A 57,671-nucleotide genomic window follows, 5' to 3' on the forward strand; every position below is an offset into this window, starting at 1 on the left:
CCATTAGAGTTAACTCATGATTCAGCTCTTCTTCAGTCGATTTCATGATGACATCTCGTGCGTCCTCTTTTGATAAACCAGCAATTTTTTCTAGTTCTTTTTGTTGATCTTCAATCATTTTTTCAACGTCTTTTTCTCGCTCTTCAATTAATTGCTGTTTTGAACTAAGTGCTTCTTCTTTACTTTCAAGTGAGTTCTCGCGTTTTTCTAACGAGTCATCTTTACGATTCAGCGTTTGTTCGCGTTGAATCAAACGATTCTCTTGAGATTTTAATTCTAACTTACTTTCTCTCAGCTCACTTTCAACTTCAGAACGGTATTTCTGATTTTCTTCCTTAGCTTCTAACAATGCTTCTTTTTTTAGAGTTTCTGCTTCTTTTTTTGCACTATCGATGATTCCAGCAGCTGATGATTGTGCACCAGCTATTTCTTTCTCGTGACGTGACTTTGCGACCATAAACCCTAAACCAAGACCGACAATTAAACCGATGATAGCGAGGAGAATGTTGAATACCATAAAATCCACCTCCATACTATCTTTTTCATTTTTATCATCTATACAGCTTCTATGATAAATTATTCTAAACTTGTCAATATGCATCTTCGCATATATGTGTACAAAAAACATGCACAACTTTATTCTAATGTTTGTACCCCGTAGTGTCAACTTTAAATAAACAAAGAAACGGCTTTCTACTTATTCATTAAACGATGGTTTTTAAAATAAATGACACTAGTTTCATATAGGTAAACCTTTAAGTTGAGAAACTTTTCTATTAAATTATTCTTTGTAGATGAACAGATATTTTTATTTTATGTACCCACTCGTATAATTAAATAACTTACGATTTCTTTATTCAATAAAAAAACGGCAGGTCAAGGAGAGTACCTACTCTTCAGACCAGCCGTTTTTGTTTATCATGATTTTTATTCTTCTTCTAAAGGCAATTCTTCTTGTCCTTTTTCATCTTCTGGGACAGCGACTTCTTCGCCAATACCATAAGCTGCTCTAACTAGAGCAGAAACTTCTGCCATCATTTCAGGATGATTAGCCATATAGATTTTAGCGTTTTCCCGTCCTTGGCCAATCCGATCTTCTTTATAAGAATACCAAGCACCACTTTTATCAACGATGTCTTTTTCTACTGCCATGTCTAGAAGTTCTCCTTCTTGTGAGATACCTAAGCCATACATGACATCTACTTCAGCGATTTTGAAAGGAGGAGCTACTTTGTTTTTCACGACTTTGATCTTTGTACGGTTACCAACAATATCTGTTCCTTGTTTCAATTGTTCTGCACGGCGTACTTCTAAACGGATCGTTGCGTAAAATTTCAATGCGCGTCCTCCAGGCGTGATTTCTGGATTCCCAAACATCACGCCTACTTTTTCACGGATTTGGTTGATGAAAATAGCGATTGTTTTTGTTTTGTTAATCGAACCAGAGAGTTTACGCAATGCTTGAGACATCAAACGTGCTTGTAACCCGACATGTGAGTCACCCATTTCGCCGTCGATTTCTGCTCGTGGAACTAAAGCGGCAACTGAATCGACTACTACGATGTCTACAGCTCCACTTGATACTAAAGCATCAGCGATCTCCAGACCTTGTTCTCCTGTATCAGGCTGTGAAAGAAGTAGTTCATCGATATTCACACCTAATTTTTGTGCATATTGCGGATCTAACGCATGCTCAGCATCGATGAAAGCGGCAGTTCCGCCATTTTTTTGTACTTCTGCAATAGCATGTAGCGCCACTGTTGTTTTACCTGAACTTTCAGGTCCGTATACTTCGATAATACGTCCACGGGGATAACCGCCGACACCTAAAGCGACATCTAACGCAAGAGAGCCACTTGGAATTGTAGAGATTTGCTGGTCGATTTTTTCGCCCAATTTCATAATAGAGCCTTTACCATAGCTCTTTTCAATTTTTTTCAGTGCAGCATCTAAGGCTGCTTTACGATCATCTGCCAATACGATAATCCTCCTTATATTTACAAATCAGAGCAACATTTCATTATCCTTATCATATCTTTTTTAGTGAAAAAAAGCAAGAAAAAACCGAACAAATATTCGCATTTATCATTTTCTTAAAAGCTGTTTTCTCAAAAGATCAAATCCTTGCATAACCGCATTATATCTGATAGCAGCACGATCTCTGGCAAAGTGATATTTTTCCGAAACCACGCCGTCTTTAGATGAAATAGCGATCCATACTGTTCCTGCAGATTGACCTTCTAACGTGTCCGGTCCAGCCACTCCGGTGAAAGCTACACTGTAATCTGTTCTTGCTATCTCACGTGCTTGAATGGCCATCTGCTCCACACATTCTTTGCTGACTGTTCCATATTCTGCTAATAGCTCCGGATCAATCTCCAGAAAACCAGCTTTTGTTTGGAGCGAGTAGGTAACGAATCCGCCTGGAAATACTTCAGATACACCAGCAATATCGCCCAATGCGGCTTGGAAGGCGCCGGCTGTCAAACTTTCCGCTGCTGTTACAGTCTGCTTGTTTTCTTTCAGTAGTTCCACTACGACTTTTGCTAGCGAATTATCATCGCCGTATCCATAAAAATATTCCCCTACTCGTTCTTGGATTTTTTCTTCTAATGCTAAAAGAGCTTGATTCCCTGCTTGAACATCATTTGTTTTCACTGTCAGTCGTAATGTCACTTCATTTGGTTTGGCATATGGTGCGATCGTTGGATTGATCTGTGTCTCAATCAGATCTTTTAGCTCAGTGACCAGTCGCGATTCACCAATCCCATAAAAGCGCAAAACTTTAGAAATTAGTTTTTCTTCAGAAGGAAAACGTTCCTCTAGTAAAGGACGTACTTGTTCCACAAACATTGGTTTCAACTCATTAGGCGGACCGGGAAGAAGGATATACGCATGTGTATCTGTTTGATAAAAAGTCCCTAAAGCAAGCCCTGTACGATTTGGTAGAGGAATCCCGCCTTCGATGATCTGGGACTGTTGCAGATTGTTTTTGGTCATTTTTCGATGGGTTGTTTCAAAATATGCCAATAATTTTTTGTATCCTTCCGTATTTTGTATGAGAGACTTACCGAGGTGAGCCGCAGTTGCTTCTTTTGTCAGGTCATCTTCTGTCGGTCCTAATCCGCCACATAAGAGTATGAGTTCACTTCTTGTTTCAGCTAGAGCAATCAACTCTTCTAAACGCTGCTGATTATCTCCTACAACTGTTTGATAATAAACTTCGATACCTAGATCAGCTAGCTGTTCTGACAAGAAAGTGGCATTCGTATTCACGACTTGTCCTAGTAAAAGTTCTGTTCCGACAGCTATTATTTCTGCTTTCATTACTTCCCGCTCCCTTATATAGTATACGCTGTATTTTTATATTTTTTTATTTAAAAAGAGGGCAAGGAGCTGTGACAAAAATCTTGTCACAGCTCCTTGTTCCAAATAAACAGTGTTCTCCTGCCAAAACCTCGGTCATAAGTCACAATATACATAAAACATGAAAAGCTGTTTTTTGAAATTATCCCTTGTGACTCAGAGTTAGACGGCAGGCTCACAACCTCTCCACTAAACGATACTTACATTGATCCTTTGAACACACCGCTGTTTTTGATGAAGTAATCCACACCTGAATAGATAGTAAAGATCAGACAAGCATAAAGCATGATTTGATCTACTGGAATACCGATCAGGCTGAATGGGATATTATTGATAAACAGCAAGATAATAGCAACCATTTGTGTAGCCGTCTTGACTTTTCCCGGCCAAGCTGCAGCCATGACTTCTCCATGTTCGACAAGTAGTAAACGCAAGCCTGTGACGGCTAATTCACGACAGACAATGATCGCTACTACCCAACCAGGGGCCTTTCCTTGGTCAACCAACATGATAAAAGCAGTCATAACTAGCATTTTATCTGCCAACGGGTCCGCAAACTTGCCAAAATTAGTGACAAGGCCTCGCGCACGGGCAATTTTTCCATCTAACCAGTCTGTGATACTAGCTAAAGCAAAAATAACTGCACCTACTAGCTGTGTGACAGCCAGTGTGGTGTCTCCTACGTTAAGTTGTCCCCAATCTAAAGGTAAACCTACAACCAAAATGAAAATCGGGATCATACAAATTCTAAGTACAGTTAATTTATTTGGTAAATTCACACTATCGACTCCTTTCTTCCCTATTCTACGTGACTATCAGCGAAGTTTCCACCGATATTATTTACTTTTCCAAATGAATTTATTCAAAGGAGTATTTTTATTGAAATTGATCTTTTTGAATTAACGAAGAAGGACCGCGACACAGATTTGTCACGATCCTTCTTTTTTATACCTACAAGTAAACAGATGCGTAAACTAATTTATACGATTATTCTGCGTATTGAAGAGTAAGGTTCACATTTTTTGGACTCTGATTGTTTTCCCCTGGATTAACTGGTACGGATTCTCCATTCGCTTTGATCGTTGCATTGCTTGCTGCACCAATCGTGATGGTCGCATTTGTTGCTGTTTCCGGTAACACGGTACTCTGTGTTTCATTTGCTGCCAGTGTCCCTTGATAAACATAGGCATTGTCTACTAGCACACCTAACCATACACGATTGACAGCAGTAAATTCAAGGGTTACAGGCTTGGTAGCGTCTGTGATATTTACTGCGATGGCACTGCCAGAATCTTCTCCTGTAGCTATTGCCATTTTCTTTTCTTCACTTGATTTTGTTGTTGATTCTACTGTAGAAGACTCTTTGGTCTGCGTGCTTTGCTCTGAGGAAGAGGACTCCTCGACTGATCCTTCTACTTTAAGCGAAGAAGCTGTGTCTCCGATTATTGGATCAGCTTGACGATCTTGCCAAGTCATATAGCCCACGACAACGACAATCGCCAAAGCAACCAATCCTAATAAAATGACAGGAAGACTTGTCCAAAAGCGACTTGGATGCGATTCTTCCTGATGCATTGCTTTTCTAGAAGTACTTACTGTTTCAGGCTGCGGACGTTCAGGGACCGATCCTGTCAATTTGCTTTTCCCATCAAAAACATCGACTAAATGGTCTCCATCTTCTCCTACAGCTTCAGCGTATTGCCGAATAAATGCCCGCACGTAAAATTTACCAGGCAATTGGTCAAAATCATCATTGTCGATTGCTTCCAAATAACGTTTTTGAATTTTTGTAATCTGCTGTAATTCATCTAAAGATATTTTTTTATTCAGGCGTGCTTGCCGTAATTTTTCTCCGATGGTTTCAAAAGCCACTCGTTCATCTTCTCCAGTCTGTTTGATTCTCCGAAGCATCTGCTGTTGCAAAGAAAGACGTTATGTTTGGGTGCTGTGACAAAAGTCATGTCACAGCTCCTTTTTTCCGAATAAACATTGTTCTCCTGCCAACTCCTCGGTCACAAGTCACAATATCCAATAAATATAAGAAGCTGTTTTTTGAACTTGTTCCTTGTGACTCGGAGTTAAACGGCAGGCTCACGACCTCTTTCTTAAACGGTGTTCAATCAGCTGTTCCTCGGTATTAGCTCAAAAACCGACAAAATATAAGGAGATATTTTTCCGTATGTTTCTCTAATACTCAGGTCAAAACGCTGATTTCACAACCTCTTCCTTAAACGGTGTTCCAGAAGTAGCTTCTTCGGCAATAAGCCGAAATATCACAAAAATTTGAGAAGCAATTTTCGTAAATTCCTTCTTTTCTTGAAGCTGACCACTTCTGTCACAACCTCTTTGATTACTTCGTTTGATTTTATTTTAATATAAGTTGATTAAAAGAGAGCATGATTTGTTTTATTTTCTCACTAATTTTTCCAACACAACTAAGAATACCATAAAAGCTGATTTTGGAGGAGGTTCCTACTACAAGTCTAAAACGAAATTTAAGACTTTTCCTCATAAAATACTGGTTTATTTTGGTCTCATGTAAAACTCGCTGAAGGCCTCTTCACTTATAAATGCTTCCCCAGCTGCCAGTACGTCTTTCATTTGGATCGAATCGATGATTTCAGGAAGATCAAATAAAGTTCGATCGCCAAATAAACTTTGCGTAAATTGATTGGCAATATATTCGATCGAATTTAATGATTGGAAATATTGTCCAAGCATTTTCTTCTTCAGCAAATCGAGATTTGTTTCTGACACTTCCGGATCATCAGCGAATCCAAGAATGATTTCTTTGACTTTTTCTGCTGCTTTCTCTGGTTCGTCCGTATCTCCGCTGAAGTCCGCAAAGTGAAATTCACGATCCAAGCTGAATTCAAAACCAAAGCTGTCATCGATAATTCCTTGATTGTACATCGCTAGATAGTTTCGAGAAGTATTGCCTAAAATCATTTGGAACAACAGATTGATTGCTGTTTTATAGCGTAACAGTTCTGTTCCTTCTTGCGGCAATGTGTCTAATCCTTTAATACCAAGTACAAATTTATCTCGTGTAATGGCTGCTTCCAATGCACTTTGTTTGATGATTTCTTTTGTGTTTTCAGGGAAATAACGTACAATTTCTTGCTTTGGAGGGAAATTTTTTGCTTCTTGGTTTTCCCGAATAAGTTTCATCAATTTCTCAGGCTCCATCTTACCAACTACAAATAAAACCATATTGCTTGGCTGATAAAACGTCCGATAGCACGTATACAAGTCTTGAGCTGTGATTTTGTCGATACTTTCAACCGTGCCCGCAATATCGATATGCAATGGGTGTGTAGGATACAAGTTATTTAGTATGCCAAAAAACATCCGCCAGTTAGGGTCGTCTTCATACATTTGGATTTCCTGACCGATGATTCCTTTTTCCTTGTTTACAGTTTCTTCTGTGAAGTAAGGTGCTTGTACAAAATCGATCAGAGTCGTCAGATTCTTTTCTACCTGATCCGTCGTAGAAAACAGATAGCTGGTTTTCGTAAAACTTGTGAAAGCATTGGCGGAAGCTCCTTGTTTCCCAAATAATTGAAAGACATCACCATCTTCTTTTTCAAACAACTTATGTTCTAAAAAATGGGCAATTCCATCTGGAACTTTCACCTTTTCTTTTTCACCATAGGGAATAAATTCGTTATCGATCGAACCATAATTCGTACTGAACAAACCATATGTCTTGTGATAGTCATTTTTAGGCAACAAATACACGGTCAAACCGTTTGGCAGTACTTCATGATAAAGTGTTTCATTGATTTGCTCATATTCTGTTTTATTCATTTGCATTTCCTCCTGCTAAAAAGAAGATTGCCTGCAATTCGATTTGCTCAGCTACTTGTTGTATCTCTTTGATTGTCACGCTTTCCATACGTTTCAACCATTCTTCATCAGATAATTTTGTTTCCGGCAGCCAGCTGTCCAAAAAAGAAGCTTCGATTGCCGCTTGCGGAGAGTCTAGAGAAAGCAGATATTGGTTTCTCAGCATTGCTTTTGTCTGAGACAGTTCCAACTCTGTTATTTCACCATTTCGCAAACTTTCTAATTGCTCGTGAATCAGATGAAGTACTTGATTTCGGTTCTTTTCATCGATACCGGTTTGGACACTCATGAATCCTCGGAACGTATCCACGCTACTAGAGGCATAATAAGCTAGACTTTCTTTCTCTCTGACATTCATGAAAAGTTTAGAGTGAGGAAAACCGCCAAATAAACCGTTAAAGACCATTAGCGCAAAACGTTCTGGTTCATCGTAATATACATTTGTCTGATAAGCTAGGTTCAGCTTTGCTTGAACGATTGGCTCACGTACTTGTCGTTCCTTCACGATATTCACTTGAGGCTGGGTATAAAACAGATCTGGATAAACTGTTTCCCGCGACTCAAATGGTAATTGCCCAACTGCTTCAGCTGCTTTGTCCGGATCAACATCGCCGACAACAAAAATGTCGATTTGATCATTTGCCATCATTTCTTGATAGTAGGACGCTAGCGAACTAGCAGTGATCTTGTCCAGATCTTCGACTACGCCCAACCCTGGGATTTTTTGTTCCGGGCTGTTTTCAAAATAAAGTTCTTGCAAGGCATAGGAAGCAAAAGTTTGTTTATCTTCCTTCAAACTTTCCAAATATAGACGCAGATTGTTCTTTTCCAAGTCAAACGTCAACTGATCAAACTGATGATTTTTAATATTTGGATAAAATAAAACCTCTTTTAAAAAATCTACCGCTTGAGAAAAAAGGTTTGGATCATTGACATATTCACCATTCACAAAACTGATCCCTGCGTTTAGCCAATGTAAATTTCCTTTTTTTCTAACTGATAATCCAAAGCTTGCGCCATAAAGCTCTGCAAGTTGCGCACTTAACTTTGTCTGATCCGGATAATTCAAACTATTTGTTTCCAACATGCTGCTGAGAAGTGAACGTTTCGTGATGACTTCTTGTTGCAGACGCGCAGTAAAACGGATAAAAATCCGGATCGTTTTGTATTGTTTTGTTGGTAAGACATGAAGATTCACGCCTTCTGCCAATTGATACACCATATTTATATGCTCCTTTTCACAGATGATTGCCCGCTTACTCTTTTAATGGGTCAACCTGCCTTTTTTACTTATTCCTCTGCTTGAAATTTATAAGTTCAGGCAATTCGCCGTTTTTTCTAAATGATGTTACACTTTATAGTATAGCATAGATGTTTTTTATCAAAAGAAACAGACGGCTAAAAGCGTATATTGTTTTTTTATTTTTTATTTTTCGATATACTAAAGACAAATAAAAGAAGGGAGGGTCATTCATGATCAAAGAATTCAAAGAGTTCATCATGCGTGGAGATGTCTTGGATCTTGCTGTCGGCGTTGTTATTGGTAGTGCGTTTACAAGCATCGTAAACCAAGTGGTGCAAGGCTTGATCACACCACTAATAGGTTGGTTTGTCGCAATGATCACAGGTACTTCTGATTTAGAAGGAGCACTTTCAATTCTTGACTGGTCGCCGACAAAAGGCGTCACATTTGCGTTTGGTAACGTTATTAGTGCTATCATTACATTTCTGATCACTGGTTTTGTCTTATTCTTAGTTGTCAAAGCGGCAAACCGTGCGAAGAATTTACGCTCCAAAGAAGAGCAAGTGGAAGTAGAAGAAACTCCTACTGCAGAAGATTATCTTAGTGACATACGCGATCTTCTTGCCAAACAAGTGGCAGAAGACAATACACATCCAGTAGAGCAAACAAATCTTTCCGATACTTCTAAATAATAAAGAATCTAAAAAAAAAGAAAGCCGATTTTCAGTGTCGGCTTTCTTTTTTTAGATTCTTAACTTGCTACTTGTTCCTTTTTCATGTCGATATGTGGAATATCATCTTCCAAATACACATCTGAGATTGCCTTGAATCCAAACGACTCATAAAAAGCTTGTAGGTATTCTTGTGCGCCGATCACGATTGGTTTTTCTGGAAAATTTTTCTGGATCATGTTAATCGTTTCTTGAACAATCTTTCTTCCTAAACCATCTTTACGGTTGTCCTGATGAACAAGGACACGTCCAAAATGGATACTCTCCGCTTCTTCATATACTCGCGTGTAGGCAAGGATCTTCCCATCAGTATCTTGAAAAAACGTATGCCAAGCTTGTCCATCAATGTCATCAACTTCTTGATAAGGACACTGTTGTTCCACAACAAAAACTGCGATTCGTTCTTTGACGATCGCGTAAAACTCTGCTGTTGACAATTCTTCAAATTTCTTTACCTGATATTCCACTAAGCAAACGCCCCCTGCTTTTTTATTCTTAGCATACCGATTCGCACACAAAAAAGCAAACGAACCTTACGAATCTCAGGCTCGTTTGCTTTTTAAACTGCTTCAGTTAAAAATTCGATCTCAACTGTCCGAGTAAGTACATCTGAATAGCTGTAAGATACTCGTTCAAAAGAATTTTCTTCAGGATCCAAATCAACAACGAATACTGAAGGATAGGTTTCTGTTAAAACGCCGCGGCGTTCTGTTTGACGCTTTCTTCCTGTCTGAGCAACCAACATGATTGGGCTGCCGATACGACCTTCTAAATCTTTCTTGATTGAAGCTAAAGTTGTTGGCATACAGTTCACCTCTACTATCAACTATACCACATATTTTTAAAATTTTCAAGTTTACCATAAAAAAAAAAGAAATGCAATAAAAATAAATAAGAAGCTCATTAAGATTTTTCTAAATTATTCCTCATTATAAAATTTCAAGTGTTTTTTTATTTTGAGTTTTACTCTCCCGTAAGCGCTCATTACTTGCTTGTGATCCATTGCTAAACATTCAGCCATGTCTACAAAATCAACGCCTTGCATATAATAATGAAAAATTTTAGCTTCTATTTTTGAAAACTGGATTTCGCAATTTTCGATTGCTTCTTTTAATAAAAGATGCTGAATCGCTAAAGGTTCTTGCAATGTGATCTCTGCTAAAAAGTCTGGTCCTTCTGTCTCTATTTTTTGGTCGATTGAGACTTCATCTTTTTGATCACGACGCTTCAGCGCGTTCTGCTTCCTCAATAGAGAATAGATTTGATTGCTTATAATGCTTTTATAATAACTTCCAAAGCTAACACCTTTGCTTTTTTCGTAAGTTCTCAATGCCTGATATAAAGCGATCCTTGCTTCTTGTTCCCAATCCTCTGAAACATAATTTCTTAAATAATAGGTGTTTTTCAAACGTAGTAAAAGTGGAAAATATTTTTGATACAGGGCAGCAAATGCTTCTTCGTCACCATTACGTGCAGCGCGCAATAACTCCTCAGACATAAAATAATTCCTCCATAAATTCGTTTATGGAGGAATCTTATCATCAATGATTCATCGAACTGATTAGAACGATATGTTATTTATTTTTTCTCATTAAATCGTCCAATTTTTGGGACAATTTTTTTAACTGCTCTTCATTCCATGGAGAATTACGTCGGAAATCAATAAAATGCATATCTTTATTTTCTTGGGCTATTGTTTTTTCCGTTTTTTTTATCGTCTTATATAATTCATAAGCAGAAGTTCGTAATGCTCCTTGGGAAAAGATCATCCACTGTTCTGCTAAATCGCTTGTCGCCACTGTCACTTGTGTCAAACGGTCATTCAGCTGACCAGCGATTCTCTCGATATAACTGTCAGCCGTTTCGTCTTCTTTCGTAAAAACAACATCCAACTGGTATTTCTTATAATTTTGTTGGATGCCCGGAACTAGTTGGGCATCGAAGACAACGATGACTTCCAGTCCTTCATATTTCGCATAATTTGATAAACGATGTAAAAGAGCTTCTCTTGCATCCGCCATTTTGTCCTGCTTTTTAAGCTGGACAAGTTCCGGCCACGAACCAATCATGTTGTAGCCGTCTACAATCAACAGCTGTTTTTTCATGGTCTACTCCCCCTGACGTTGGGAAAAAGCCTGATACATAAGCAAGCCAGCAGCAACACTGGCATTTAAGCTCTGGACGTGCCCGGTCATCGGAATCGTCAGCAATTCATCCATTTCTTTTTTCAATCCTGGACTCATTCCTTTGCCTTCATTACCAATGACTAAAGCAATTGATCCTTTGGCATTCCATTTTTGGAAGTTTGTGCCGGTCATATCTGTGCCAAATACCCAAAATCCTGTTTCTTTGAGCTGTTGCACAGCTTGTACCAAATTCGTCACGCGTGCAACAGGGACATGTTCGACTGCCCCAGTGGAAGTCTTTGTTACGATAGGTGTGATTCCAACTGCTCGGTGTTTTGGTATGATCACACCATCGACGCCACTTGCGTCTGCTGTCCGTAAAATCGACCCAAAATTGTGTGGATCTTCGATGCTATCCAAAATCAAAAAGAAGGGGTCTTCTTTTTTCTCTTTTGTTCGTTCAATCAGTTGGTCAAGGGATAAATATTCATAAGGTGTAATCGCAAGAACGACTCCTTGATGCACGCCGTGATCGCTCAAAGTTTCTAATTTTTGTTTAGGAACCCATTTGACTGGCACAGCTTGTTCACGTGCGATTTCTTTCAGTTCTTCTACTTTTTCTCCTCGTGAATCTTCTTGAAGAAAGAGTTTATTCCCTCGCCCTTGTTGTAGCGCTTCTACTGCGGCATGGTGTCCAAAGACGAAATTATCTTCTAATGCTTCTTCATTTTGATCAGAAACTGACTGATTTCGTCCAGTTTGCTTTTTATTTGAATATCTATTTTGTTTTTTGTCTTCAAATCTACGTTTCGATTGATGTTTGTTTGTTCTTTCTTTACCCATTTTTTTCACCAACTTTCTGAATACACCAGCGGATCAATTCTTCCATCCGCTCGGTTTGTTTTGTCAAATGCAGATAGCCCATGAGCGCTTCGAACCCTGTTGCGACCCGATACGTCGTAACGTCAGCATTTTTTGCGCTCGTATGGCTTTTAGCATTTCTTCCTCTGCGATAATAAAGTTCTTCTTCTTCTGTCAAAAGATGTTCTTCCAGCATTTGCTGAATCAAAAAGGCTTGTGCATTCGCAGAAACATAATTCGTTGCCGCACGATGCAGCTTATTGGGTTTTGTTTCTCCTTGATCAATCAGGTGGTCACGAACATAGATTTCGTAAATCGCATCTCCAACATAAGCCAAGGCTAAACCGTTCAATTGTGTGTAATCCCTCATGCTTCTCTTCTCCATCGGGTTCCTTGCGGTGTATCTTCTAATAAGATCCCTTTTTCTTTCAACAAATCACGAATTTCGTCGCTTCGGGCAAAATCACGATTGCTTCTTGCTTGATTTCGTTCTTCGATCAATTGTTCAATCTCTTCATCTAATAACTCTTCTGCTGTAAATAAAATACCGAAGATCGAAAGCCATTGCGAGAATAAAGCTTCTCCTTGTGCCAAGACAGCGGCAGAAACTTTCGGCTGGTCTAGATAAGTGTTCAGCCACTTAGCAAGCTCATAGACCACTGTGATCCCATTTGCTGCATTAAAATCATCGTCCATTTCTTCGATGAATCGCTGTTCTAAATTTTCTAACAAAGCGATTTTATCCGCATCATCTGCCAAATTCTCTGAGGCAGTTTCTTGGCGGAATTTCAAATTGTCAAACGTATTCTTCAGTCGTTGTAAATTGGTGGCTGCTTCTTTCATCGTCGTTTCACTGTAGCGGATCGGACGACGGTATTGTGTGGTCGCCATGAAGAAACGCAAGACTTGTGGATCAACGTTTTTGATCATTTCATGTACAGTGATGAAATTCCCTAGAGATTTACTCATTTTTTCATCGTCTTCGCCAATCGTTACATAGCCATTGTGCATCCAGTAATTAGCGAATTTTTTCCCTGTTTTCGCTTCACTTTGTGCGATTTCATTTTCATGATGAGGAAATTCTAAATCTTGCCCGCCACCATGGATATCGATCGTTTCTCCTAAATGTTTTGTTGCCATAACGGAACATTCAATATGCCAACCGGGACGTCCTTTGCCCCATGGTGAATCCCAAGAAATCTCGCCAGGTTTTGCTTGTTTCCATAAAGCGAAATCTAATGGGTCTTCTTTTTGCTGCTGTTCTTCCCCTGTACGCTGACTTGCTCCGACCTCCAGTTCATCGATGGATTGGTCACTTAATTTCCCATAATTTTCAAATTTACGGGTACGGTAATACACATCACCTGAAGATTCATAAGCATAGCCTTTTTCAACCAACACTTGAATAAATGCTAAAATATCTGGCATATGATCCATGACTCTTGGATGCAGTGTAGCAGGCTCGACATTCAACGCTTTCGTATCTTCTTCAAATGCTCGGATGAAACGATCAGCAACTTCTGGTGCTGTAATACCTAATTCGTTTGCTGTACGGATGATTTTATCGTCTACATCCGTGAAATTCGATACGAAATCGACTTTATAGCCTCGATATTCAAAATAGCGTCGAATTGTATCGAAAGCAATGGTGCTACGAGCATTTCCGATATGGATATAATTATACACAGTCGGTCCGCAGACATACATACCGACACGTCCCTTTTGTATAGGGATGAATTCTTCTTTTTTTCTGGTCAATGTATTGTAGATTTTTATCATTCTGATCTCCTCACTTTTTCTCCTTTGATTCGAACGACTTTTGCTGGTACTCCTACCGCTGTAGCGTCGTCTGGAACATCTTTCAACACAACGGCACCTGCACCGATTTTGGCGTTTTTTCCGATCGTTACCGGTCCTAATATCTGCGCATTCGCAGAGAGCATGGCTCCTTGTTTAACAGTTGGATGTCTTTTACCCGTTTCTTTTCCTGTACCGCCTAATGTTACGCCATGGAATAAAATCACATCGTCCTCGATTTCTGCGGTTTCGCCAATGACGATTCCCATTCCATGGTCGATGAACACGCCAGTGCCAATCGTTGCTCCTGGATGGATCTCAACACCAGTTAGGAAACGCCAGAATTGAGCATTGATCTTCGCCAATAAAAAGAGCCGGTGCTGATATAAAAAATGAGAGAAACGATGCCAAAACAAGGCATGAAAACCAGGGTATGTCAAAACGATCTCAGCTGTCGAACGTGCAGCCGGATCGTTTCTCTTTGCTGCATCAATCGCTCGGGTAAACCAACTCATGACTTTCCACTCCTTTCGTAAGTATTTTATGTAGGAAAACAGCTTCTTATAAAGAAAAGAAGCGCCTTTTAAATAAGTTTCCTTATCAAAAGACGCTTTCCGCGTGGTTCCACTTTTCTTCATAATCAACGATTATCTCTGACAGCTAACGCCTGTTATACGTTCTTGGCTACTTCGTTTCCTGTAAAACAGTTTTTCCTGTTTTCTGTGTTTTCGCCAAGACCACTCCCAGAGGCATTTCGGCAACCATTCATTGATACCTTGCACCACCCGGTATCTCTCTTGTAATGATCAGCTGCTTACTTTTTTCTGTTCATCGTGTTTAGTTCAGTACTTGATTTAAATGTGCTAATGATTTTTCACGACCAAGCAATTCGATCGTTTCAGGCAATTCTGGTCCATGCATTTGTCCTGATACAGCTACACGGATCGGCATGAAAAGATTTTTCCCTTTTACGCCAGTTTCTTTTTGAACAGCTTTGATGGCAGCTTTTACAGTTGGAGCATCTACTACTTCCATTTGTTCTAGCTGTGCTTTAAATGCGTGGAGAACAGTAGGAACTGTTTCACCAGCAAGTACTTCTTTTGCTGCTTCATTCAATACAGGATGTTCATTGAAAAATAGCGTAGACAGATCAACGATTTCTGCAGCATAGCTCATTTGAGGTTGATACAGGCTAACGATCTTCTTCACCCATTCGATTGTCTTTTCATCTGGGTTTTCTGCTACACGTCCATCAGCGATTAGATAAGGCAGACACATGTCAGTAAATGCATCTAGATCCATTGCTTTGATGTAATGGTTGTTTACCCATTGCAGTTTTTTCGCATCGAAAGCTGCGGGTGATTTACTTAGGCGTTTTGGATCGAACATTTTGATCAATTCTTGGTGTTCGAAGATTTCGTCTTCGCCCACAGGTGACCAGCCCAATAATGCAATAAAGTTGAACATTGCATCTGGTAGATAGCCTAATTCGCGATATTGTTCGATAAATTGCAAGATTGATTCGTCACGTTTGCTTAGTTTTTTACCTGTTTCACTGTTGATGATCAATGTCATATGTCCGAAGGTTGGTGGTGTCCAGCCAAATGCTTCATAGATCATCAGTTGTTTTGGTGTATTGGCAATATGGTCATCTCCACGTAAAACGTGAGTGATTTTCATCAAATGATCATCGACCGCAACAGCAAAATTATAAGTTGGCATACCATCGCGTTTTTGGATGACAAAGTCGCCACCGATATTATCGGATTCGAACGAAATAGCGCCTTTCACCATATCTGTAAATGCGTATTCTGTATTACGAGGCACACGGAAACGTACAACAGATTCTAGACCTTGTGCTTCTTTTTCTGCTTGTTCTTCAGGTGTCAAGTTCGCACATGTTCCTGCGTAATGAGGCATTTCTCCTCTTGCGCGTTGTGCTTCCCGTTCTGCTTCTAATTCTTCTTCTGTGCAATAGCATTTGTATGCTCGATTGCTAGCAAGCAGCTGATCAATCAGCGGTTGATAGATTTCTTTACGTTCAGATTGACGGTAAGGGCCGTATTCTCCAGGATTTTCAGGAGATTCATCCCAATCCATTCCCAACCAAGCAAGGTTTTCCAACTGGCTTTTTTCGCCATCTTCGATATTACGTTTTTGGTCAGTATCCTCAATACGAATAATAAAGTCTCCATCATTGTGGCGGGCAAACAAATAATTGAATAATGCAGTTCTTGCATTTCCAATATGCAGGTGCCCAGTTGGACTTGGTGCATAGCGTACACGTACTTTCGTCATTTTCTTCCTCTTCTTTCAAACTAGACTTTGACTAACAGCAAAAATTCCGTCAGTTACGGCTTCTCAAATATCATTTATTTAAAGCCACTCAGCACAAATTTTACCTTTTCTAAGGTAAATAGTAAAGCCAACTGGTTGAATTTCCTTACCAGTTGGCTGAATTTCTTTTTTATTTTGATTGTTTAGTCTTTTTCTCTGTCTCTTTTTTATTGTCGATTCCTCGTCCTGCATGTGCAGGTTTAGCAAAGATCATGCGTCCAGCAGCTGTTTGAAGGGCACTTGTCACAACGACTTCGATACGTTCATTCATGTAATGCTGTCCATCTTCTACGACAACCATCGTGCCGTCATCAAGGTAGGCTACCCCTTGCTGGCGTTCTGTCCCGGCTTTTACTACTAGAACATTCATCGTTTCACCAGGGATGACGACTGGTTTTACGGCATTTGCCAACGCATTGATATTAAGAACAGGTACATTTTGGAATTCAGAGACTTTATTCAAGTTATAGTCATTGGTTACAATGACACCATCTAAAAGCTTAGCTAATTTGATCAATTTGCTGTCTACTTCACTGATATCTTCAAAGTCTCCATCGTACATTTCGACAGATATACCCTCTTCTTTTTGCAAGGCATTTAGGATATCTAATCCGCGACGACCACGCACACGTTTCAAACTATCCCCTGAGTCCGCGATGTATTGTAGTTCGTAAAGAACAAAATTAGGGATCATCAAGGTTCCTTCTAAGAATCCAGTCTTTGTAATATCATAAATCCGACCGTCAATGATCACGCTTGTATCCAAGATTTTATATTTATGGAAATTTTCTCCTGATTTTCGTTCTAACAGTTGACTCTCAACTTGACTAGCTGTTTCTTGCTCGATTTTTTTGCTTCGTGAACCAAAAACTTTCTTCCATTCTTCGATTCGTGTCGTTCCCATTCTCAATCCCAGATAGCCTAAGATGATCATCAGTAAAATCGGCAATACACTATTGACGAATGGAATTTCCATATTGTAAAGAGGGGTCGAGATCACAACACCTAAAGTCAATCCGATGATCGCACCGATCGCACCGAAGAGAAGATAAGTCAAGCTGACCTCACTTAGTTTTTGTTCTACTTGTTTGATAATAGCTGAGATATGTTTGGCCAACAGCAAAGATAATAAAAAGAAAATAAGTGCGCCTAACAGGCTGTTGGTAAATGTATTATTCAGCCATCCGTTTGACTGTTGACCGATTGCCTGCCAAGCTGAGGGTAAAAATGAAATACCCAAGCTTGCGCCGACAATGATCATCAGCAAAGTAATGACACGTTTTTGCATCGTTTTTCCTCCGTTTCGACAATCATTTATTAGTTAGCGGAACACACGCTTCAACGTTTCAGCCAAAGTTGCTACTCCAACTATCTCGATTCCTTTTGGCGCTTCCCAGTTACCTAAGTTGTTTTTAGGTAGGTATACTTTTGTGAAGCCGAGTTTTTGGACTTCTTTGACTCGTTGTTCAATATGACTGACACGTCTGATTTCTCCAGTCAGTCCAATTTCACCGATGAAACATTCCGTTGGCTGTGTTCCTTTTTCTTTATAGCTTGAAGCAATACTGACAGCGATAGCTAAATCAATCGCTGGTTCATTTAATTTTACCCCACCTGCAGCTTTTAAGTAAGCATCTTGATTCTGAAGAAGCAACCCAGCTCTTTTTTCCAGCACTGCCATGATCAGAGATACCCGATTGAAATCAAGACCTGTTGTTGTTCGTTTGGCATTTCCGAACATAGTAGGTGTGACTAATGCTTGGATCTCTACCAAAATTGGACGTGTCCCTTCCATTGCCACAACGATAGCAGAGCCAGTTGCACCGTCTAGGCGTTCTTCTAAGAAAATCTGTGAAGGATTAGCGACTTCTTCCAATCCATGCTCATGCATTTCAAAAATCCCAATCTCATTCGTTGAGCCAAATCGGTTTTTTACTGCTCGCAAAATCCGAAAACTATGATGTTGTTCACCTTCAAAATATAACACCGTATCCACCATATGTTCTAACATTCTTGGGCCGGCGATCGAGCCTTCTTTGGTAACATGACCGACGATAAAAATGGCTATCCCATTTGTTTTAGCGATTTTGAGTAGTTCTGCAGTGGTTTCTCTTACTTGGCTGACACTTCCTGCCACACTTGTGATGTCTGGCTGCGTCATCGTTTGGATGGAATCAATGATAACATAATCAGGGGAGATATGTTCGATGGCACGACTGATTTCGTTCATATCTGTTTCAGCGTATAGATAAAATTCTGTGTTGATACTTCCGAGGCGTTCCGCGCGTAATTTTATCTGCTCTGCGCTTTCTTCGCCGGATACATATAAGACTTTTCCGCCTATGGCTGCTAATTGCTGAGAAACTTGTAACAGCAAAGTGGATTTCCCGATACCTGGATCGCCACCAATCAAGACCATAGACCCTGGCACCACACCTCCGCCTAACACACGGTTCAGTTCTTCTAATTTTGTTTTGATCCGAGGTTCTTTCTTAGGGACGACGTCTGCGATTTTTGTTGGTTTTGCTTTTTCTCCTGTCAAACTTGTCCGAGTTCTGCGGTCCGTTGTATCTTGTTCGATTTCTTCGACCATCGTATTCCATTTTCCGCAATTTGGGCAGCGTCCCAAGAACTTAGGCGACACATACCCGCAATTTTGGCAAACAAATTGTACTTTTGATTTTTTTGCCATTGTACCGCCTCCTTTTATCCTAATCATGAGACATTAAATCAAGCTTAAGTATCTTTAACGTTTTATTTACTGGAAGAACCAAATCCGCCTTGACGTTGAGCAGTCGTTTGATCTTGATCTGCTTTTAAAAACGGCAAAAAGATCCCTTGGCCGATACGCTCGCCTTTTTTGATCACTACATCCTTGAAACCAAAGTTGGTGAATTGGAACATGATATGGCCTTCATTTGCCTCATTATTGTAATAATCACTGTCAATCACACCTACTCCGTTTGTCAACACTAAAAACCGCTTCAACGGATTGCTTGAACGGTTAGCAAGCTGCAAAAATTCATCTTCTCCCATGTAAGCTTTGATTCCAGTAGGCACGAGGGTTGGTTTCAATTGTTTTTCATTTTCTGATACATCTTTTTTCAATCCATCTGCGACTGTTTCCAACCCCTTTTTCCAGCCTGCTTTCCAGATACTTGGAATCACGACCTCTTCTGCTGCTTCAAAATCATAGCCAGCAGCATGATGTGTAGCGCGCTGCGGTAGATTGATATTTTGATCTTTATATTTAGAAATAACTTCAAATCCTCTTTTTCTCACCGGTTTTCCTCCCTAAATAAACTACTCCTATTCTAACATATCCGAGGCTGTAAAAGACTTTCTTTACAAATTCTTCAAGAAATTCTGCTATCTTAAAGTAAACCATTAATTCGTTCTTTTTCCAAACGACTGCAAGTTGTACAAAAAAACTATTTTTTACATGACTTTACTCGTCAAAACAAGTAGAATAGAACGAAATTAATGAGTGGATATTTGATTGAGGTGTCACATGCGTAAAGAAATTAAAAATGCAAAACGAATTATTGTCAAAGTAGGAACAAGTACATTGATTTATCCCAATGGAAATATCAATCTTGCGGCAATCGATCAGTTAGCTTTTGTCCTTTCTGATCTTAGAAATCGGGGAAAGGAAGTGATCTTAGTCTCATCAGGAGCTGTAGGCGTTGGTATGCATAAATTACATTTGTCAGAACGTCCGACTTTGATCCCTGAACAGCAAGCTGCGGCGGCTGTTGGTCAAGCCGAACTGATGAATATCTATAATCAAAGATTCAGTGTATATAATCAACAGACGGCACAGATCCTCGTGACAAGAGACGTGGTAGATTATCCTGAAAGTCGTAAAAATGTGAGGAATACATTGGAACAGCTTTTGATTATGGACACGATCCCTATCGTGAACGAAAACGATACTGTAGCAGTGGATGAATTAGATCATCTGACAAAATTTGGCGATAATGATCAGCTGTCAGCCATCATGGCAAAACTTGTCGCGGCAGACCTTTTGATCGTCCTTTCTGATATCGACGGGTTTTATTCAGATAATCCGACTACAAATCCCGAGGCTCAGATGTATCGCTATATCGATAAAATCGATGAAAAGATTCTGGCACAAGCAGGTGGTGCTGGTAGCACATTTGGAACAGGCGGTATGCAGAGTAAATTAAAAGCCGCTTCTAGGATATTTGAAGCAAACAGCGCAATGATTTTAGCAAATGGAAAAAATCCGGCAATTATTTTTGATATTCTTGCAGGAAAAGAAGTGGGTACTTTATTTAAGGAGGACTTGAAATGACTGACTTGATGCAATTAGGACAACAGGCAAAAGATAGCGCGCAACAACTAGCACTTATGCCTACAAACCGCAAAAATGAGCTACTTGTTCAAATGGCACAAACCATCAAAAAGAATCAACAAGCGATCATTGAAGCAAATCATAAAGACTTAGAAAAAGCAGTCGAAAACAATATCAGTGAAACGATGCAAGACCGCTTGCAGCTGACACCTGAGCGAATCAATGCCATGGCTACAGAGATCGAAAAAATTGCTTCGTTAGACGATCCTATTGGAAAAGTAGATGAGATGTGGACGAACACCGACGGATTGAGAATCGGCAAAAAGCGCGTGCCACTAGGCGTGATCGGCATCATTTACGAATCTCGTCCAAATGTCACGACAGATGCAGCTAGTCTAGCATTCAAATCAGGGAATGCCGTTATCCTTCGCGGTGGCAAAGAAGCATTCTTCTCGAATCAATTATTAGTCCAATTATTGCAGCAAGTACTGGTCAGTGCTGGCGAATCTCCTTATGCCATCCAGTTTGTCGATGATACTTCTCATGAAACTGCAGGACAGTTGATGCGATTGACAGAATACTTAGATGTGCTGATTCCTCGAGGCGGAGCAAAATTAATCCAACGAGTCAAAGAACAGGCAACGGTACCTATCATTGAAACAGGTACAGGAAATAATCACGTATATATCGATAAAGAAGCACAGTTATCTATGGCAGTGAACATCATCGTCAATGCAAAAGCTTCCCGTCCATCTGTCTGTAACGCGGCAGAAACATTGCTGATCCATTCTGAGATCGCACCTTTTTTCTTGCCAGCTATTGAAAAAGAACTGGTAGAACACGGGGTCTCTTTACGTGCGGATGCTCGTGCGTTAGAATATCTAGAGACGGCTGCTTTAGCAGAAGACACAGATTGGGATACTGAATATCTAGATTATATCCTTGCTGTCAAAGTGGTCGATTCTTTGGATGAAGCAATTGCACATATCAATCGGCATAATACTAAACATTCAGAAACGATCGTGACAGATAGTTATGCGGCTAGTCAACGTTTCTTAAATGAAGTGGACGCGGCGGCTGTCTATGTCAATGCCTCCACTCGTTTTACAGACGGATCGGTATTTGGTTTTGGTGCAGAGATCGGTATCTCTACTCAAAAATTGCATGCCCGTGGTCCAATGGGGTTAAATGAATTAACTTCCACAAAATATATCATTTATGGCGATGGACAAATCCGCGAATAATGTTTCGTGTGAAACATTATTCCCGCCTTTTGCCTTTTTTCTGTAAAGGTTCTATCCAACTAGAAAGGTGTCAATATGTTTGAAATTTTAATGATTTTTTTTATTTACCTTATTTCTCTGAATATCGCTGCTTTTCTGGGAGTCGGTATTTTATCCCTTTTCTTTCAATTCAAAAAACGAAGCATAGGGAGTCAACGGGAAAAATGGTCGCAGTATTTTGACAAAATCGGGCCAAAAGGGCTGGTTACACGCTTGCACATTAGTTACATGGTTGCATTATGCTTATTAGCGACAATCAATTACTATTCTTTTTTCGATCATTCAATCGCTTATACGATTACGCTACTGATTGCTGGGATTTTTCACTTATCTTATAAATATCAGCTGAATAAAAACCACTTGAATCGGACTTTCCGCTAAAAAATATCCGTACGATAAGTAGAGTGCCTTGAAGATCGGCAAAAAACTGCCGGACTTTTTAGAGCGTGGGACAAAAGTAAAGAAAAACTTTTGTCCCACGCTCTAAACATGTATAAACGGCGGGAGCAGAAGCAACTCCTTCGGAAATAAGCTGAAATTCACAAAAATTTGAAAAGCAATTTTCGTGAATTTCTTCTTATTTCTTGGAGTTAAACGCTTCTGTCCCAGCCTCTTCCCATATAAACGGTGTTCGCCTACCAGCTGCCTGGTAAATCTGTTTCCTCTTCGTTAAGAAGCGAAAATCCGTCAAATGTTTCGCCATCATAATAACGAAGCAGCTCATCCATGGACAAGTTCATCGTTTTTTCTTTTTCTTCTTCCGCTGATTCAGCCAGTAGCTGTTCCCGATACACCTGATACATACCAGCTATTTTTTGCTGCATCGCTTTTCTAGTTTCACCTTCCGCATTGATTATTGGCAATTCTTTGATATAGCCACGATAAATCAACCGATCATCTGAAAATTCAATGGGTAATTCAACGAGTGTCAACCCGACTTCCTGAAAATATTCTTCCAGCATCTATTATCCCCCCATTCTTTTTCTTAAATGAATTTTAGCTTACCTACTGAAAATTTTCCAGTTTCATTATTTTGAGAAAAAAAGGGAATGTGACAAAAATCGTGTCACATCCCCTTTTTCCGAATAAACGGTGTTCAAAAGCTTGCATCTGCGGTAATAAGCCCAACCAAACGAAAAATATGAGAAGCTATTTTTGTTTGGCTGTTCTTATGACTTGATGCAGGACAGCTTTTTCACAACCTCTGATTTCTTATTCTTCTTCATTTGTAGCAAAATAATTACGGTGATAAATGATACAACATACACTGATAAGAACAATGGCACCTGCAAAATAAAACGCATAGCTTTCACCAATATGTTCACCAATCACACCTGCAATAAATGGTGCTAAAGCTCCACCGAAAAAGCGGACAAAACTATAGCTAGAAGAAGCAACATTTCGTTGCAGACCTGGTATTTCCATAGCAATCGTCGTCAACAGTGTATTGATAATTCCTTGGAAAAATCCTGCTAACACAATGCTGATCGGTACAAGGACTGGCATAGAAGTTCCAGCTCCTAATAACAGCAAACAAATAATGAATAAGACAAATGCTGCTAAAATTGTCCGATAAGTCGTAAACTTCCGCTCAAGAGCCGGTGCAACGAAAATCGAAGCAATAGCCAGAAGCACACCCCAGCCAAAAAATACAAAACCAACTTCTAATTCAGAATAGCCAATCAATAAAAATGGCGCATACGCAAGTAAAGTAAAGAATCCGAAATTATATAACAATGCGATTAGTCCAACTGAACGAAGTTTATGATTGCTTAACGCTTTGACACCTTCCCAAAGGCCTACTTTTCTCTTTGGTTTCTCAGTTTCAGGTAAAAGTACCGCTAGGGCTATAAAACCGCAAAACATCAAAAATGCTACCCCAAAAAATGGATAACGCCATGAACCACTGCCCAAGACCCCACCGACTAGAGGGCCAACAGCCATTCCGCAGCCAAGTGCTGCTTCATACATCATGATTGCTTTTTCTGTGTTACCAACTAAAATACTGACGATCGTTGCTAAAGCAGTAGAGACAAATAAAGCATTCCCGACACCCCAGCCGGCACGTAACCCAATCAGCATTCCGATATTCCCAGATAATCCGCCAAGACCAGCGAATACAACGATGATAAACAATCCTGTCATCAATGTTTTTTTCAAACCGATCCGACTAGATAAGAAACCTGTAAATAGCATCACCACACCAGTGACTAACATATAACTAGTAAATAACAGGGTCGTTTCAGCTGGCGTAGCGTTTAACTGTGCAGCAATCGTTTTTAAGATTGGGTCTACTAGACCCACTCCCATAAAAGCGATCATACAGGTAGCTGCTACAACTAGCGCTGAACTTTTCCCCTTTGTTTCTTCATTTGTTTGTTCTTGTATATCTATTTGATTCTCCAATATTTCCATCCCTTTCTCTCTATTAGCATCATACATAATTTATTTTACATGTCAATATGCACATGTAAAACGTGGAAACTTTACTGTGATATAATAAAGAAAATAAGACGAGAGGTAGGATTTTTATGAATACTTTAGCCTATATATTATTATGCGTGCTTTTATCCAAACCACGTTCTGGGTATGAATTGAAGCAGCTGATCACAATTTTTTGGGAAGCCCATCACAGTCAGATCTATACAACGCTTGCCAAGTTAGACCAGCAGGGTTATGTGACCGTTTTGGACAAAGACGAGCACTCTCAAAAAAAGATCTACCACTTGACTGATGAAGGACGTGCTCTTGTAGAGGAATGGATCAAAGAGGAAACTCCCGCTCCTACGCAAAAAGATGAATTTCTAGCAAAAATCTATGCTTTTTCGACGCTCGATAAAACAACAGCTACTGGACTGCTATTCACTAGAGAACAACAGCTGAACAAAATCATGCAAAAAAATCAAAAAAAATTGAATGACCTCTCGCTAGACAAGAAACAAGAATTTGGACGTTACGTTGTAATCCAGCGCAGAATTATGCTTTGTCAGCAGGAACTCCAATGGTGTCAGCAAGTAAGAGAACAAATGCAGCAGTTTTTTGAGTAAGGGATAAACAGAACCTTTCTAGAAATATCTATTGAAGAGCAAATTATCTTCAATAAAAGAGCAATACAGTTGGAAAAGAAAAAGCGATCCGAACGACAGGCCAAAACCTATCGTTCGGATCACTATTTTTCTAGAACTGCATTCAAGAGACTATGACAAAAAGCATGCCAAGGCCTTTTTTCAAATAACAGTGTTCCATCATTCATTACTTTGAATTGCTTTTAGCACACTTCTTGAAAGCGGGCCAACGATGATCAACTGCAACGGTAAAGCGGCAATCACATTCATTTTCCAAGCATTCATATAAGCAGAGAATAATTGATCAGGTATTCCTTGTTCCATGATCACACCGAATAAAGACATACATGTCACCATTCCTAAAACCATCAAGCATGAAATAGTTAAGATCATTTGGACCTTGCTTTCTGGATTTACTGGTAGTTTAAAGGCAATTTTTTTCGCCAGCACACCGATGATGAAGACATCCAAAATGAAAGCCACCACGAATCCAGGCACTAGACCAATCAACAAACTTGATAAATGAAGATCTTGATGCAGCCATAAATTATACGCGCTCATCCCCAAGACCATCAAAAAACACATCATTGTTGTAAAAATTATTCCTTCTTTTTTATTTGTAGGCAATCTGTACCACTCCTTTAAATTTGTCACGAAAATCATCGTAGCACATTTAAAAATTTCTCGTAAGTACTTTTTTTATTTTCTGCCCTTTTATTTCATAAACTTCATCAGCCGTACGCTCGACGAAGTAAGAATCATGAGAAGTAAACAAAATCGTTCCCGGATATATTTGCATTAGCTTCTCTAAAGCTTCGATCGTTGCCATATCAATAAAATTAGTCGGTTCATCTAACAGCAACACATTACTTGGCTTAGTAAAAAGCAAAGCAATCGTCAGACGGGTTGCTTCTCCCCCACTTAATGTACATAACGGTTTCGTCAGAGTTTCCTGAGCAAACCCTAAGTGATTCAGCAAACTACGGACAAGCGATTCTGAAAACTCTGTTTGTCTCATGACAAAACGAATGATGGATTCTTCAGATGTCATTTGATAACCCTTTTGCTGATATACTTGAAAGCTTACTTTCGGAGAGAGAAGGATTCCTTCTCCTTGTTTGCGGATATGTTCTAATAAGGTTGTCTTACCTGAACCATTTTCACCGACAATCGCGATTTTTTTACCTAAAGAAAACTGAAAATCACCATTTACCAGTAATGTTCTCCCACTTCTTTCCAGTTGGACATTTTGTCCCATGATGGGATAGCGGCTGTGGAGTTCAAGAGATTTTGGTACTGGAAAACGGATTTGTTTCATCTGCTGTGGCTTGGTTGTTTCTCCTATTTTTTGGAGTTTTCTCTCTAATGTTTTCGCATTCTTTTGGATGGCTTTTTGTACACTGTCTTTTTGTTTAGAGGAAGACAACCGATCCGGTCTGATTTGTTGCTTTTTCTTTTTACTGGACACTTTTTCCAACTTTTCCGCTTGTTTTTTCTTTTCTTGGATCGATTTTTCCAATCGTTTTTTCTCTTTCATGATCGACTCTGCTTCTCGTAGCTGAGTCTTTTTCTCCAATTCCTTTTGAGTGAGATAGGCACTATAATTCCCCGAAAACTCTCGGATTTCTCCGTCTTTTACTTCCCAGATTTTCGTTGCCAGCTCATCTAGAAAATAGCGATCATGACTAACAAAAACCAGCGTACCATAATAATAACGAAGCTCTTCAATCAGTCGTTCAATACTTTTTCTATCTAGATGGGTTGTTGGCTCGTCTAGAAGCATCCCTTGTTCATAAGAAGAAAGAAGACGTATCAACTCGATCTTTCGTTCTTCCCCTCCGCTCCATTTCCGCTCTGAAGTTTCTTCCAGTCTTAACTGGAAATGACTGGCTAATTCCAAATTTAGGTCCTTTGCTTCAGCGAGATAGGTTAATTGAGGCAGGTAGTTGAAGGTGATCTCTGTTTGGATTTTCCCATGATCGGGAAAAAGTTCACCGGCTATTAGTTTGAGCAAAGTCGATTTACCGACACCATTTTCTCCTATGATCCCTATACGATCTTGCTGATAGACACGAAGAGAATCAATAGATAGTTCTAGCTGGTTGCCAAAGCTGACTTGTAGATTTGTTATATTTACTGCTAAATTTTCCATATGTTTTACACTCCTATTTCATGTAAAACAACAATTATCGATACTAAAAAAGAGCAGAAAAATCTGTTTGCAAAAAAACTGCATCACATCTTTTCCTACTCTGAACGAAATAACTATGACTAAATCACCAAATCTGTCATAGCTTTCACCTATTCTACTGTCGTTCGAAAAAATGGACATACTCCATCCATGAAATTGTTGTTTATACATGTCTTTTGAATTTATTTAGTTGTTATTCAAAAGTTCGAAACGTAATTTCATCGATGCAGTCATTTTTCCGACCTCCTTTTTTATTAGGTTACCACACACGATTCAAAAAAAGCAATAGCTACTGAATAGTAACTGAAAACATTTTATTTGAACGTAGTGATCTTTTCTGGTGCTAAACGAACAGACTCGTAACCTTCTTCTACCGCTTTTCCTATTGATAAAATAATAACTGGAACATAACGGTCTTTATCCAAACCAAATGCCTCTGCCAACTGATCTGCTTCGAATCCACCAATTGGATTTGTTTCATAGCCATGATCACGCGCAACTAACATGAATTGCATAGCCGCTAAGCTAGAATCGACTTTGACTACATCGTTCATTTCTTCTCTTGAAAAACTCTTGTAATAAGGAATGATCGCAGCTAATTGTTGATCTCTGGCTTCTTTTGGCATCTTCCCTGATTCGTAAGCTTGGTTATAGATTTCTTCGCCATATTCGTAACATTGCATATCGCCAAAAATCATGACCATTGCAGAAGAAGTATCATTTTGTCTCGTATTGAAACGGATCAAAGGACGCAAGATTTCTTTTGCTTCCTCGCTTTCAGCGACCACAAAGCGCCATGGTTGCATATTGACAGAAGAAGGTGCAGTCGTCGCTTCTTTGATCATTTCCAGCATTTCTTCGTGTGAGATTTTGTATGTTTCATCATATACGCGAACGGATCTTCTACCAGTCATAATTGTTGAAAAATCATTTTTTTGTTCCATTATTATTAACCTCTTTCGTTTCTGTTGTTATATTGCAAAGTTGGGTATTCAATTTATCTAAAAGTGTTAGAAATTGTTTCATTTCTACATCGCTGAAAGCCGGGGATAGCACGGAACCTGTATCTTTATGGTCCATTTCACAATGCTCGATTTTCTTCTGGGCTTTTTCTGTTAGCGCTACATACACTTCCCGGTTGTTCTGAGGATTTCTCTGACGCGAAACATAGCCATTTGCTTCCAATACCTTCAGATGACGAGTAACTGCTCCTTGATCAATCTGCAACTTTTCTTGCAAACTGCTTTGTAGCAATGGATTTTCTTCTTTCAGTCTCATCATGATCTCGTATCTAGTAAGACTTATACCGATATTTTCTTCAAAGATCTGGACGATTTTTTGATCGGCTAATTTGATTTGATATAAAAGGTGACTAATCTCTTCTAAAGACATAATTTCCTCCTCTCTAATAATTGACTCGTCAACGATTGACTTGTCAATAATAGAATAAAAAAAGAAAAAAGTCAAAGAATCAGCTGTGTAATAAAAAAAAACGCTCTCAATATAAAAGTATAGAGAAAAGAAATTTTTTGTAGAATGAACGGAAAAAATGATAAAGAAAGCACAACGCTAAAACCAAGATTATTGATTCCTATCAAACTATAGAAGATAGCTCTTCTGCAGTAGAAAATTTTACACCGCCAAAAATTTCCGAAATCGCCTTTTGCAAGAATCCCGTCGAATATTAGAAATTGGATCAGTATGCTTAAACGGTAATAAAAAAGTTATGACAAGATGTTGTCACAACCTTTTTTGAGTAAACGGTGTTCAAAAACTTGCATCTGCGGTAATAAGTTCAACCAAACAAAAAACATGAAAAGCTGTTTTTGTTTGGCTGTTCTTATTACTTGATGCAGGGCAGCTTTTTCACAACCTCTTTTTAATAACCATAAAATCCTATTCCTTCATATCTCCAGCCCATCGGTGTTAGCCAATCTCTTTCCTTAGCACTCAAGGTATAGTGATGGGTACCAGTTTTTTCATTTGGATTAAATAGTCGATAAATTGGCTTGGAACCACCAGAATAAAAACTTAGACCTTCATAACGCCAACCGATTTTTGTTAAAGAGTTGATCTCAGATTGTGCCATTGTGTAATGATGGTCTCCACTGTAAGGATTGTATAAACGGTAGACAGGTTGTCCGCTGTTTGGTGCTTGCCAAGCAATCCCTTCATATTCCCAGCCTACAGTTGGCAGATAATTTTTTTCTCCGGCATTCAATGTATATAAATGTTCTCCTGTATGACGGTTATACAGACGATACATCGGAGAAGTTGAAGTTGGTGCTGTATCATACTGTGTCAGATTATAGGTTTCGATTACATTGTTCAATGTAGAACCATAATTAGGCGCAGTGGCATAACGACCTGTTAGCCAAGCCGTAGCATCTTTGTAAGAGTTCGTATTGCTTTTCCATGCACCGGAATAGTAGTAAACGCCTGGCTGAAAAGAAGTCGTCTTCAATACCGTTACGTTATCTTGCAATGATTCTTTGTACGAAGGATATTTTCTAAAAGCGGCATTCACCGTAATCCATTGCCCATTCACATATTCCGAAGTAGGCATCGTAACAGATTGGCCATTATAGCTTCCTTTAATCCCAAATAGATTGTAATTAGGGGCAGAAGCCAAAGTACTGTTCCCCCAGCCACTTTCAACGATGGCTTGAGCAATCATGACTGATGCATATAAGTCATTGGCACTTGCCAAACTTTGTGCAGTTGAGGCAATACTATCAATGAACGCTTGTTGAGAATTAGCAGATGAGCGAGCATAAAAAGCATAGCCAGTATAGTTTTCGAATTCAGACAAATCTGCTTGATGGGTATGTGTCAATGTTTGCCCATCTGTCAATTGATTCGTGATTTCTTCTGCATTCTCTGGATTGTTCTGAGCTTCTGCTGATGTACTGTCTTCGGTTTGTGTTTGTTCTGTTGTTTCAGTTGTTGGTTCTTCGGTTGAAATTGTATTTTCTGAGACAGTAGCTGACTGCAAAGTACTCTCTGTATCGTTTTCAATTCCTGTTTCTGAAGAACTCGATGTCTGAGTTGCGACAGTTTCTGTCGATTCTTCAGCTAGCACTGTTGTGTTGGCAACTGCTAGATTTCCTAAAAGAATAACGCTAAATAATAAATTCTTTGCTTTCATCTTTTTTCTCCTTTGAATTATGAAACTTTTCCTAAATAACAGTGTAACTAAAAAAGTAAAAGCAAGTCAATGTCCATATTTAAATAACATTTTTTTCTTTTTGATAAATTTGCTTTTTCTGCATAAAAAGACGTAAATGAAGAATATTCTTCTCCATTCACGCCTTAAATTGATGGTCGTTTGAATAACTATTTAACAAGTAATTCTCTTTGGATATTATCCGTTATGGATTATACTTCCTGTGTCGTCGGACGGATAATCATGTTACTGACAGACATCCGGTCTGGCGTTTCTATCGCAAATGCTACAGCAGAAGCTATATCTTCGGAGGTCAATCCCCATTCTTTTTGCGCTTCATGAAGTTCAAGAGCAGCCTTTTTGTCGCTGATGGTTTGATATAATTCAGTTTGAACAGCTCCTGGAGAGATGATCGTAGATTTGATGTTATTTTGCCGTTGCTCTTGACGTAATCCTTCCATGATTGCACGGACAGCAAATTTTGTTCCGCAATAAACGGCGGAATCAGGATAAACAACATGTCCCGCCACAGAATCAGTTGAAATGATATGCCCAGATTTTTGTTTTTCCATGATTGGAAGTACGGCGGAAATTCCATTTAACACACCCATGATGTTGATATCAAGCATATTTTGCCATTCATCACGGTGACCTTCAACTAATGGAGCGGTTGGCATGATTCCTGCATTATTGTACAATACATCGATTCGACCGAACTTTTCCATCGCTAAATTGATAACTGCTTGGACTTGTGCAAAATCTCTTACATCTGCTGTTTGAATATATAGCTCAGCTTCTGGTAAAGATTCTTTTATTGCTTTTAGGCGATCTTCTCGGCGTGCAGCTATAACTAGTTTAGCCCCTTTTTCTGCTAACAGCTTCGTTGTTGCTTCACCGATTCCGCTTGAAGCGCCCATGATGACAATCACTTTTTCTGATAAATCATTCATTCTATTCTCCTCCTGTTTTGAAAAATCTCTTGCTTATACTCACTATCTCTTATTTCATCTTACTGTTCAAATAATCCGTTCGACAGGTTTGACGATTTTTGCAGGGATTCCTGCAACGATGGTATTGTCTGGGACATCTTTCGTAACAGTTGCATTCGCTGCAACAATGGCATTCTCGCCAATCGTTACGCCTGGCAGAATAGTTGCTCCTGCTCCGATCCAAGCATTTTTCTTGATGTGGATTGGCTTTACTGACAAGCCTCTTCGTTCTTTTGGATCGGTTAGATGGTTCACCGTGATGAGGTTGACACGAGGACCAATCAATACTGAATCTTCTAAACAGATGCCACCTAAGTCAACGAACATCACTTGACGATTGATAAAGACATTTTTCCCTATACTAATATGTTTGCCGAAATCTGTATAAAAAGGCAGCAGAACAGTCACCGTATCATCTACTTTGTCACTAATGATATTTTCTAGTCGTTTGCGGATATCTGCTGGTTCATGGTACCCAGTATTCAGCGCTGCTAAAGGCTCTTCGTTTTCAGCTTGGATCTGATGGATCACTTCAAAGAGCGGATCCGTTACTCGAATCTCTTTATTGACGATTTGTTTTTCGATGAGGCTTGTCATTTTGCTCCCTCCTTTTATCCTTACTTTATAACGGACGGCTTATCATGTCTAATACTTATAAAACATACTTAACTATTCCTTTTAACTATACTTAGTGGTATGCTTTTTTAAAAACAGGAGGGAAAAAATGGATATTCGTATACTGACGTATTTTTTAGCAGTAGCTAGAGAAAAAAATATCAGCCGAGCAGCAAAATCTCTGCATATCACGCAACCTACTCTCTCAAAACAACTGAAAGATTTAGAAGAAGAACTTGGTGTGACACTTTTCACTCGGGGCTCCCGAGAGATACAGTTGACGGATTCTGGTCGATATCTTTATTCAAAAGGAAAAGAAATCTTGTCGTTGGTAGAAAAAACGGCGAACAATTTAACAAATGACGCAATCATCTCTGGAGAAATCTACATTGGCGGAGGCGAAACTAAAGCAATCTCTTTCATTTCTGATAGCCTTCATTCGTTGATCAAGGTGCATCCTGATATCCAGTTTCATTTATATAGCGGGAATGCAGATGATATCATAGACAAACTGGATAGCGGATTACTTGATTTTGGACTCGTAATCGAACCGACAAACAAACAAAAATACCAGTCATTTCGACTGCCAGCCCAAGATCGTTGGGGACTTTTGATACATCGAAATCATCCTTTAGCAAAGCAAACCGTCATCCATCCGCAGGAACTGAAAACTGTTCCTTTGATCATTTCCCGGCAAACGTCAGTGGACAGTCAACTAGCTGAATGGCTAGGTTTCAGCATAGATCAGTTATCGATCGTCGGAACATATAACTTATTGTACAATGCTTCTTTGATGGTCGATAACGGGACTTTTGGTGCATTAGCTCTAGATGGGATCATCAATACTTATGGGACGGAAAAAATATTCATCCCACTCGATCCGCCATTACAAGCTTCACTGAATCTCATTTGGAAAAAAGACCAGCCTCTTTCTCCTGCTGCTCGTAAATTTTTAGATGTCCTAACGGAGAAATACAGTTAAGTAGAGTTTTTTTCCTTCGCTTTCAGCTTTTTAACAACGAATAAGATAAGCAAAAGATCCAACGATTAAATAACATAAGTTTCTTAATTTATTTCTTCCTTTTATTTCTGATAATTCCAGTAAATTACTATAATTATAAAAAAAGAATTGACAAAACATAACTGTCTATATAAAATTGATTACGTTAACAATAATTCGTTTCATGTGACTAGATCATACTAGGCATGAAAAATCTCTGAGGAACATGGTTTCCCTAGGAGGTTTTTCGTGTCTATTTTTGTTTGGCCGCAATCAACTGGTCTAGCAAACGTGAAAACCAAATCTTCAAAAAGGGTGCGCGCATGAAAATCAAAAAGATCTTTAATCAAAATGCAGTATTGGTAGATGACGGTGGACAGGAAAAAGTAGCTATTGGAAAAGGGATTGGATTTGACAGAAAAAGAAATGATTTGATTTTTGATCGTGATGTCGAACGGATATTTGTCATGGAACCAGAAGGTCAAATCAAGTTGCAAAATTTACTTAATCAGATCGATGAACGCTTTTTATTTGCAGCAGAAACGATCATTGATCATGCGGAAACTGTTTTGATGGAAAAGTTGAATGAACATGTATTGATCGCTTTGACCGACCACATTGCTTTTTCTGCGGAGAACATCAATAACGGTATCGTCATCCGCAACAAACTTTTAAGAGAAATCGAAGTGCTTTACAGTGATGAATTCAGTATTGCTCAATGGGCAGTAGAGTATCTGACAAAAGAGCTTGGGATTCCATATACTTATGACGAAGCAGGATATATCGCAATCCATATTCACAGCGGACGAAGCGGTCGGAACAATAACCATCGCAGTATCCGTGAAGTGACGATTGTATCTGACATCATCCATTTAGTGGAATCAGAATTGGAAACAGATATCCATTCAGAACCATTTTCACTGAATTATTCAAGACTGGTTAATCATTTACGACTGCTTCTACAACGAACCCATGCGCAACAATATGCTGTTTTAGACACGGAAATCGTAGAAATGGTCAAACGAAAATACCCAGAAAGCTATAAGATTTCTAAAAAAATCCGTGTGTTGCTGACCAAAGAATACCAGCTCGCGATCACGAAAGAAGAACTGGGTTACTTGGCCATCCATATCGAGCGTTTAAGAAGCGCAATCGTACAAACAAATGTTAACAATCATGAGGAGGAAAAAAATTGAAAGCATATCTACAACGAATGGGACGTTCCCTTCAACTTCCAGTTGCGGTCTTACCTGCTGCTGCTCTACTAGTAGGGATCGGAAACTGGTGGGCATCTTATAGTAACGACATTGTCGCTCATTTTTTACAAGCTGGCGGTAACGCAGTTTTAGGTCAATTACCTTTGCTGTTTGCCGTTGGGTTAGCACTAGGGATGTCAGTGGACAAATCAGGTGCTGCTGCCTTGGCAGGTTTGGTCGCATTTGAAGTTCCAGTAAATGTTTTAAAAACTGATTCAGTAGCTACTTTATTGAATATCAAACCAGAATCAGTTGATCCATCTTTTGCTCAGATCAGTAACGTATTTATTGGTATTATTGCCGGATTGATTGCGGCAGCTCTTTATAATCGTTTCCACGAAGCAAAATTACCGATGGCTTTATCTTTCTTTAGCGGCAAGCGTCTAGTGCCAATCTTGGCTGCCTTTGTCATGCTGCTGATCAGTGCAGTGCTACTGCTCGTATGGCCTCCGGTTTACTCTGCTTTAGTTTCTTTTGCTAAATTCATTTTGAGTTTAGGCTGGGGTGGTGCAGGTCTTTATGGCTTCTTCAACCGTTTACTGATCCCTACAGGATTGCATCAAGCAATGAACTCCGTGTTCTGGTTTGACGTAGCAGGAATCAATGATATTGGTAAATTTTTGGCTTCTGAAGGAACAAAAGGCGTAACAGGAATGTATCAAGCTGGATTTTTCCCAATCATGATGTTCGGGCTTCCAGCAGGAGCATATGCTATTTACAGAAATGCACGTCCAGAAAACAAAGCAAAAACAGCTTCCTTGATGTTAGCAGCAGCTTTTGCTTCATTCTTTACTGGTGTAACAGAGCCACTTGAATTTTCATTTATGTTCGTTGCTTGGCCATTATATGTCTTGCATGCAATTTTCACTGGGATTTCTTTAGCAGTGAGTGCATTCTTCCATTGGACAGCAGGATTTGCCTTTAGTGCCGGATTTGTCGATTACTTCCTATCTTTGAAAAATCCGATTGCGAATCAGCCATTGATGTTGATCGTCCAAGGATTAGTAACAGCAGTGATTTACTACTTTGGCTTTAACTTTGCTATCAAAAAATTCCATCTGATGACCCCTGGCCGTGAGGAAGCAGATCTTTCAGATGACGATACTGCAACGACTAATTCAGACAATAAATATGCGGCACAAGCAAGCAAAATCTACGCTGCATTAGGCGGAGCCGACAATGTAACTTCGATCGATAACTGTACTACACGCCTTCGTTTGCAAGTCAAAGATACAGGCCTGATCGATCAAAATAAAATCAAAGCCACTGGCGTACCTGGTATGAAGATCATCGACGGAAAAAATGCGCAAGTCATCGTAGGTACAGAAGTACAATTCGTTGCAGATGAGATGGCAAAACTACATGGTGGTGCTGCAGCACGACCTGCACAAACAAACACCGTGGTTAAAACAGAAACATTTGCCGGTGGAACGATCGAACAAGATATTTACGCTATCGCAAATGGGAAACTGATTCCAATCACTGAAGTTTCAGATGATGTATTCGCGGAAAAAATGATGGGTGACGGCTATGCTGTATTACCAGAAAATGGAGAAATCTTCTCTCCAATCGCTGGTACGATCACAAACATTTTCCCAACGAAACATGCTGTCGGAATCCAAACAGATACTGGTATCGAAGTCTTGCTTCATATGGGCATCAACACTGTTGACTTAAAAGGCGAACCATTCACTTTATATGTAGAAGAAGGTCAAAAAGTCGCAAGAGGTCAATTGATTGCTTTAGTTGATCTTGCCGCTATTCAATCTGCAGGCAAAAACACGGATATGGTCGTTGTATTCACAAATGGCGACAAAGTCCAAAGCTTAGAAATCGAACCCGCACGTGATGTAAAAGCAAATGATAAAATCGGCTCTGTTTCCAACAAAGCCTGAGCCATCGTCTTCCCCAGACTTTTTTATCGATAAACAAACAGGAGCTGAGACAAAAATCTTGTCTCAGCTCCTTTTTCCGAATAAAAACGGCGTTCTCCTGCCAACTCCGCGGTAATAAGTCCAGCCAAACGTAACATATGAAGAGCTATTTTTTATTTGACTCTTCTTATTACTTGATGCAGAACAGCTTTTTCACAAAATTTTTCTTCATACTCAAAACTAATCGGCTTTTTCACAACCTCTTTATACATTATTCCTGATCCAATATTTCTTTTAATGCTGCTTCAAGAGAAGTTAATGGTTTTCCCAATACTTTTTCTAAATCATCAGAGGAAATAGCTAACTGATCCTTTTTAATATCATGTTGGATCGCTAAAAACATGTCAGCTACTTCTTGAGGGAATCCGGCTTCTTTTAGATTTTCGACAAACGCTGCATCACTTGCTTCAATAATTTCTAACTTTTTACCTGTCGCACGCTCTAATGCCTTGGCTAATTCTTCATAGTCAGTTAGATTGCCGGATAATTCTAAGATTTCTGGAGAGTCACTTTCTACTAGTACTTTTGCTGCAGCTTCTGCATATTCACGTTTCAATGCCCAACCTGTTTTTCCATTTCCTGCAGCATAAACGAATTGACCAGTTTTTAAAGCCTGCCCAATGATAGGTAATTCATTCTCTACATACCAATTATTCCGTAAAAATGTATGGGAAATACCTGAATCCTTAATCATTTTTTCAGTGAATTGGTGATCTGGCGCTAATACACTGATCGAGTGATCGGCATCTGCAAAACTTGTATAAGCGATATAAGATACCCCAGCTGCTTGTGCTGCCTTCACTACATTCTTATGTTCGGCTTGACGATTTCCTGGAACGCCAGAGACAAAAAGCAATCGATCTATTCCTTTCAACGCTTCTTTCATTGAGTCTAAATCATCATAATCACCAATACGTATATTAAATCCAGCTTCTTTCAGTGCTTCTCCTTTTTCTTCACTACGTACTAGTACATAGATTTCATTTTGTGGAACCATCTTTTTTAAGAATTCCAGCGCATAACCACCAAAACCTCCAGTTGCTCCTGTTACTAAATAATGCATATTTGCCACTCCCTATTCTTTTTATTTGTTAAGATTTACAGCTGTACATTTATAAATTACACCTTTATCATAAAGAGTGTGGTAAGATAAGTCAAGCAAAAAAAATGAAAGGATGACAACTGATGAAGTATTCTCTGCAATTTAGTGATGCAATCCATGTACTTGCCTATATTGAAATGTTTCAAGATACCCGATCACTTTCTAGTGAGATGATTGCCAGTAGTATCGAAACAAATGCAGCAAATGTACGTAAAATCATGAGTCAGCTCAAAAAATCCGGTTTGATCTTTACAAAAACCGGAAAACCGCAGCCTTCCCTTGCCAAAAGTCCAGATCAGATTTCTTTACTAGATGTCTATCGCAGCATCGAAGGTAATACACAGCTTATCCAAGTCGATCCAAAAACAAATCCAAATTGCGTCGTTGGTGCGAATATCCAAGAAGCTTTAGAAGAAAGCTACGCTCGGCTGCAGAAAAAGGCAGAAGAAGAAATGGCTAAGATCACACTTGATAGTCTGATACATAAAATAGCCGTTTTGGAAAAAGAAAAAAGACCAGAAAACACAGGCCTCGTAGAGAGATTTTTATAATTCTCTCTACTGTGCCTGCATTTTTCTGATCGGAATCGTCTACATAAATTCTTTTATTCTCCGGGGGACAAAAGCCTTGTCATGCCCCTTTTTCCTCTCTAATGCTCAGGTCAAAGCGCTGAAGTCATGACGTCTTGATAAACGGTGTTCAAGTAGCTGACCCTCGGCATTAGTTCTGAAAAATGCAAAATATGGAAAGCTATTTCCCATTTTTCCTCTCTAATGCTCAGGTCAAAGCGCTACTTTCACGACCTCTATATTATCATGGTTTATTGACTACCGGTATCCAGATTTCTCCCATATATTTCCCGTTGGTAACTCCCATTTCGACTACAGCATTTGGACCCCCAACATAGGCGTAATCTTCTACTTCTCTTAAAACATGCCCAAAGGCCGTATTCGTCAAATCATTTCTTAATTCTTCAGGCGATTCCGCTAAAGCGCTTACAACAAGATACGTTCCTTTTGGGAATGGGATGATCCTCGTAGTGTTAGGAACATCCTGGCTCGTTTGAACACCGACATAGTACATCATTTTCCCATCATAGGGTTCGTTGACTGTAAAGAAATAATGATTTTCAGCAGCTTGTTTCAATGCATCTATTGTTCCATTACCGATAACTTTTTGCTCAAATGCTTGTTTCTCTGCAGCCAAACCGACAAAATCCGTATTGCTACTCTTCAATTCCACACCAATACCCGTCACCGTAAAATCTGGTTTTTCTTCGATCCTATACTTTGCCATTTCTCCCACCCTTTCTATTATATTAAGTTCATCTTACATAAAATTAAAGGGAAATGACACAATTACGCTCTTTTTTCTAGGGATATTTTTATTTTTTAACTATTTTTTTGCTTTCACTGCAATCCAAATCTCACTGTAAACATTACTGAAATCCTCTCCCCATTTTGTAAAAGAGATCTCGGGAGCTTCGACTAACTCATAATCTGAAGAAGGAAGCCATTCTGCATAGATTTTCCCCCAAGTATCTTGTAAAGTTTGGGGAAATGGCCCTTTATTAGGAAAAATGGCCCAAGTGTGTTCTTCTATAGCAAGCATTTCTAAATCAGCGTACGGATTTTCTTTTGTCGTAGCAAAGCCAATCATGTGCATCAAACTGCCCTTTTCTTCCAAGCGGGCTCCATCAAATCCATAAGAAACGTTGATTACTTGATTTGGATATAAATCTCCTAACTTATGCATCTCTTCCCTTTGAGTCTCCGTGATCGTCTGCGCTAACTTTTGTATTTCTTGATTGACTCCTTCAAATTTGACAGGAACTTTTTTCGCCACACCTGCCACATAAAACTGTTCTTTCTTTTCGATACGAAATTCCATCGATTTTCCTCCTCTGACATCAATAAAAAATGTCAAGCGTGGAAAAGATTTTTGTATGCCGTATCTGCTGATTTCTGAAGGCAGATATCCTGACCAATCACGAAAAGCTCTTGAAAAACCTTCGACTGTTTCATATCCATATCTAAACGCCGTTTCTGTCACTCTTGATCCATCTAGGAGATCGCGATTAGCCAAAGCCAATCTACGGTTTTTGATATAGTCCATTAGCGACATCCCTGCAATAAACGTAAAGATGCGTTTTAATTGATATTCAGAGATTCCTGTATTTTCGGCTATTATTTTATAGGAAAGTCCTTCTGTCAAATGTTCTTCGATGTAATCGATCAATTGGTTCAGATCTTTAAGCATATTTATCTTCCTCCTTGCTTGCCTTTTTATCATATTATCAAAGAAAGTCAATTACTTGATGAATCAGGAACCAATTTAGTCAGATGTAGAAAATGTTGTATGGATCTAAAGAAAATTCTCAAGCAGCGTTTCGTAACGGATAATTGGTATTATCTGCCTATCTATGTTTTACCTTTAGAAAAATAAATTTTGGGGAAGACACATTCTAAGTAAACAAAGCAGTAAAAATATCTTTTATTCCCTTAGTTAATCCGCTTACTACCTACTGTACAAAGCAAATTGTTGTTCAAACTGCTGATCAGAACGCTGCTTGGATTTTTCTTTGCGATACATCATACCTCTTTTATCAATTGGAACAATTATTTATTTCTAACAAAATCACTTCATTTTTGTCAGATAAATAAAAAACAAAAAAAGTTCCATCTTTAAAACACGCTATTCTTTTACTTTTTCTCACATTCTCTAAGAAAAGAAAAGGAGAATGAATTTTTGACAATTCGAGCAAAAGTGATTATCAAATATGTAAAATCAGCTACTTTTTTCTTAAACGTTTCTTTATACTAAATATAAATAAGTGTTTCATGAAAGGAGAACTAGATGAATAATTGGCTTGAGTATTTTCCTGAAAACGTTTTGGAACGCGGTTACAGCTATCATCTGCACGGTTTTGTCCGTCATTTGAACTATAGAAGCAAGTACTTGTCCGCAACAGTTTCTGGCACGGAAGATTATAAGGTAGTGATCACTTGGGATGAAAAGACCAACATGACTTGTGATTGTTTATATGCCATAGAAGGAAAAAAATGCAAACACATGGCTGCTGTCTTATTCGCTTACGAAGAACGTCCAATAAAAAAATCCAACTACTCACTTTCCGAACTCTCGTCCCTTGTTTCCTCCGCTAGTTCCTCTCTTGTACGGGAGCTTTTAACAGAGATTCTTATAGAACATCCGCACTTTATCGAACGCTTCAAAGTTAAGATGCCATTTCATGCAATAAATTATTCAGATAAATTAACAACTATCATCCATAAATACGATCATATTATCAAGAAAAACAAAAACAGGAAAACAGCGAAGTTCATCATGGAGATGCGAAAGTTCATCCAAGAAGCAGTTGAATCGCTTATTCAGCAAAATGCCTATCTTCCCGCATTCGAATTGATCAATGAAGTGATTGCTACTCTCGAAACATTCTATTGGGAGCCTGAGGATGAACGAACCCTTCTTCTGATAGAGGACTGTTATTATTTATGGAAAGAATTATTAGCAGAAGCACCTCATGCAGAAAAAAGGCAAATGTTCTCTTGGTTCGTCTGCCAAGTCGATCATACTGACGCCTCTTATTCAAAACGCTACTCCATAAAAATCCTGAAAGAAGACTTTCGGGAAAAAGAATTTTCTAACCAAAAGAAAAAAATAGATAAAAAACTAAAGAAACGGTAAAGAAAGACGATTTCAATGAAAAATAGCAAGTAAACGATAACAACCATCCTAAATCCACAAGAAATACAGCAGACCTTGCTTTAAAAACACGAATCATGCAAAGGATGAAGTAAAGAAGACTTAACGCGTACCCAATATTAGTCATTTGACTATTAGGTACGCGTTTTGTTTTATAAGTCATGACAAATTTCCTTCGTTGCTGGATAGATTTTCCGGCATTGTTGATAGATTTTATGATACTTTTCTACATTTTGTAAGAGAGGTTCCACTGCATCTGTATATTGGATAAAATTCTGACAACAACTTTCAGGTGTGTCGAACCACCCTAACCCTAGTGCAGCAATCATTGTTGCGCCTAATGCAGGTCCTTCCTCCACACTTAAACAATAGACCGTTGCATCGAAAATATCAGCTTGGATTTGTAGCCATGCAAGATTTTTCGCGCCTCCTCCCACCGAAACAATACGTGTAAATCTGCGACCCGCTAGTTCTTTACGTTTCAATCCCACCATTGACAAATGCTCATTAAAAATTTAGAATATTCACAAGTTTAACGACAATTATGAAAATTTATGTCGTGCTAAAGGAGTTTTGTTATTGGATGAAAAGTTAGATATAAAAACTGCGATCAAAGACACGTTACCTACCGTTTTCGGTTATATCGGTATTGGACTTGCATTTGGTATCGTTGGGAAAGCTGCCGGGTTTCATCCGCTGGTCGTCACGTTGATGTCCCTGCTGATCTATGCTGGTTCCGCCCAATTTATCACAGTCAGCATGCTTGCTAGTCACAGCCCATTGCTTTCCATCGTTTTCTCGACCTTTCTAGTCAATTCCCGAATGATTTTGATGAGTATGACGATTGCCCCTTATTTCAAGAAAAATCGGCTGCTTCAAAATCTGCTGATTGGCACATTGCTGACAGATGAAAGTTTCGCACTGGGAATGAATAAATTGAACTATACTGGACAAAAGTTAAACTTTCGTTGGATGAATACAGCTAATTGGATTTCTTATTTGACGTGGGTGGGTTCTTCTCTTGTTGGCGCACTTTTAGGGAATTTTATTACTGATCCGAAAAAGTTTGGTTTGGATTTCGCCATCGTCGCTATGTTTATCGGGTTACTTTATCTTCAAGTCATTTCTGATAGAAACACCTCTAAACGATTACAGTTGATCCTGATTGGTCTCACTTTGATTCTGGTATATGTCGGACTGATTTTTATCCCAAGTAACTTAGTGATTGTAGTTGTAACACTGATTGGGTGCGGATTGGGGGTGTGGATCAAACATGCCTTCTTTTGAGTTTACATTGCTGACTATTTTAGGTTGTACTTTAGCAACTTGGCTTTCTAGGATCCTACCATTTGTCTTACTGAAAAAATTCGATTTACCGCAACCGTTGCTTGAGTATTTAAGTTTTGTCCCGATCGTCATTATGTCTGCTTTATGGTTCAGCAGTCTATTTACCCAAAATATCGGACATCTGCCGCAGATCAATCTCGAAAATGCTTTGGCTTCAGTTCCTACACTTTTAGCTGCTATTCTTTCAAAAAGCTTATTGGTGATCGTCTTGGTAGGAATTCTTTCCCTTTCGTTGATTCGCTTATTATAAATAAAAAAACAAGAGCTTATGTCAAATTACTGTCATGCGCTTTTGTTTTTATCAAAGTCAAATAAGAAAAAAATCGGCGTATTCTTGCTTATCCGTTGAACGGACCACTAACAACGACTTTTCCTAACATATGTCCTGTTTCTACGTCTTTGGTTGCTTGTTTCAAGTTCTTCGCATTCATCCCATCTGAATAGACCTTGCTCAATGTACTGCGGATAATCCCTTCATTTGCTAAAGCAGCAATGTGCGCTAAAGCTTCTCCTTGCGTTTCGATTTCATAGTTATAGTCTGTTTTAGCGAACATATACTCCCAGTCGAAGCTGATAGATTGGTTTTTCCAAACACCTATATCTAACGGCTCTTTGATCCCTACGATCGTTCCCACATGTCCAAATGGTCGGACAAGGTGCTTGATTTGATCAAAGTAGCGGGTAATATCGAATAATACAGCGACATACTCTACTTGATCGATTCCTAATTCACGAAAACTTTTACTTAAGTCGTGATGATAATCGATTGGATAGTCTACACCTGTTTTTTTCAGCCATTCAAAATTCTTCGGACTTGCAGTTGCGTAGACTTCTAGGCCAGCCCAATGCGCTAGTTGATTCAAAATCGAACCGACGCCCCCAGCTCCGTTGATCACTAAGATTTTTTTCCCGCGGTTGGCATTTTCTTCTGGAGTCAGACCAAATTTTTCAAATAACAATTCATAAGCGGTCAATGAGGTCAACGGCAAGGCTGCGGCTTCTTCATCTGAAAGATTTTTTGGTGCAAGAGCGACAATACGTTCGTCAACCAGTTGGTATTCTTGATTGCTTCCTGCTCTTGTCGTTGTACCTGCGTAAAAAACGCGATCGCCGACAGAAAATTTTTGCACTTCATCACCTACAGCAACAACTTTCCCGACTCCATCAAACCCTAAGATACGTAAAGCATTTCTTATCCCGTTATCTTGGCGAAGTTTCGTATCGACAGGATTAACAGATACTGCGTTGACTTTTACCAGAAGATCCCGTGAACTGGGTACAGGTATCTGTTCTTTTTCATCAATAAAGCTTTTTGGATCATCGATCGGCAACCCTTCACAAAAACCGACTACCTTCATTAATTCCTTTTCTGACATACGAATTCCTCCTTAGCTTCATCAAGTTGGAGCATCCATACAGTTTTCATTTCAATATATATAGTATGCTATTTGTTCCACCTTTTTTATTCATCATAATTATTCTCTTACTTAAAGTAAACTATTTGCACTTTTTTGGTTAAAAAAGAGGTTGCGACAAGACTTTTGTCACAACCTCTTATAAACGGTGTTCTCCTACCAACTCTTCGGTCACAAGTTACAATATTCATAAAATATGAGGAGCTATTTTCCCGTTTGTTTCTCTAATACTCAGGTCAAAACGCTGATTTCACAACCTCTTCCTTAAACGGTGTTCAAAAGCTTGCATCTGCGGTAATAAGTCCAACCAATTCAAAAACATTAGGAGTTATTTTTGTTTGGCTGTTCTTATTACTTGATGCAGGACAGCTTTTTCACGACCTCTAATTCACGGTGTTCAAGCAAGAAATCATTGTTCACTGAAAAGCGTTGGATGTTCTTTTTCAAAGGTCTCTAAGATCTCTCGTACTTCATCAGTAGATTTCGTATTCATCAACTGAACTCGCAAGTCATTTGCTCCTGGAAATCCTTTGATATAGATTTTAAAGAAACGATGTAGTCCTGTGATGGAACGCGGGATGATTTCTGAATAATGATCTTGCAGATCTAGTTGCAGACGAAGTAGTCCGATCAGTTCTTTTTCTGTATGTTCCCTCGGATCTTTTTCAAATGCATAAGGATTCTTGAAAATCCCTCGGCCAATCATGATGCCATCAACGCCATATTTCTCGGCCAATTCTTCTCCTGTCTGGCGATCGGGGATATCTCCATTGATCGTGATTAGTGTTTGTGGAGCGATTTGGTCACGTAAAGCAATGATTTTAGGAATGACTTCCCAATGTGCATCTACTTTACTCATCTCTTTACGCGTACGCAAATGGACAGAAAGATTGGCTATATCTTGATGAAGTAGGTGACTGATCCATTCTTCCATCTCAGACATTTCCTTATAGCCGATACGCGTCTTGACGCTGACAGGCAAACCGCCAGCTTTAGCTGCTTCAATCAATTGTGCCGCTACTTCTGGACGAAGGATCAAGCCACTGCCTTTTCCACGTTCTGCTACATTAGGGACTGGGCAGCCCATGTTGATATCGATTCCTTGGAAGCCCATTTCTGCCATAGCACTGCTCATTTCTCTAAAAAATTCTGGCTTGTCTCCCCAAATATGGGCAACCATCGGCTGTTCATCTTCTGTAAATGTTAATCTTCCTCGTACACTGTCTTTTCCATCTGGATGACAGAAACTGTCTGAGTTTGTAAACTCAGTAAAGAAGACATCCGGTGCTGCTGCATGCTTTACGACATGGCGAAATACAACATCTGTTACATCTTCCATTGGTGCTAAAACAAAAAAAGGCTTTGGCAGCTCTTTCCAAAAATTAGTAGTCATTTATTTGTTACTCTCCATTCTATCAAGCAGTGAAGTCGCAATCTTTCTCAAAAACATTGTCATTATACTAGGAAACAAAAAAAGAAGCAAAGTGAACAGCTTAAAAGATGTTTCTGATTGAACAAAAAGAGGACTGTGACAAAAATCTTCACAGTCCCTTTTTCGGAATAAATGGTGTTCTCCTGCCAACTCCTCGGTCACAAGTCAAAATATTCATCAAACATGAGAAGCTATTTTTGTTTGGCTGTTCTTATTACTTGATGCAGAACAGCTTTTTCACAACCTCTCCACTAAACGGTGTTCAATCAGCTGACCCTCGGTATTCGCTCAAAAAACAACAAAATATGAGGAACTATTTTTCCGTTTGTTTCTCTAATACTCAGGTCAAAACGCTGATTTCACAACCTATTTTCTAACTTCTCAATCCTCTTCCTTTATTGATCAAATACCAAGTAACGGCGTACAAAACAACGATGAATAACACAAGTACGATCATCGATGTTGCTACTGGCACATCGATCGTTCCAAGGAATCCGTAACGGAAACCGGAGATCATATAAACGATCGGATTGACTTTCGAAACAGCTTGCCAAAAGGGCGGTAACATCGAGATGGCATAGAAAACGCCACCTAGATAAGTTAACGGCTGCAAAACAAATGTAGGCACGATTGATACATCATCATAAGACTGAGCAAAAATCCCGTTGAGCAGTCCTGCTAACGAAAACAAGATTGCCGTCATCAATAATGTAATAATGACCATAAACCATGAATACACATGAAGTGGTACAAAAAACAAGGAAATGATCGTTACGAGAGAGCCGACGAGAATACTGCGACCCACACCACCAATCACAAAGCCCCAAATGATCACATGCGTAGGAACAGGTGCTACCAAGATTTCTTCGATATTTTTCTGAAATTTTTGAGAGAAGAAGGACGAAGAAACATTGGCATACGAACTAGTGATAGCAGACATCATAATCAAACCAGGAACGATGAATTCCATATATGAAAAACCACCCATGTCACCGATCCGCCCACCGATCATTTTTCCGAAAATAACAAAGTACAAGGATGTCGTGATCACTGGCGGAACCAGTGTTTGGACCCAGATACGCAAATAGCGGTTCGTTTCCTTGATAGCTAAACTTTTTAATGCAGTAAAATAAAGATTAAACATTTTTCTCCTCCGTATGATCATTTTCTTCTGTGATTTTCAAGAACAGTTCTTCTAAACGATTCGACTTATTCCTCATAGAAAGAACTTTGATTCCTTGTCTTGTCAGCTGATCGAAGATTCCGTTCACCCCTTGATTTCGTTCAACTTCGACAGCGATTGTCTGCTCATCTTCAAATGTACAAGCATATCCTTCAATCACAGGTTTGGTATCATATGGCGCTAAATCAAAGATAAATGTTTCAAATTGCAGTTTTGACAGAAGCTCTTTCATACTTGTATTCTCGATCAGTTCACCCGATTGGATGATTCCGATGTTGCGACAAAGCATTTCAGCTTCTTCTAGATAATGCGTCGTCAAAATGATCGTTGTACCATTTTCGTTCAATTCTCGTAGAAACTCCCACATCTCGCGTCTCAATTCAATATCGACTCCTGCTGTTGGTTCATCCAAGATCAGCAAACGTGGTTCATGCATCAATGCCCTAGCAATCATCAGTCTTCGCTTCATTCCCCCGGAAAGCATACGTGCACGGACATTTCTCTTTTCCCAAAGATTGGACTGCTTCAAATATTTTTCGCTGCGTTTCATCGCTTCTTTGCGAGAGACACCGTAGTAACCGGCTTGATTCACGACGATTTGCTGGACCGTTTCAAAGGGATTGAAATTGAACTCTTGCGGGACTAATCCAATCTGTTGCTTTGCTCGGACTAGATCCGTATCCAGATCATAACCGAAGACATTCACTTTTCCAGATGTTTTATTGACTAAAGAAGTAATGATCCCGATCGTTGTAGACTTCCCAGCTCCATTTGGCCCTAATAGCGCATAGAAATCTCCTTCTTTCACCGAAAGATCGATTCCCCGCAATGCTTCGACCCCACTTCCATAGATCTTTTTCAAATTATTTATTTCAAGCGCATTTGCCATTTATTTCCTATCTCCTTATAGACATGATTCTTAATTGTATCATGGAATACAGCAGATGAAAAAACAACTTGGCTTCCACACAAAAACACACCTGCTCACAAAGAGGAGATGTGTTTTCTAGTTCATGATCATCTTCGATAGAATAACTATCTAAACAACTCTGGAACTTTTAAAATCATAAAAGTACCGACAGCAACTACTACGATGACATATAGAAGATCCTTATAACTGAGGTTCTTGTCTTTTTTATTCATGTTAAGCTTTCCTCCGTCCTTTTATCGAAAGCTTTTTTCTTTTATTTTAACCGAAATAAATAAAATGGAAATAGTTATTTTCAATTTCTGTTTTCGCTGTTTGTTTTACGGAGAACTTTGCCATGGAACGTGCGTCTCGTCGCTGATGCTAAGTTTTTTCGATAAAAGCTGCTAGAAGGAAGACAGCGTGGTTTATTTTGTATCGTCTTTTGCTAAATCTTCCAAGATCATCTGGACAGCAGACTCGTTCCCATTGAATTCTGCCACTTTTTTGGCATCAATGTACTTCTTTTGATAATCGTCTTTTTGGACCCACGCATCATGCTTCGTTTGATAAAGTTAATCAAACGGATACCACTGCCGCTGTTCATCGAACAACAAACTTTCTTTTTGGGCCTGTTCAACTATGGATTTAGGATAATTCAAAACTTTCAGCAAGGCAATCGCATTTCGGGTCCTTGAAGGTCCTTCTTTTAATTTGAAATCAAAACTGATTCCTTTTCCTTCTGTTACTTGTTCTTCAAAGTGGACATTCTCACAATAATTCTTTAAAATCTCTGTCAATTCGATATCATGTGTGGCGACAAATGCTAAAGATGGATACTCCGCAAGCCACCGAACGACTGAAGCGGAAGAAGCAATCCGTTCGATCGTATTTGTTCCTTTTAAAATCTCATCTACGAAGCAGTAGCAGCGTTCTTTGGAAGCCACTTGGTCCAGCAAACGTTTGATCGATTTGATTTCTGAAACAAAATAACTGTCGCCTTCAAATAAATCATCTTCGATTGCCATGGAAGTCAACACATGTCCAGGTTGCAAGGTAAACTGTTCTGCAATCGCTGTTTGGATCGTCTGTGCTAGAATACAGCTGATGGCTATACTTTTGACATACGTAGATTTTCCTGATGCATTGGAACCCGTGACTAATGTATTCTTCTGCCAGTTGACTGGATTCACTACCGCTTCTTTTAACAATGGATGATAGATATCTTTCGCTGTCACACCGCCCTCAGTAAACTCTGGTCGGCAAGTGATCGGCATATAGGTGCGATAATTCAAAACGGCGGCTGCAACTTCCAATTCTCCCAGCAATTCCCACAGCTTGATGGCTTCAGTTGAATGCTTTTCTAATTTAGTGAGAACGAAATGATAGGAGATAAATGGTAGCATGAACATGATGTTGACATATTCAAAAATCAATTCTGCTTCACTCCCGCTCTTCATTCGAAATGAAAAACCTAATTTAGGGATGTCTCTTAATGGTTTAGTTTGCTGTTTCAGCTCTTTTTGAAGTGGTGTCGTCATTTTTGCTAACTGATTGGCGGCTGAAATCGTTGAAACCAAATAACTCATGCTATTCAGCTCTGTTTCTAGTGTTTGTTTCTTCACTAGATAATAGACCGTATTGAATACTAAGCCACCGATTGCTAGATAGATTCCTAGTACTTGCCCTAAAAGAAGCAAACCTACACCCACCAGCGGAAGCAAGCCAAGAAAAATAAATAAACCTACGCGTCCAATCTTTTTACTTTTTCCATCCGCTAGATATTGTTTTGCAAAATTATGATCTTTTTTTCCTAAACGAGCGAATTGATATTGGATTCTTTCTCTCAGTTGAGGATTTTCCTGATAAAAAGCAATTAGTTTTTCTAACTGATAATCTTCTCCAAAATCAAAGCTACGTAAACGCTGATACAACGCTTCTGAACCTACACTAGAATAGGTACTGTTGATCCCTTCAAATACTTCGAACATATCCAAGTCATACCAAGTAAGATCGTCGATTTCACTATCCCATGAACGGAATTTTTTCTCCGTGAGCCACGCATCCTTCAAACTTTCTTCTTTATCAAATCTCGGTTGATAAGGAATTTTCCCCCAATTACTACGAACTGTTTCCTTTACTTTCAAACGTGAAAAAATGTCTAAAACAACTAATAAAATAACAACTGCAATAATAATTAAAACGATAAATTCTCTTTGGCCCATATCCCTCTCCGTTCCTTGATTTGTTAGTTTTAGTATAGCACTGTTGCGCTATTTGAAAAGGGGGTACAAAAATAACTATCTTCGTTACCTAATTCGTATCAATCACACCAAAATAAAAACACCTTCCAAAAAAGAAGATGTCTTTAAAACGAGATACAATTTTTTTGTCATTCACTTCAGGTAAATTAGAGCCAATTAAACCCTCCGCAACTTGACGGAGATGGAGAAGATGCCCCCGTCTAATCTAGCGGTCATCTCTCCTCCCATTCCTTCCACCAATTTTTTTGACAGGTAAAGCCCGATTCCGCTAGATTCCGTATTTGTGCGGCTGGTATTTTCTGTATAAAAACGCTGGAAGACTTTTTCAACAGAGGTTTGCGCTCCTGGTTTGATAGGATTGGCCACTGTTAATCGAATGAATGGATCCTCTTTTGAAAATGTCACCTTTGCTTGTCCATCTGCATAACGCAATAAATTCTGTATGATATTTTGCAGCACTCGCAGCAACATGAGCGGATCTGCTAATACAGTTGTATTTATCGAGTGTTCAGCGAACGCTACCTGGATATTTTTCTCAGAAAATTGTTCATAAAAAGAGAAAAATACTTCTTCCACCTCTTTAGAAAAAGAAAGCGTATGGAGATCCATTTCTTTTTGCTTCGTCTCTATTCGAGCAAGATCATAAAACTGATCCGTCATACTGAGTAATCTTGCAACAGATTGTTTGATGATCGTTAAATACTTCTCCCGTTTCTCCGTATCCTCTACCTGTTCCAGTAATTGTACATAACCGTTAATAGCAGTCAAAGGAGTTCTGAGATCATGAGAAAGGCCGACGATCGATAGTCTGATGTTTTCTTCCATTTCTTGAAATGCTTGTCCTTTTTGTTCATTTTCATCCACCCATGTATTCAGTGCATCTACTAGGTCCATTAGATTCTTTTCTCGAAATTCGACTGAAAGACGACCACCATATTCTTGTCGTTCAGAAAGAGTGGCGATTTTCTTAGTTAATCGCTTGATTTCCCTTTGCAGGAAGAAAATAAAACTTCCCATAAAGATAACAACGAGAAGCAACAGCCACTTAATCAAATCTAAACCCCACTCCCCACACCGTATGAATATACACAGCATGTGCCTTTGCTAGTTTCCCTCGAAGATTGGAAATATGCATATTCACTGTTTTCTCACTATCAAAATATGGTTCTTGCCAAACTGTTTCATAAAGATTTGCTCGCGAAAATACTTTTTTCGGATGTTCTAGAAAAAGCTTCAGCAGATCGAATTCTCTTCCTGTCAAATGGACAGCCACGCCATTCACATTTACATCCCTCGACTCTTTGTCCAGTAAGATTTCCTTGTAATAGATGCGTTGTGACAGATCTTTTACTTGGACAGAAGTCTGATGACGAAGTTGGATGCCGATTCGTAACAAAAGTTCTTCGATATCAAATGGTTTCGTCACATAGTCATCCGCTCCTGCTACCAACAAGGAAACTTTATCTCTTTGATCGCTTTTTGCTGAAAGAACGATAATCGGAACATTCGATGTCTGTCGGATTTCTGCTAACAATGCTTCACCTGAAAGCCCTGGAAGCATGAGATCTAGAAGGATCAAATCGACAGGATATGTGCTTAACAATAATTTTCCTTCCGTACCTGAATAAGCATCAAGAAGTTTGTATCTCTGTTCAAGAACCTCCTCCAGTAAGGAATGAACAGCTTCATCGTCTTCGATAATCAAAATAGTTTCCAGCAGGACCACCTACTTAATGTCAGATTTTTGGAAAATAAACATTCCTAGAGCTGATGATACCACGATTGTTACTAGACTGACCAGAATCATTTTCGGTGCTTGCGAATAAGTTGCTTGTTGCGCAAAGTCCGTATACATGAGCCACGTTTCCGTAAACCACTCCGTTAGAAATTCCAAGCCTTTGATTTTTGCGAAAACACCGGGAACGAAGGCCGTTCCCATGATATAAAGAAAAGAAAGAAGCAAACTGACACTGGTACTTCTAGTGATGAATGTCAAAGCCACTGGAACAGATAATGTCCCTAATGTCAGCAGAAGCAATACAGGAAATACTTTTAGAACATAATTTCCATAGTTTTTGATTCCCTCAACTTCACCAAATCCGAAAGCAAGTGTGTAAGCAATCATGGCTAGCCCCGTAATCAAAACCACGCCAAGTGTTGTGATCAAAAGCGTAACGAGAAGTTTCGACACATAATAAGTCATTCGATTCCGTCCTAAAGATAACGTATTGCGAATCGTACCGTTTTGAAATTCTTCCCCAATATAAAAGCACGCAAATGCTGCGAAAGCCAGAAGAATCCATGCAGCCATTTTTTCCACCATTAAAATCCCTGTTGCACCGTTGATGACTGTATCCGTTGCTTGGTTTAATTCATTGCCGTATTTTGTATGCATATACCATTCGTTCCAAGAATAAAAAAGCGGAAGTACGACCATCAGTCCTAGTGAGACCCACATTTTACGGCTCTTCCATACTTTTATTTTTTCAGCAGTTAATAGATTAAACATGTGGATTGCCTCCAGTTAATTGTAAGAAATAATCTTCCAGTTTTTGCCCAACTAGGTGGATACCATCCACAGGAACTTTTGCCTCTACCAATGCTTGATTGATGGCTGCTACTTGGTCAATTCCTTCAAAAAGCTGGATAACACGGCTAGATTGGACAAAATAATCCCTATAACCAAGAGAGTCGAGAACCGTTACTGCTTGTTCCGTCGCCGAAGTGTCAATTTTTATAAATTGACGAGATTCTTGTGCCAATTCTTCTTTCGATAATTCTTTGATCAAGTGTCCTTCATGCAAAATACCATAGTGAGTGGCGATCTGTGACAATTCATCTAGCAAGTGGCTAGAAAGCAAGACGGTGATTCCCCGTTCTTTTACCAAACGTTGGATGATTTCTCGCATTTCTGCCATCCCTGCTGGATCCATCCCATTCGTCGGTTCATCCAAAATCAAAAATTCTGGATTCGTGATCAGTGCATTTGCAATAGCTAAACGCTGGCGCATACCTAAAGAGAAATTCTTTGCTTTCTTTTTCCCTGTATTTTCCAATCGCATCATTTTCAGCAGGTCTTCGATTTCTCTATCCGACACACCGCCGTTCGCTGCTTGGATACGTAGGTTATCTCTTGCAGTTAATTCTGGATAAAGAGCAGGGGTTTCAATCGATTGACCCATACGTCGTCTTGCTGCCTGCAAATCCGTCGTTCCAAATAATTCGATCGAACCTTCATCAATCGAGATCAAACCCATAATAGTTCTCATAAAGGTAGACTTACCCGCTCCATTTTCCCCAATCAATCCATAGATCATTCCACGTTTGATTTCGATCGATACTTTATCTAATGCTTTGGCAGCACCGTATTTTTTGGTTATACCAGTTGCTTTCAAGACCGTTTCATTTCCAAAATCCATACTTATCCTTCTTTCTTATTGATAAGTGAAGTATAGTTGACGGGTATAAAGAAAGCAGCCAGAAATGTATAAAGAAAGTGTAAATTTTCCAATTGAATGTCAAAAAAAACAATCGGACAATACGTGTCTTTCCTATTATCAGGCAGTTTGTTATACGCTTGTATCAGTTTCCTGATTCTTTCTTTTCGACCAAAGTCGTTTCTCTGTATTCCTCTTCACTGAAAATTTTTGCTTCTTTCAGATCAAGCTTGAGTAATTTTACCAGACCGGTTATAAGGATAACTATAGCAAGACTCCCTCCCAGAAAAATCAGACTGTCTCGCAGACGTGGTTGCGTTGTCTTCCAATCAAAGAGCGCACCAAACAGTGCTAATCCAAGTGGACTGGCCACCATGGTAATCGATGTTATCGTTGACATCAGACGTCCTTGTATATGCGTTGGAACTTCTCGCTGAAGCTAGACCATATAAAAAGCAAAAGAAAACATTAATCCTTAAAAACGGACTTATGAAAAATAATACATGCCGTTTGGGATTTACAATTAGCTACCAAATAAGAGGTTATGACAAAAGACTTTTCACAATCCCTTCTTCCGAATAAACGGTGTTCTCCTGCCAGCTCCTCGGTCACAAGTCACAATATTTATCAAACATGAGAAGCAATTTTTGTACATTCCTTCTTATTTCTTGAAGCTGACCACTTCTGTCACAACCTCAGAGGCGGATAAATAATATTGTTTGAAGATACTTGATCTTTTTCCCATTTGTTTATAGATCGAATGATATTATAGACCAAGAATCCTACCTATTAACATAGCTAAAAGCACAAAAAAGGCACTTTCCAAATTGTGGAAAGTGCCAGAAAAGTTAGGATTAAGGTAACTGCGCTCAGCATTGCTTCGCCCAGTACGATTCTCGTAACTCGTGAACTCGAACGATAATCGCAATTAACGTTTTGAGAACTGTGAAGCTTTACGGGCTTTTTTAAGACCTAGTTAATCAAGTCAAGGTTTTATTAAAGAATATTAAATGATTTTTAGCTCTAAAAGCAATGATTCTATGTTATATGTTTATTCACAACTACTTGAAGTAATCCCCTATCATTACCATAAGTTATCACCCTAAAAATCAACTTTGACGAGTTGACGGATTGAAAAAAATAATTACTGGCCTTGAATTAAATTTATTTACTCGAAGAATTTTCTTTGAGCTTATTGACTGTTGAAATTGTTTGATAAAATCATTCCAAAGAAATCTATATTATCCAACACGCACTATGGTCAAATTTTTTCATAATAACATTCGACTATAACATATAATTTAGAAACGTCTATCTATGCTTATTCAAAAATGAAATTGAGTCTCTGAAAATTTGAATGTAGTATTTTAGTAATCATTTTTAATCCTCTCAGATACCTCTATCATTATTTGTTTCAACTTATTTTGTTCATCCTTGTCTAAATAAAGAAAGGTTATATTTTAACGGAAGAATTAACCGTGTTGCTCCACACTCATATAGTAATCATCGATTTATCAAAATATACGTCAAAATATTGCTCTAATAGACAAAAACAAGAAATCTAAGTGTTTTTAATATATAATTAAATTATCCGCTAAAAATTATCCACTAAGAAAGCGAGGGATTAAAGTGACAAAAAATATCATGTCATTACTGGAAGAACTATCTCAGTATTCGTCAGAAAAATACAAAAGCAATATAATAAAACTCGGAATTCCCGAGAAAGAAACAATTGGTGTCAGTACAGCTTGTTTAAGGAAGATTGCTACACGACTAAAGAAAGATAACGCAAATAAGGAATTTATAAAGGCACTTTGGGAAACCAATTATCATGAGGCAAAGATACTAGGTACACTTCTCATGAAAACAATTGAATATTCGCCTGATGAAATAGATTGGTTTATGTCGAGGATAGTTTCTTGGGATTTGTGTGATCTTTTCTGTAAAACAAATTTAATTCACTCTAAACATTTTAACTTCTATATTCACAAGTGGGTTACGATGAACGACTTATACTACAAAAGAGCAGCCTTTACATTGATTGCATCTATGTCCACTCATTCAGTCATAAACCATAAAGAGATTTCTGATTACCTTCTTCTATGCAAAAATTATAGTAACGATGAACGATTGCATGTAAAGAAAGCGATTTCTTGGGCGATTAGAGAGTTGGGAAAAATAGATATTCCAGCAAAAGAAATGAGTATAGAAATTGCTCATGATTTAACTAAATCTGATATAAAAAGCAAGATATGGATAGGAAAAGATGCTCTTAAAGAACTGGTTTTATTAGTTTCAGTTCCAGAAAGAAGTAGATTGATTTCTAAAAAATCTAAAATGGGCAAGAGTTCATTTGAAACAAACAACTAATTCCGTATAGTTCTTTTTTTCACCATATAATTTTAGTATAACAAAATCAAATTACTTTTCTGAATATATTATCTGCAAAGATTGTATTGTAAACTTTTATTTCGCACTTAACAACAAATCTAAAACTTCAAAAATATATTCTCAAACGAAACAAAGTTCGGTAAATTAGCTAACTCACGCTTATCGCTACTTTTAATAGAATACTTAAACAAAATGGAAATCAATAATAGAGCGTCGCTTTTTCTATTAAAGAACTAGCTGAGCTCTTCCAGATGATTGACTCGAAAACATACTTGATATTACTCAGGGCTTCACTTGAAAAAATACACTATTACTGGAATAAAAGCCATACGCTTATATATTCAGAAAATTCTGTTATAATCTGTTGTAATCTGTTGTAATCTGTTGTAATCTGTTATAATAGTTGATATAAAATATAAGGAGTGATTCGAATGTCTGTAAACTGTGTATCATGTGGCATGGAAATGAAAGCGGAATCAGATTTTGCCTTAGGAGATTCATCTAAAAATTATTGTAGTCACTGTACAAATGAAGACGGTACCATGTGGTCCTATGAAGATGCAAAAATTGGAATGACTAACTTTTTGGTTAGCTCCCAAAATATGAAAGCAGAGGACGCCGAATTAGCAGCCATTCAATATTTGTCTGAACAACCAGCTTGGAAGAACTAATCTATTCAAAGTTCAGAAAGTTTATTTTTTAGTATACGTTAAAACATACCTCAAATTAAAACCAGAAATAATCTACCGATCTATTTCCCACACAAAATAAGAAACCCTTGAGAAAATTGTTTAATTCAAGTTCAAGAGTTTCTTATTTTGTGTATCAATATATAAACCAAAAAATTTATTGCAAATCTATATTCAGTTTCCGTATTGCTTTTTATGCACGTGACTTCGATAAAGATACATAAAAATGGGTTTCTTAACGTTTTAATTGATTTATTTTAAAAGCGCAATGTTACTTAAGGTTAGCTTTTTTTCCATTTTTTCGTTTTCTATGCTTCTTTGATAACCTTTTTCTTCGCTAATGACCAAGTTAACCAGCCGTTACGTGCTGATTGTACCAACAATAAAAAAATTAGAGAAAAAGTAACAAATCATGGGTTACGTCATGCCCATATGACCTTACTTTTAGAAGTTGGCGCTAGTGTTAAAGAAACCCAACGATTCCAACATGTGGAAAAAGAACCTAAGTTTTATTTGAAGTACAAAGATAGTAAGAAAAAAGAAGAACGTTTTTATGCGTACCTCATCCACTTACTCGCTACTATTGATCGAATCGATGCACAGACAAGCGAAGTCAATACCGAAGAAATAAAGTTCATGGAAGATTATTTGATGCAGATGGAGACGTGGACGCTAAAGGAAATGAATAACGCAAGCATCATTTTGCCAATGTTGGCAGATGATATCCGCCCTTTATTCCTCTCACGCTTTAAAAAGAATTATCAGAACTACCGTGATTTTGAAGAAGACTGGTCTTTTAAATATGCCAATCATCTACTTAACTATGCCTTGATCCAGCTACTCTTTGATAGATATGAAGAAGCATTGTCTTTAGTTCCCGACCTCCAAACTTTAGTGAAAGAACATCCGAGTTTACAAGGACGCTTAGTCATCACATTGCGTCTTTCTCAACTTGAATTGATTGCTGCTGTTTTTCGAGAAGACGATGATTTCATTCGTTCAGAGACCCAACGAATCCAGACAATCTGTGATCTTTGCTTCCTAGATGAAGAAGTACGTATGGCCTACCCTCGAATCACCGCAGAACACGTCAAAAGAGCCAGAGTATATAAAAAGCAAAAGGAAAAGAAAAGCACTCATCCTTAAAAACAGCTCTATTAAAAATAACGAATGATTAAAAAATTAAAATTAGCTATTAGACAAATAACTGTCCATTTATCTGCTACTCTCTATCATAATAGAAGAAAAAGTACCTCACCAACTTAATTTCTAAATCAAAAAAAATAACACCTACAAAAACAAGAAAGCGCCTTGTAATGATAGAATTGACTGATATTCGTTTTTTTGAAACTTCAATAGATGATTTACTTAAAGGTTTGTATTAGTTTACAAATAGTCGTAAACCCATGCCATTTATAGGAACATGCCAAAGAAGTAAAATAAAAATAGACATTTTTATTTTACTTCTCAATAGTACAACCTCTACTTTTTATCCAAAAAATACCAATAGTTTATTTAAATATGATCGGACGTTTTATCAAGAGATATCCTTCAATTTTCAACAAAGTCCACTCAAAATAGTTGAGTGGACTTTGTTGTTACTTATTAGAGAATATAATTTCCTCTCCAACTTTAAAATCTGGCCACTCATTGG

The 57,671-nt window shown here is 38.7% G+C and carries 58 protein-coding genes and 1 other annotated feature (2 of these 59 running past the window's edge); of the genes, 15 read left to right on the forward strand and 43 right to left on the reverse strand.

Features of this window, described 5'->3' with window-relative positions; all coding sequences use genetic code 11:
* From rny to yfmF, 7 genes are all read right to left on the reverse strand, one after another.
* Window positions 1-517, reverse strand: partial view of a ribonuclease Y gene (rny, locus tag IGL15_RS13210; RefSeq protein WP_104765241.1) — the 5' end (the start) only. Its footprint begins 1,040 nt before the window's first position; only the first 517 of its 1,557 coding nucleotides appear in the window; its start codon is at window positions 515-517; the stop codon falls past the left edge of the window.
* 410 nt (window positions 518-927) lie between these two features.
* Window positions 928-1,977, reverse strand: a complete 1,050-nt coding sequence (recA, locus tag IGL15_RS13215) for a recombinase RecA (RefSeq protein ID WP_002307721.1) — start codon at window positions 1,975-1,977, stop codon at window positions 928-930.
* A 108-nt stretch (window positions 1,978-2,085) separates the two neighbouring features.
* A complete protein-coding gene (locus IGL15_RS13220; protein WP_002337397.1) occupies window positions 2,086-3,327 on the reverse strand; it encodes a competence/damage-inducible protein A in 1,242 nt (413 codons plus the stop codon).
* A 239-nt stretch (window positions 3,328-3,566) separates the two neighbouring features.
* Window positions 3,567-4,145 carry a CDP-diacylglycerol--glycerol-3-phosphate 3-phosphatidyltransferase gene (pgsA, locus tag IGL15_RS13225; RefSeq protein WP_002298210.1) on the reverse strand — a complete coding sequence of 193 codons (579 nt, stop codon included), beginning with the start codon at window positions 4,143-4,145 and terminating at the stop codon, window positions 3,567-3,569.
* A gap of 208 nt (window positions 4,146-4,353) precedes the next feature.
* Window positions 4,354-5,277, reverse strand: coding sequence for a RodZ domain-containing protein (locus IGL15_RS13230; protein WP_002287423.1), 924 nt, complete (start codon window positions 5,275-5,277; stop codon window positions 4,354-4,356).
* A 612-nt stretch (window positions 5,278-5,889) separates the two neighbouring features.
* Entirely contained in the window at window positions 5,890-7,176 is a 1,287-nt protein-coding gene (yfmH, locus tag IGL15_RS13235; RefSeq protein WP_002287425.1) for an EF-P 5-aminopentanol modification-associated protein YfmH, read from the reverse strand.
* Window positions 7,169-8,437, reverse strand: a complete 1,269-nt coding sequence (gene yfmF / locus IGL15_RS13240; RefSeq protein ID WP_002287428.1) for an EF-P 5-aminopentanol modification-associated protein YfmF — start codon at window positions 8,435-8,437, stop codon at window positions 7,169-7,171. The genes yfmH and yfmF overlap by 8 nt, the downstream gene beginning before the upstream one ends.
* 251 nt (window positions 8,438-8,688) lie before the next feature.
* Here yfmF and mscL point away from each other — a divergent pair, with 251 nt between their 5' ends.
* Window positions 8,689-9,150, forward strand: coding sequence for a large conductance mechanosensitive channel protein MscL (mscL, locus tag IGL15_RS13245; RefSeq protein WP_002287431.1), 462 nt, complete (start codon window positions 8,689-8,691; stop codon window positions 9,148-9,150).
* A 59-nt stretch (window positions 9,151-9,209) separates the two neighbouring features.
* Here mscL and IGL15_RS13250 read toward each other — a convergent pair whose 3' ends face one another.
* From IGL15_RS13250 to IGL15_RS13305, 12 genes are all read right to left on the reverse strand, one after another.
* Window positions 9,210-9,656 (reverse strand): GNAT family N-acetyltransferase, encoded by a 447-nt coding sequence (locus IGL15_RS13250; protein ID WP_002297374.1) that lies wholly within the window; start codon window positions 9,654-9,656, stop codon window positions 9,210-9,212.
* A gap of 92 nt (window positions 9,657-9,748) precedes the next feature.
* Window positions 9,749-9,994: a Veg family protein gene (locus IGL15_RS13255; RefSeq protein WP_002287434.1), complete on the reverse strand. Its 246-nt coding sequence runs from the start codon at window positions 9,992-9,994 to the stop codon at window positions 9,749-9,751.
* 114 nt (window positions 9,995-10,108) lie between these two features.
* Window positions 10,109-10,687, reverse strand: a complete 579-nt coding sequence (locus tag IGL15_RS13260) for a sigma-70 family RNA polymerase sigma factor (protein WP_002287436.1) — start codon at window positions 10,685-10,687, stop codon at window positions 10,109-10,111.
* A 76-nt stretch (window positions 10,688-10,763) separates the two neighbouring features.
* On the reverse strand, window positions 10,764-11,294 hold the full coding sequence (locus tag IGL15_RS13265; RefSeq protein ID WP_002318843.1) for an NYN domain-containing protein: 531 nt from the start codon (window positions 11,292-11,294) through the stop codon (window positions 10,764-10,766).
* Window positions 11,295-11,297: 3 nt separating this feature from the next.
* Entirely contained in the window at window positions 11,298-12,158 is an 861-nt protein-coding gene (rlmB, locus tag IGL15_RS13270) for a 23S rRNA (guanosine(2251)-2'-O)-methyltransferase RlmB (protein WP_104765242.1), read from the reverse strand.
* Window positions 12,151-12,546 carry a Mini-ribonuclease 3 gene (locus IGL15_RS13275; protein WP_002293091.1) on the reverse strand — a complete coding sequence of 132 codons (396 nt, stop codon included), beginning with the start codon at window positions 12,544-12,546 and terminating at the stop codon, window positions 12,151-12,153. Before IGL15_RS13275 ends, rlmB begins: the two co-directional genes overlap by 8 nt.
* Complete coding sequence (gene cysS / locus IGL15_RS13280) at window positions 12,543-13,955, reverse strand: cysteine--tRNA ligase (protein ID WP_002318841.1); 1,413 nt, start codon at window positions 13,953-13,955, stop codon at window positions 12,543-12,545. The genes IGL15_RS13275 and cysS overlap by 4 nt, the downstream gene beginning before the upstream one ends.
* Entirely contained in the window at window positions 13,952-14,488 is a 537-nt protein-coding gene (gene epsC / locus IGL15_RS13285; RefSeq protein WP_002287446.1) for a serine O-acetyltransferase EpsC, read from the reverse strand. Before epsC ends, cysS begins: the two co-directional genes overlap by 4 nt.
* 85 nt (window positions 14,489-14,573) lie before the next feature.
* Window positions 14,574-14,814, reverse strand: a binding site (T-box leader).
* Entirely contained in the window at window positions 14,811-16,271 is a 1,461-nt protein-coding gene (gltX, locus tag IGL15_RS13290) for a glutamate--tRNA ligase (protein WP_002293095.1), read from the reverse strand. Its footprint overlaps the feature before it by 4 nt.
* Window positions 16,272-16,440: 169 nt before the next feature.
* Window positions 16,441-17,598 (reverse strand): PIN/TRAM domain-containing protein, encoded by a 1,158-nt coding sequence (locus tag IGL15_RS13295; RefSeq protein ID WP_002287448.1) that lies wholly within the window; start codon window positions 17,596-17,598, stop codon window positions 16,441-16,443.
* 33 nt (window positions 17,599-17,631) lie between these two features.
* On the reverse strand, window positions 17,632-19,002 hold the full coding sequence (gene radA / locus IGL15_RS13300; RefSeq protein WP_002287449.1) for a DNA repair protein RadA: 1,371 nt from the start codon (window positions 19,000-19,002) through the stop codon (window positions 17,632-17,634).
* Window positions 19,003-19,064: 62 nt separating this feature from the next.
* Complete coding sequence (locus IGL15_RS13305) at window positions 19,065-19,592, reverse strand: dUTP diphosphatase (protein WP_002287450.1); 528 nt, start codon at window positions 19,590-19,592, stop codon at window positions 19,065-19,067.
* A 229-nt stretch (window positions 19,593-19,821) separates the two neighbouring features.
* On the opposite strand from IGL15_RS13305, the gene proB reads away from it, so the two are divergent.
* From proB to IGL15_RS13320, 3 genes are all read left to right on the forward strand, one after another.
* On the forward strand, window positions 19,822-20,628 hold the full coding sequence (gene proB, locus IGL15_RS13310; RefSeq protein WP_002287451.1) for a glutamate 5-kinase: 807 nt from the start codon (window positions 19,822-19,824) through the stop codon (window positions 20,626-20,628).
* Window positions 20,625-21,872: a glutamate-5-semialdehyde dehydrogenase gene (locus IGL15_RS13315; protein ID WP_002298218.1), complete on the forward strand. Its 1,248-nt coding sequence runs from the start codon at window positions 20,625-20,627 to the stop codon at window positions 21,870-21,872. Before proB ends, IGL15_RS13315 begins: the two co-directional genes overlap by 4 nt.
* Before the next feature lie 75 nt (window positions 21,873-21,947).
* Complete coding sequence (locus tag IGL15_RS13320) at window positions 21,948-22,292, forward strand: hypothetical protein (protein WP_002307733.1); 345 nt, start codon at window positions 21,948-21,950, stop codon at window positions 22,290-22,292.
* 254 nt (window positions 22,293-22,546) lie between these two features.
* Here the strand turns inward: IGL15_RS13320 and IGL15_RS13325 are convergent, their stop codons facing one another.
* Both IGL15_RS13325 and IGL15_RS13330 read right to left on the reverse strand, forming a co-directional pair.
* The gene (locus tag IGL15_RS13325; RefSeq protein ID WP_002287453.1) at window positions 22,547-22,873 is read right to left on the reverse strand and encodes a hypothetical protein; all 327 of its coding nucleotides are present in this window, start codon (window positions 22,871-22,873) and stop codon (window positions 22,547-22,549) included.
* 250 nt (window positions 22,874-23,123) lie between these two features.
* The gene (locus IGL15_RS13330; protein ID WP_002296013.1) at window positions 23,124-24,326 is read right to left on the reverse strand and encodes an MFS transporter; all 1,203 of its coding nucleotides are present in this window, start codon (window positions 24,324-24,326) and stop codon (window positions 23,124-23,126) included.
* A 116-nt stretch (window positions 24,327-24,442) separates the two neighbouring features.
* Between IGL15_RS13330 and IGL15_RS13335 the strand changes: the two genes are divergently transcribed.
* Window positions 24,443-24,958, forward strand: a complete 516-nt coding sequence (locus tag IGL15_RS13335) for a PadR family transcriptional regulator (RefSeq protein WP_002287456.1) — start codon at window positions 24,443-24,445, stop codon at window positions 24,956-24,958.
* Between the two features lie 198 nt (window positions 24,959-25,156).
* Here IGL15_RS13335 and IGL15_RS13340 read toward each other — a convergent pair whose 3' ends face one another.
* The 7 genes from IGL15_RS13340 to IGL15_RS13370 form a co-directional block, all read right to left on the reverse strand.
* Window positions 25,157-25,603, reverse strand: coding sequence for a DUF2798 domain-containing protein (locus IGL15_RS13340; RefSeq protein ID WP_002287457.1), 447 nt, complete (start codon window positions 25,601-25,603; stop codon window positions 25,157-25,159).
* Between the two features lie 46 nt (window positions 25,604-25,649).
* Window positions 25,650-27,128, reverse strand: a complete 1,479-nt coding sequence (msr(C), locus tag IGL15_RS13345; RefSeq protein ID WP_002326097.1) for an ABC-F type ribosomal protection protein Msr(C) — start codon at window positions 27,126-27,128, stop codon at window positions 25,650-25,652.
* 353 nt (window positions 27,129-27,481) lie between these two features.
* On the reverse strand, window positions 27,482-28,111 hold the full coding sequence (locus IGL15_RS13350; protein ID WP_104765219.1) for a nitroreductase family protein: 630 nt from the start codon (window positions 28,109-28,111) through the stop codon (window positions 27,482-27,484).
* Complete coding sequence (locus tag IGL15_RS13355) at window positions 28,095-28,559, reverse strand: MarR family winged helix-turn-helix transcriptional regulator (protein WP_002287461.1); 465 nt, start codon at window positions 28,557-28,559, stop codon at window positions 28,095-28,097. Before IGL15_RS13355 ends, IGL15_RS13350 begins: the two co-directional genes overlap by 17 nt.
* A 487-nt stretch (window positions 28,560-29,046) precedes the next feature.
* Window positions 29,047-30,315 carry a glycoside hydrolase family 73 protein gene (locus IGL15_RS13360; RefSeq protein WP_002287463.1) on the reverse strand — a complete coding sequence of 423 codons (1,269 nt, stop codon included), beginning with the start codon at window positions 30,313-30,315 and terminating at the stop codon, window positions 29,047-29,049.
* A 230-nt stretch (window positions 30,316-30,545) separates the two neighbouring features.
* On the reverse strand, window positions 30,546-31,283 hold the full coding sequence (locus tag IGL15_RS13365) for an SDR family oxidoreductase (RefSeq protein ID WP_002307739.1): 738 nt from the start codon (window positions 31,281-31,283) through the stop codon (window positions 30,546-30,548).
* A 66-nt stretch (window positions 31,284-31,349) separates the two neighbouring features.
* A complete protein-coding gene (locus tag IGL15_RS13370; RefSeq protein WP_002287468.1) occupies window positions 31,350-31,919 on the reverse strand; it encodes a DapH/DapD/GlmU-related protein in 570 nt (189 codons plus the stop codon).
* Between the two features lie 127 nt (window positions 31,920-32,046).
* Between IGL15_RS13370 and IGL15_RS13375 the strand changes: the two genes are divergently transcribed.
* The 3 genes from IGL15_RS13375 to nagE all read left to right on the forward strand — a co-directional run bounded on the left by IGL15_RS13375 (window position 32,047) and on the right by nagE (window position 36,088).
* Window positions 32,047-32,919, forward strand: coding sequence for a LysR family transcriptional regulator (locus IGL15_RS13375; protein WP_002307740.1), 873 nt, complete (start codon window positions 32,047-32,049; stop codon window positions 32,917-32,919).
* A gap of 341 nt (window positions 32,920-33,260) precedes the next feature.
* Entirely contained in the window at window positions 33,261-34,133 is an 873-nt protein-coding gene (locus IGL15_RS13380) for a PRD domain-containing protein (RefSeq protein WP_002287471.1), read from the forward strand.
* Entirely contained in the window at window positions 34,130-36,088 is a 1,959-nt protein-coding gene (gene nagE, locus IGL15_RS13385) for an N-acetylglucosamine-specific PTS transporter subunit IIBC (RefSeq protein WP_010829492.1), read from the forward strand. The genes IGL15_RS13380 and nagE overlap by 4 nt, the downstream gene beginning before the upstream one ends.
* A gap of 250 nt (window positions 36,089-36,338) precedes the next feature.
* Here the strand turns inward: nagE and IGL15_RS13390 are convergent, their stop codons facing one another.
* Window positions 36,339-37,190, reverse strand: a complete 852-nt coding sequence (locus IGL15_RS13390) for an SDR family oxidoreductase (protein ID WP_104765220.1) — start codon at window positions 37,188-37,190, stop codon at window positions 36,339-36,341.
* Between the two features lie 122 nt (window positions 37,191-37,312).
* On the opposite strand from IGL15_RS13390, the gene IGL15_RS13395 reads away from it, so the two are divergent.
* Window positions 37,313-37,780 (forward strand): Rrf2 family transcriptional regulator, encoded by a 468-nt coding sequence (locus tag IGL15_RS13395; protein ID WP_002287477.1) that lies wholly within the window; start codon window positions 37,313-37,315, stop codon window positions 37,778-37,780.
* Between the two features lie 262 nt (window positions 37,781-38,042).
* On the opposite strand, the gene IGL15_RS13400 is transcribed toward IGL15_RS13395, so the two are convergent.
* Both IGL15_RS13400 and IGL15_RS13405 read right to left on the reverse strand, forming a co-directional pair.
* On the reverse strand, window positions 38,043-38,525 hold the full coding sequence (locus IGL15_RS13400; RefSeq protein ID WP_104765221.1) for a GyrI-like domain-containing protein: 483 nt from the start codon (window positions 38,523-38,525) through the stop codon (window positions 38,043-38,045).
* 99 nt (window positions 38,526-38,624) lie between these two features.
* Entirely contained in the window at window positions 38,625-39,488 is an 864-nt protein-coding gene (locus IGL15_RS13405) for an AraC family transcriptional regulator (RefSeq protein ID WP_002302695.1), read from the reverse strand.
* Window positions 39,489-40,085: 597 nt separating this feature from the next.
* Here IGL15_RS13405 and IGL15_RS13410 point away from each other — a divergent pair.
* Window positions 40,086-40,934, forward strand: coding sequence for an SWIM zinc finger family protein (locus IGL15_RS13410; RefSeq protein WP_104765222.1), 849 nt, complete (start codon window positions 40,086-40,088; stop codon window positions 40,932-40,934).
* A 170-nt stretch (window positions 40,935-41,104) separates the two neighbouring features.
* Here IGL15_RS13410 and IGL15_RS13415 read toward each other — a convergent pair whose 3' ends face one another.
* A complete protein-coding gene (locus IGL15_RS13415; protein ID WP_002301008.1) occupies window positions 41,105-41,446 on the reverse strand; it encodes an FGGY-family carbohydrate kinase in 342 nt (113 codons plus the stop codon).
* A gap of 85 nt (window positions 41,447-41,531) precedes the next feature.
* Between IGL15_RS13415 and IGL15_RS13420 the strand changes: the two genes are divergently transcribed.
* A complete protein-coding gene (locus tag IGL15_RS13420; protein WP_104765223.1) occupies window positions 41,532-42,239 on the forward strand; it encodes an AzlC family ABC transporter permease in 708 nt (235 codons plus the stop codon).
* Entirely contained in the window at window positions 42,226-42,549 is a 324-nt protein-coding gene (locus IGL15_RS13425) for an AzlD domain-containing protein (protein ID WP_002302707.1), read from the forward strand. The genes IGL15_RS13420 and IGL15_RS13425 overlap by 14 nt, the downstream gene beginning before the upstream one ends.
* 88 nt (window positions 42,550-42,637) lie before the next feature.
* Here IGL15_RS13425 and IGL15_RS13430 read toward each other — a convergent pair whose 3' ends face one another.
* From IGL15_RS13430 to IGL15_RS13475, 10 genes are all read right to left on the reverse strand, one after another.
* Window positions 42,638-43,675, reverse strand: coding sequence for a zinc-binding alcohol dehydrogenase family protein (locus IGL15_RS13430; protein WP_104765224.1), 1,038 nt, complete (start codon window positions 43,673-43,675; stop codon window positions 42,638-42,640).
* Window positions 43,676-44,123: 448 nt separating this feature from the next.
* On the reverse strand, window positions 44,124-45,107 hold the full coding sequence (locus IGL15_RS13435) for a tRNA dihydrouridine synthase (RefSeq protein WP_104765225.1): 984 nt from the start codon (window positions 45,105-45,107) through the stop codon (window positions 44,124-44,126).
* Between the two features lie 412 nt (window positions 45,108-45,519).
* The gene (locus IGL15_RS13440; RefSeq protein ID WP_002287492.1) at window positions 45,520-46,290 is read right to left on the reverse strand and encodes an ABC transporter permease; all 771 of its coding nucleotides are present in this window, start codon (window positions 46,288-46,290) and stop codon (window positions 45,520-45,522) included.
* Window positions 46,283-47,218, reverse strand: a complete 936-nt coding sequence (locus IGL15_RS13445) for an ABC transporter ATP-binding protein (protein ID WP_104765226.1) — start codon at window positions 47,216-47,218, stop codon at window positions 46,283-46,285. Before IGL15_RS13445 ends, IGL15_RS13440 begins: the two co-directional genes overlap by 8 nt.
* A 593-nt stretch (window positions 47,219-47,811) precedes the next feature.
* On the reverse strand, window positions 47,812-49,461 hold the full coding sequence (locus IGL15_RS13450; protein ID WP_002287495.1) for a MutS-related protein: 1,650 nt from the start codon (window positions 49,459-49,461) through the stop codon (window positions 47,812-47,814).
* A gap of 195 nt (window positions 49,462-49,656) precedes the next feature.
* Entirely contained in the window at window positions 49,657-50,553 is an 897-nt protein-coding gene (locus IGL15_RS13455; RefSeq protein ID WP_104765227.1) for a sensor histidine kinase, read from the reverse strand.
* Complete coding sequence (locus IGL15_RS13460; RefSeq protein ID WP_002307762.1) at window positions 50,546-51,226, reverse strand: response regulator transcription factor; 681 nt, start codon at window positions 51,224-51,226, stop codon at window positions 50,546-50,548. The genes IGL15_RS13455 and IGL15_RS13460 overlap by 8 nt, the downstream gene beginning before the upstream one ends.
* On the reverse strand, window positions 51,227-52,009 hold the full coding sequence (locus tag IGL15_RS13465) for an ABC transporter permease subunit (RefSeq protein ID WP_002307763.1): 783 nt from the start codon (window positions 52,007-52,009) through the stop codon (window positions 51,227-51,229). It lies immediately after the preceding gene.
* Window positions 52,002-52,919 carry an ATP-binding cassette domain-containing protein gene (locus IGL15_RS13470; protein WP_002287502.1) on the reverse strand — a complete coding sequence of 306 codons (918 nt, stop codon included), beginning with the start codon at window positions 52,917-52,919 and terminating at the stop codon, window positions 52,002-52,004. Before IGL15_RS13470 ends, IGL15_RS13465 begins: the two co-directional genes overlap by 8 nt.
* A gap of 163 nt (window positions 52,920-53,082) precedes the next feature.
* Window positions 53,083-53,337, reverse strand: a complete 255-nt coding sequence (locus IGL15_RS13475; RefSeq protein ID WP_104765228.1) for a hypothetical protein — start codon at window positions 53,335-53,337, stop codon at window positions 53,083-53,085.
* A 1,229-nt stretch (window positions 53,338-54,566) separates the two neighbouring features.
* On the opposite strand from IGL15_RS13475, the gene IGL15_RS13480 reads away from it, so the two are divergent.
* The 3 genes from IGL15_RS13480 (at window position 54,567) to IGL15_RS13490 (ending at window position 57,163) form a co-directional block, all read left to right on the forward strand.
* On the forward strand, window positions 54,567-55,307 hold the full coding sequence (locus IGL15_RS13480) for a DNA alkylation repair protein (protein ID WP_231691965.1): 741 nt from the start codon (window positions 54,567-54,569) through the stop codon (window positions 55,305-55,307).
* A 452-nt stretch (window positions 55,308-55,759) separates the two neighbouring features.
* Complete coding sequence (locus IGL15_RS13485; protein WP_002307766.1) at window positions 55,760-55,999, forward strand: zinc ribbon domain-containing protein; 240 nt, start codon at window positions 55,760-55,762, stop codon at window positions 55,997-55,999.
* 450 nt (window positions 56,000-56,449) lie between these two features.
* Entirely contained in the window at window positions 56,450-57,163 is a 714-nt protein-coding gene (locus IGL15_RS13490; protein ID WP_225585776.1) for a transcriptional regulator, read from the forward strand.
* Between the two features lie 452 nt (window positions 57,164-57,615).
* Here the strand turns inward: IGL15_RS13490 and IGL15_RS13495 are convergent, their stop codons facing one another.
* Window positions 57,616-57,671: the 3' end of a PTS glucitol/sorbitol transporter subunit IIA gene (locus IGL15_RS13495; RefSeq protein ID WP_002307769.1), read on the reverse strand. 304 nt of this gene lie beyond the right edge of the window; the window shows 56 of its 360 coding nt (coding positions 305-360); the start codon falls outside the window, past its right edge — the gene reads right to left on this strand; it ends in the stop codon at window positions 57,616-57,618.

The sequence above is a fragment of the Enterococcus sp. DIV0436a genome, assembly GCF_051711605.1.
In the GTDB taxonomy this organism is placed as follows: Bacteria; Bacillota; Bacilli; order Lactobacillales; family Enterococcaceae; genus Enterococcus_B; species Enterococcus_B faecium.

Bases quoted from the DNA above. Each gene is read 5' to 3' on its own strand.
- IGL15_RS13380 (WP_002287471.1), top strand. From the start codon at position 33,261: ATGAAAATCAAAAAGATCTTTAATCAAAATGCAGTATTGGTAGATGAC.
- IGL15_RS13355 (WP_002287461.1), bottom strand. From the start codon at position 28,559: ATGTCTTTAGAAGAGATTAGTCACCTTTTATATCAAATCAAATTAGCC.
- IGL15_RS13450 (WP_002287495.1), bottom strand. From the start codon at position 49,461: ATGGGCCAAAGAGAATTTATCGTTTTAATTATTATTGCAGTTGTTATT.
- IGL15_RS13410 (WP_104765222.1), top strand. From the start codon at position 40,086: ATGAATAATTGGCTTGAGTATTTTCCTGAAAACGTTTTGGAACGCGGT.
- IGL15_RS13295 (WP_002287448.1), bottom strand. From the start codon at position 17,598: ATGCAAAAACGTGTCATTACTTTGCTGATGATCATTGTCGGCGCAAGC.
- epsC (WP_002287446.1), bottom strand. From the start codon at position 14,488: ATGAGTTGGTTTACCCGAGCGATTGATGCAGCAAAGAGAAACGATCCG.
- IGL15_RS13435 (WP_104765225.1), bottom strand. From the start codon at position 45,107: ATGACTACTAATTTTTGGAAAGAGCTGCCAAAGCCTTTTTTTGTTTTA.
- IGL15_RS13425 (WP_002302707.1), top strand. From the start codon at position 42,226: ATGCCTTCTTTTGAGTTTACATTGCTGACTATTTTAGGTTGTACTTTA.
- IGL15_RS13260 (WP_002287436.1), bottom strand. From the start codon at position 10,687: ATGTCTGAGGAGTTATTGCGCGCTGCACGTAATGGTGACGAAGAAGCA.
- IGL15_RS13430 (WP_104765224.1), bottom strand. From the start codon at position 43,675: ATGTCAGAAAAGGAATTAATGAAGGTAGTCGGTTTTTGTGAAGGGTTG.
- IGL15_RS13255 (WP_002287434.1), bottom strand. From the start codon at position 9,994: ATGCCAACAACTTTAGCTTCAATCAAGAAAGATTTAGAAGGTCGTATC.
- IGL15_RS13390 (WP_104765220.1), bottom strand. From the start codon at position 37,190: ATGCATTATTTAGTAACAGGAGCAACTGGAGGTTTTGGTGGTTATGCG.
- IGL15_RS13440 (WP_002287492.1), bottom strand. From the start codon at position 46,290: ATGTTTAATCTTTATTTTACTGCATTAAAAAGTTTAGCTATCAAGGAA.
- IGL15_RS13465 (WP_002307763.1), bottom strand. From the start codon at position 52,009: ATGTTTAATCTATTAACTGCTGAAAAAATAAAAGTATGGAAGAGCCGT.
- rlmB (WP_104765242.1), bottom strand. From the start codon at position 12,158: ATGGGTAAAGAAAGAACAAACAAACATCAATCGAAACGTAGATTTGAA.
- gltX (WP_002293095.1), bottom strand. From the start codon at position 16,271: ATGACGAAAGTACGTGTACGCTATGCACCAAGTCCAACTGGGCACCTG.
- yfmH (WP_002287425.1), bottom strand. From the start codon at position 7,176: ATGAATAAAACAGAATATGAGCAAATCAATGAAACACTTTATCATGAA.
- IGL15_RS13365 (WP_002307739.1), bottom strand. From the start codon at position 31,283: ATGAATGATTTATCAGAAAAAGTGATTGTCATCATGGGCGCTTCAAGC.
- IGL15_RS13330 (WP_002296013.1), bottom strand. From the start codon at position 24,326: ATGGAAATATTGGAGAATCAAATAGATATACAAGAACAAACAAATGAA.
- cysS (WP_002318841.1), bottom strand. From the start codon at position 13,955: ATGATAAAAATCTACAATACATTGACCAGAAAAAAAGAAGAATTCATC.
- mscL (WP_002287431.1), top strand. From the start codon at position 8,689: ATGATCAAAGAATTCAAAGAGTTCATCATGCGTGGAGATGTCTTGGAT.
- IGL15_RS13490 (WP_225585776.1), top strand. From the start codon at position 56,450: ATGACCTTACTTTTAGAAGTTGGCGCTAGTGTTAAAGAAACCCAACGA.
- IGL15_RS13405 (WP_002302695.1), bottom strand. From the start codon at position 39,488: ATGCTTAAAGATCTGAACCAATTGATCGATTACATCGAAGAACATTTG.
- IGL15_RS13445 (WP_104765226.1), bottom strand. From the start codon at position 47,218: ATGGCAAATGCGCTTGAAATAAATAATTTGAAAAAGATCTATGGAAGT.
- IGL15_RS13350 (WP_104765219.1), bottom strand. From the start codon at position 28,111: ATGGAACAAAAAAATGATTTTTCAACAATTATGACTGGTAGAAGATCC.
- IGL15_RS13375 (WP_002307740.1), top strand. From the start codon at position 32,047: ATGGATATTCGTATACTGACGTATTTTTTAGCAGTAGCTAGAGAAAAA.
- IGL15_RS13275 (WP_002293091.1), bottom strand. From the start codon at position 12,546: ATGAGGGATTACACACAATTGAACGGTTTAGCCTTGGCTTATGTTGGA.
- IGL15_RS13335 (WP_002287456.1), top strand. From the start codon at position 24,443: ATGAATACTTTAGCCTATATATTATTATGCGTGCTTTTATCCAAACCA.
- IGL15_RS13360 (WP_002287463.1), bottom strand. From the start codon at position 30,315: ATGAAAGCAAAGAATTTATTATTTAGCGTTATTCTTTTAGGAAATCTA.
- IGL15_RS13485 (WP_002307766.1), top strand. From the start codon at position 55,760: ATGTCTGTAAACTGTGTATCATGTGGCATGGAAATGAAAGCGGAATCA.
- proB (WP_002287451.1), top strand. From the start codon at position 19,822: ATGCGTAAAGAAATTAAAAATGCAAAACGAATTATTGTCAAAGTAGGA.
- IGL15_RS13265 (WP_002318843.1), bottom strand. From the start codon at position 11,294: ATGAAAAAACAGCTGTTGATTGTAGACGGCTACAACATGATTGGTTCG.
- IGL15_RS13370 (WP_002287468.1), bottom strand. From the start codon at position 31,919: ATGACAAGCCTCATCGAAAAACAAATCGTCAATAAAGAGATTCGAGTA.
- IGL15_RS13415 (WP_002301008.1), bottom strand. From the start codon at position 41,446: ATGGTGGGATTGAAACGTAAAGAACTAGCGGGTCGCAGATTTACACGT.
- IGL15_RS13470 (WP_002287502.1), bottom strand. From the start codon at position 52,919: ATGGATTTTGGAAATGAAACGGTCTTGAAAGCAACTGGTATAACCAAA.
- IGL15_RS13220 (WP_002337397.1), bottom strand. From the start codon at position 3,327: ATGAAAGCAGAAATAATAGCTGTCGGAACAGAACTTTTACTAGGACAA.
- IGL15_RS13315 (WP_002298218.1), top strand. From the start codon at position 20,625: ATGACTGACTTGATGCAATTAGGACAACAGGCAAAAGATAGCGCGCAA.
- IGL15_RS13325 (WP_002287453.1), bottom strand. From the start codon at position 22,873: ATGCTGGAAGAATATTTTCAGGAAGTCGGGTTGACACTCGTTGAATTA.
- IGL15_RS13320 (WP_002307733.1), top strand. From the start codon at position 21,948: ATGTTTGAAATTTTAATGATTTTTTTTATTTACCTTATTTCTCTGAAT.
- yfmF (WP_002287428.1), bottom strand. From the start codon at position 8,437: ATGGTGTATCAATTGGCAGAAGGCGTGAATCTTCATGTCTTACCAACA.
- IGL15_RS13395 (WP_002287477.1), top strand. From the start codon at position 37,313: ATGAAGTATTCTCTGCAATTTAGTGATGCAATCCATGTACTTGCCTAT.
- radA (WP_002287449.1), bottom strand. From the start codon at position 19,002: ATGGCAAAAAAATCAAAAGTACAATTTGTTTGCCAAAATTGCGGGTAT.
- IGL15_RS13475 (WP_104765228.1), bottom strand. From the start codon at position 53,337: ATGTCAACGATAACATCGATTACCATGGTGGCCAGTCCACTTGGATTA.
- IGL15_RS13230 (WP_002287423.1), bottom strand. From the start codon at position 5,277: ATGCTTCGGAGAATCAAACAGACTGGAGAAGATGAACGAGTGGCTTTT.
- IGL15_RS13400 (WP_104765221.1), bottom strand. From the start codon at position 38,525: ATGGCAAAGTATAGGATCGAAGAAAAACCAGATTTTACGGTGACGGGT.